The sequence below is a fragment of the Sinomicrobium pectinilyticum genome (assembly GCF_003725735.1).
GTDB classification, from domain to species: Bacteria; Bacteroidota; Bacteroidia; order Flavobacteriales; family Flavobacteriaceae; genus Sinomicrobium; species Sinomicrobium pectinilyticum.
This window is the reverse complement of record NZ_RJTM01000099.1, coordinates 1-57,671: the sequence shown is the minus strand read 5'-3', so window position 1 is coordinate 57,671 and position 57,671 is coordinate 1. Positions and strand designations below refer to the sequence as shown.

Sequence of the window (57,671 nt, the reverse complement as noted above, 5' to 3'; positions counted from 1 at the left end):
TGATAATTCGTCAGAATTTTACCGTGCGCAAAGCGGGTATCCCCTGGGATATTTCTGGGGACTCGAGACCGCAGGGATCTTTCAAACCGAACAGGACGTGCTGAACCACACCTCAAACGGAACCGTAATACAACCTTCGGCACAACCGGGAGATGTTATTTATGTAGACCAGAACGGGGATGGTGTTATTAACGACATGGACAAGATAAACATCGGCGACCCTAATCCCGATCTCAATTTCGGGTTTAACATTGCCTTAGACTATAAAGCCTTCGATTTCTCCCTGCAGGCCAATGGTGTAGCGGGCAATCAGATCGTACAATCGTACCGGAACCAGTCCAGCCAGTATGCTAACTACACTACGGCAATCCTGGACCGCTGGCATGGCCCTGGTTCGTCCAACAGTGTTCCGAGGGTTACCGAAGACAACAGGAACTGGGTGAACTTTTCCGACCTCTATGTACAGGACGGGGATTTTCTGAGGATCAGCAACGTGACCGTTGGTTTTGATATAGCCAAACTAAAGTTGAAGAAAAAGTTCTTTGCCAGTCAGTTCAGGGTTTACGCTTCTGTACTTAACCTCTACACATTTACCAATTATAACGGTATGGACCCCGAGATCGGATATGGAATTTCGAATGACGATTATAATTTTTCCTCGGGCGTAGACCTCGGGTATTATCCCAGGCCGAGGACATTTATGATGGGATTAAATGTTAAATTCTAAAAAACTTTGAAAGATGAAAAATTCCTTGAAATATATACTGATACTTGGCATTTTGGCATTAGGAGCCTGTTCAAAAGACTTTTTGGATGTAGAACCGCAGGAGGGTACCGATGAGAACTTTTACGATAATCCCACCAGTGCTTCTTATGCGCTTGTGGGGTGCTATGACGGTATGCAGATCGCTTCCGGGGGTATTGGCGGATTGAGTTTCCCTGTAGCAAGCGAAGTACTTTCGGATAACTGTTTTGGCGGTACGGGTAATTCCGATGGATATGGCTTCCAGGCTGTAGATGAATTTGATATTTCCCGGTCGCCTGCCGATGCCAACCTGTACGAAAATAACTGGATACAATATTACCGGGCACTATATCGATGTAATGTGTTGATACAGAAGATGGCCGGTATTGATTGGGGCGATGATGCCGATATAAAAATACAATACGAATCGGAAGCCCGGTTTATAAGGGCACACCTGTACTTTGAGATGGTACGCCTCTGGGGCCATATCCCGCTTATTATTGAACCTACTACCGAAAATGTCCCTCAGGCAGCTCCTGATGAGGTGTATAAGCTGATAGCCGAAGACCTGGTTTTTGCCGCGGAAAATCTTCCGGCTGAACCTTATACTGAGGTAGAAAGCGGCAGGGTTACCAAATGGGCTGCCGAGGCTATGATTGCCAGGGTATTTTTGTATTACACAGGCTACTACAGTGCTTCCGACCTGGTTGGAGTGGTGAATAAAACCCAGGCCCTTGCTTACCTGGAAGATGTGATAGCCAACAGCGGGCACAGTCTGGTTGATGATTTTGCCAAGCTGTGGCCGGCAGCCTCCGTCGAAGATTATGCCGGTGAAGACAATCCGGAAGTAGTGTTTTCCGTAAAACATACTTATACCAGTGATTATGACGGAAACACGGATGGCAATCACTGGATGGTGATGTTTGGTATGCGGGACTATGATCATTATCCCTACGGACGAGGTTGGGGGATAACGGTAAATCCGAAATTGTGGAATGCTTATAATGAGAATGATATTCGACGGGAAGCCAGTGTCATTGCTATTGATGAAGAGGAGATCCCCTATGACAAACAAGATGGCCACAGAGAATATACAGGTTATTATAACAAAAAATACAGCCCGATGATTGATGAAGATGGAAATAGTGTTACCGACGAGGTAGGAGGAGAGAATTTCCAGATCGGCCAGTTTCAGGACTATTTTGTCATGAGATATGCCGATGTGCTGTTGATGGCTGCAGAATTGGGCAGTTCAAATGCCCAGGCGTATTTTAACCAGGTACGGCAGAGGGCCTATCAAGAAAATTTCACGGCTATCCCGGCGAACCAACAGAACATTCTGAAGGAACGGCAATTGGAATTTGCATTCGAAGGAATCAGGTATTGGGACCTGCTTCGCCAGGGGATAAGTACTGCAGCGGCAGAACTGGCCGAGAATACCTCCCTGTTGAATGGAGGCGTAGCGACTAACAAGGTTATTTCCGCTCAGAATGTGGAAAGTACCGGCGGATTACAACAAATACCGAACAACCAGATTACGCTGTCCAATGGCGTGTTACAACAAAATACCGGTTGGTAACAGTTAATTTAAAACGATAAGACATGAAACTTTTCAGATATACTTTATCCGTGTTATTGCTGACGGGGCTTCTCTTTACCTCCTGTCAGAATAACGATTACGAACTGGGGGAAAAGCTCAGTAAATCCGATATTCATTTTGAAGTAATCCAGGATTTCGATGCTGATGCAGGAGGGAATACGGTGATCCTGATAAACAATACTCCGGAGACTGTTTCCATATGGGATTATGGCACCGGGCGTTCCAATCGCGCCATAGATACTGTCAGATATGCTTTTAAAGGTGAATACACCATCAAATTTTCTGCATCAACCGCAGGTGGAGTGGTAGAAATGGACCCTGTGAATATAACCGTTAAGGACGATAACCTCAACTATGTAAGTGATCCGCTCTGGAATGCACTTTCCGGAGGGGTTGGAAAGTCCAAAACCTGGTACCTGGACCTGGATGCGGACGGGGTTTCCAAATATTTTGACGGACCACAATATTTCTATGGAACCGACAACGGATGGCTGGCGGAAGGAGGCTCCTGGGATGGAGGAGATACCGGTTGCTACGCTGAAGACGGAGATTGCTGGAACTGGAATCCCGATTGGGCCGGAAACCAATGGCTCGCTCCCGCCGGAGATTACGGTTCCATAACCTTTAGCCTGGACGGAGGGCCGTTTGTTACTGCCGAGCATTTGATGATTCCCTCGAGAGGTACTGAATCCGGAACTTATTTCCTGGACCAGAATGCCAAGACACTCAATCTGATCGATGTGGCCATATTGCACCAGGAAAGCAACGAAAGCTGTGTAGATAACTGGGGGAGTATAAGAATATTTTCTTTAACCGAAGAGACCATGCAACTCGGGGTATTGAGAAAAGCCAGTTGTGACGGGGCTGCGTACCTGGTCTACAACTTCATCTCCAAAGAATACAGCGACAACTGGCAACCCGAAGAAACCATCCCTGAGCCCGACGAAGGTTTCGATCCTTCCTTTGCTCCCGGAGAATTACTGGGTATGCTCACCGGTGGCGCCGGGTCCGGAAGAACCTGGACAGTAGATGCCGACGGGAACCCTATCGACTGGATCGCCGGGGGGAACGGGTGGACCGAAAGCTGGGAAAGTTCGTACGATTGGGGCTGGAACGATAGCTGGAACGCTGCTGTACATGGAGCATGGATCAGGTTTGACCAGTTCGGTGGTACATTAAATTACACCCGTTATCAAAATAACGTACAAACCACAGGAACGTTCAGCATTAACGAAGAGACGAACGAAGTTACACTGGAAGGGGAAACCTTGCTACAAAACCCTGATAGTGAGCTGAATTCCACAGCCAGTGTCATCACAGTAGTGAAAGCATATGGCGACGAATTTACAGAAAAAGGTATCTGGTTCGGAACAAGTTACGACGAATCTAAAGACGAATGGTTCGCCTTCCATTATGTTATACCATAAACTATAGATTGTTGATTATGAGGCTGTTTTCGGTATTGGTGAATTTTCATCGCTTGGAGGCAGCCCATTTTTTTTAACCCTTAATCAATCCGATGAATAAAATATATTCTATATATAAATCCATATTCATTCTTGCCCTGTTGGTAACATCCTGTAATCCCGATAGAGTGTCCCAGGATGTAAAACGTAAACAACTGTTCACCGGAAACTGGGATTTTCAGCTTTCGGATCCGGTTGAAAAAGATACGCTGGTCAATAACTGGAGGTCACTGGATCTTCCGCATGACTGGAGTATTGAAGGTGATTTTGATGAAAAACATCCGGCTACTTTTGGTGGTGGCGCATTACCGGGAGGTATTGGTTATTACAAAAAGACCTTCGGTATCCCTTCCGAATATACCGGTAAACAGGTGTATATACAGTTTGACGGGGTTTACATGAACAGCGAAGTATACCTCAACGGAAAATTACTCGGAAAACGCCCCAATGGGTATATCAGCTTTGAATATGACCTGACGCCTTACCTCAACTGGGGATCGGAAAACACGCTGATGGTAAAGGTCGATAATTCACGGCAACCCAATTCCCGCTGGTATTCCGGTTCGGGAATTTACCGTAATGTATGGCTGATCATAACGGATAAAATACACGTAAAAAACCACGGCACTTATGTAACCACCCCAAGTGTAGACAAAACCCGGTCCGATGTTCATGTGGAGGTGGAAGTAGTGAACAACCATCCCGGGGACAGGAAAGGGGTTATCAAAACCTCGGTGCTTTTCCGGGGTAGAAAGATGTCAGAAAAAGAACAAACAGTAACACTGAAAACGAGAGAAACCAAACTCATTATCGATGACCACCACATAAAAAATCCTGAGCTCTGGTCGGTAGAAATACCAAATATATACACGCTGAAAACTGATATTTATATCAGCGGTAAACTGGCAGACAGCCATGAAACGCCCTTTGGTATCCGCAGTTTCACTTTTGATCCCGATAAAGGATTTATCCTGAACGGAAAACAGGTAAAGATAAAAGGTGTTTGCAATCACCATGATCTTGGAGCCCTGGGAGCTGCCATCAATACGCGGGCCCTGGAAAGACAGTTGGAAATACTGAAGGGAATGGGTGTAAACGGCATAAGGACGTCTCATAATCCGCCTGCCCCGGAACTGCTGGAACTCTGTGATAAGATGGGCTTTATCGTCATGGATGAAATTTTCGATATGTGGGAAAAAAGCAAATCCGAATACGATTACAGCCTGTACTGGGAGGAGTGGCATGAACGGGATCTTAAGGATTTTATTAAACGCGACCGTAACCACCCCAGTGTTTTTATGTGGAGTATCGGTAATGAAATCCCGGAACAGTGGGGACAACGAGGTGCCGAGATCGGCAGAAAACTATCAAAAATTGTCAAAAGTCTGGATAGTACCCGACCGGTAACCGCAGGAATGAACCCACCCATTCATACAAATAAAGATAATGTTACTTTACAGTTTGCCGGCCCTGCAAAACCGAATGCCCTGGCCGGATCAGGAGCTCTGGACCTCATCGGTTATAATTATGCCCACCAGACCTACACACAGCATCAGGTCAATTTCCCGGATATACCCTTTATCGCCACCGAAACTACTTCGGCGCTGGCCACAAGGGGATATTACGATCAGAGGTCTGATTCCGTTAAAAGATGGCCTTACCGCTGGGACCAGCTTTTCCTGGAGGGGAACCCGGACAATACCGTTTCGGCTTATGACCAGGTAAGTGCTCCCTGGGGTTCCACCCATGAAGAGACGTGGAAGGTGATCAAAAAACACGATTTTATGTCCGGGATGTTCATCTGGACCGGTTTTGATTACCTGGGCGAACCTACCCCTTATGTCTGGCCCTCCAGAAGCTCTTATTTTGGTGTGATAGACCTCGCCGGTTTCCCAAAAGATGCATACTATATGTACAAAAGTGAGTGGACCGACGAAACCATTCTTCATGTGTTCCCGCACTGGAACTGGGAACCCGGAAGGGAAGTTGATATATGGGCATATTATTCCAAAGCGGATGAAGTGGAACTATACCTAAACGGGGAATCACTCGGAAAACGTTCCAAGAAAGATGATGACCTGCACGTGATGTGGCGTGTCCCTTTTGCCCCCGGAACATTAAAAGCTGTTTCAAGAAAAGACGGTAGGGAAGTAGCGGTCAGAGAAATCAAGACCGCCGGGGAGCCTGCCCGAATAGAACTGGAGGCTGACAGAAATTCCATCTTGGCAGATGGCAGGGATCTTTCCTTTATTACTGTTTCCGTTGTGGATAAGGACGGCAATTTAGTCCCGACGGCAACTAACAGGATCGGATTTGAAATATCCGGCCCTGGAAAAATTATCGGTGTAGACAACGGTGATCCTACCAGTCACGAATCCTTTAAATCCATAAACAGAAAAGCCTTTTACGGAAAATGCCTGGTCATCGTACAATCTTCCGGAACAGAGGGAGAAATCCAAATCACGGCCCAAAGCAATAATTTAAGACCCGGAACATTGAGGGTCAGATCGGGCAGTCTCTCGGAAAGCCCGGAGCAGGCTAAAACCCAAACGTCATTAAATCACTAATTGATATCCAAAAAAATAGAAATGATAAGAAAGCTTACATCCGCAGTGCTCATAGTCCTTTTATGTAGCTGCGGGACACCCGAAAACAAGGACGCGAAAGTAATTGTCCATTCCCCAAACGGAAAGAATGTTATAACTTTTGAGTTAAAAGAAGGAAAACCGTCATACTCGGTAAAACACGGGGAAACCGGTGTCATTAATGCATCCGAAATGGGGTTTGTGTTTAAGGAAGGGGATTCCCTTTACAACAATTTCAAAGTATTAAGTACAGATATTTCCGATTATGACGAAACCTGGGAGCAGGTCTGGGGTGAAAAGCAGTTTATACAGGACCATTATCAACAACTGGAAGTCGTCCTTCAGGAAGAATCGGAGCAAAAAAGACAACTTAAAATACAGTTCAGGGCTTTTGACGACGGTATTGCTTTTCGGTACCGGTATCCCGGCAACAACACCGGGGACAGCCTGGTAATCATGGACGAGCTTACCCGTTTTAACCTCAGTAGTGATGGCGACGCCTGGTGGATTCCGACTTATCAGGCCGACCGTTATGAATATTTGTTTACCAAATCGCCGGTAAGTACACTGGACACTGTTCATACACCGCTCACCATTAAGAGCAATAACGGCTTGTTTTTAAGCTTCCACGAAGCAAAACTTATCGATTATGCCAGTATGACACTGGCCCGTAAAAACAAGACCGACCTGAAATGCGATCTGGTACCTTGGGCCGATGGCGACCGGGTAAAGACCAACGGGTCGTTCACCACACCGTGGCGTACCCTCCAGATCGCCGAAACACCGGGAGACCTGATTACCTCGTACATGATACTGAACCTGAACGACCCCAACAAACTGGAAGATACCAGCTGGATAGAACCGCACAAATACCTCGGTATCTGGTGGGGGATGCATATAGGCAAATATTCGTTCTGGGAAAGCCCGATACAGGGTGCCACCACTGAAAATGCCAGAATGTATGTCGATTACTGCGAGAAGTTTGGCATAGACCATCTCCTCATCGAAGGGTGGAACAAGGGGTGGACCCCGCAGTGGTACGAAAATGCCATGCACATGTTCAGTTTCACCGAGAATGCCGACAGGTTCAACCTTAAAGAAGTGACCGATTATGCCCGGTCGAAAGGAGTGCAAATTATCGGGTACCACGAAACCGGGTCCAATATTATCAACTATCTGAAACAGATAGATGCGGGCATGGGGCTATACCAAAAATATGGAATGCACGATATAAAAATCGGCCAGGTAGGTTCAAAATTGAACATGAAAGAATGGCATCACGGGCAATTCGGGGTGAATTACTACAGGTTTGTGTTAGATAAGGCTGTGGAATACCAGCTTGCCGTGAACTTTCATGAGCCTATAAAGGATACCGGCGAGCGCAGGACCTATCCCAACATGATGGCACGCGAAGGGGCAAGAGGGCAGGAATACAATGCCTGGAGCGAGGGTAATCCGCCTTCACATGAGGTTATTCTGCCGTTTACCAGGATGCTGGCCGGCCCCATGGATTTCACCCCGGGAATACTGGATGTGGAGATCAAGCAGGGACATCCGGGCCGGGACGTTCACACCACAGCCGCCAAACAACTGGCCTTGTATGTGGTATTGTACTCACCCGTTCAGATGCTGGCCGATCTCCCGGAAAATTACGACGGTAACCCGGCATTTCAATTTTTGAAAGATGTGCCCGTAGACTGGTTCGATACCAAAGTGCTGAATGCGGAGATCGGTGAATATATTACTACCGTAAGGAAAGACAGGAACAGCGACGACTGGTACCTGGGAAGTATCACTAATGAAGAAGCGAGAGACCTCGACATCGCATTGGACTTTCTTGATGATGGTATTGATTACGAGGCTCAGATCTATACTGATGCCGAACGGACCGGATATGAAACACATCCTTCCAGGGTTGAGATCAGTACCAGGGAAGTGACCTCGAATGATCACCTGGAGCTACATTTGGGAAAAGGTGGCGGGACCGCTATTCGGTTTGTGAAAAAGTAATATCCAACTCCCGGAAATCATTCAACAGAATGAGGAAGGAAAACAATATGGAAAACAAAGTCCGGAATTGTCCTGTAGAAGTACCTTACCGGGGTATTGCCGGGGGAATGGTAACCGCTTCCGAAGAAATAAATATAAAGGGACAGGTAACCGATGACAGAAGACCGGGAATGCATCCGCCATCGGTCTTCCGTTCAAAATAAAAACCAATTTTTTAATTAAAACCCAATATCTTATGAGAACAAAAACTAACATTACAACAGGAATTTTAGCCCTGGTGCTGGCAGTTTCATGCAATCAGGAAGAAGATCAGGTGGCGGATCTTTCCGAAGCCGAGTTTTCCACTGCCCGAACGGCAGGGGAAGGAACATCGGCAGCTGCCCAGGCTGTAGCCTGGTCCACAGATGAACGATACGGTTCATGGAACAACGGCGATTATACCCTATACAACAATATCTGGGGCATGGTAGACGGCAGTGTACAGGTAATGTGGGCCAACAGTTATAGCAACTGGGGCGTATGGGCTAATCATCCCGATACGGATGGCATAAAATCCTATCCCAACAGCAGCAGGAATGTGAATATCAACATCAATGCCCTGAACAGTTGTACTTCCGGTTTTGATATAAACGTGCCGTCCGGCGGGCATTATGTTGCAGCTTATGACATATGGTGTAATAATCACGACTATGAGATCATGCTATGGATGCACAAAGAAGGCGGGGTTAAACCTATCTCTTACGAGTGGTCCGGTACCGGAAATCCCATTCCCGTCGCTACCAATGTTTACATAGGCGGTCATACCTGGAATATATACAACGGTCATAACGGCAATGAAGAACAGGGTATAGGCAACCGGGTATTTTCCTTTGTAAGAACAGGAAATACCTCGGCAGCTACGGTAGATATAAAAGCGGTATTGAACTGGATAAAAGATCGGACAGCCCAGACCCCGAACGAGAAATGGTTTAAAAATGAAGCGATTACCCTGAGTACTGTACAACTCGGATACGAGATAAGCGCATCTCCCGGAGGTAAGGATTTCATTACCAATAGTTATTGGGTATCCTATAATTAGAATTGAATAATGTGCCAATTGGCAAATCAATGTGTTAACTGGTCAATAAGTGAGGAATAAGATAAAACTTATCAGTCCATTGTCAAATTTGCTGATTGGCACATTAAACTACGTTATAGAACTCGGTAAAAGCGGGGGACGGGCTCCGGTTCTTAAAAAATAACTCCCGCAACATAGCATCTGAACACACACAACCAAATACTTTAAAGATGAAGGAAGTATTGGTAATAATGGTTTCGGGATCTTTAACCGTGCTGATCATACGGTTTTTGACACCGATGTATTGAATGCCCTGCTGGAAGGATTAAAGTGAAGAAGTGTTCCAAAACACAAGAATTTTCATATAATGCTTATGGGTGATATACAAAGTAAAAAAAAACGCATACGAACTATAGGTGAATTAGCATTCTTTATACATACACCACTCCTGTTATTCTGGAGCAGGGCCAGGGCAATGCCGGCCATGCCTGCAGAGGAGGAGGGCCCTGTTTACATCCGGAGGTTTATCTTAAATTTCCACAAAACAAATTCCGGGGAAAATATTGATGGGACCGGAATAATTTAAATCTACAGGTATCTGAATAAAACCGGGTGGATTTTTCGTCGTTCTGTTTCGGGATATATTGGAAATTATTTGGACATATCATCACAGTACAGGATGGATATGGTACCGGGATATACTATTTTGACCGTGAAATAAGAAATAAGACCGGAAAGTAAATACACAACAACAATTTTCCATGTATAGAACGCAACTTTATCGGACGGCCCTGTGCCTGTTGTCTTGTATCCCTGTTCTGCAAGGCCAGTCCCGTGCGAATAATCCTGAGGAAGAACCGTTAATATTCACTTTCGGGCAAAATGCTATTTCGGAAGGAGAAGGAATAGCTTCTTCTTTTCCTTACGGGCAGGACGGTTACGGTTTTGATTTCAATACCGGAGAGAAAGTATCCATGAGACAGCGAAGCTTTGTCGCTGAAGCACCGGTATATTTTTCCGTAAGCCTTCCCGAAGGGAATTATAAAGTAACCGTTGAACTGGGAAGTGATGATTTTCCGTCAAACAACACGGTCAAAGCCGAATCCAAAAGGATTATGCTGGCTGAAGAAAAACTGGAAGCAGGAGAGGTCAGAACCGAAAGTTTTGTAATCAACCTCAGAAGCATTCAGATCGGGGAGGGAGAAGCGGTCCGCCTGAAGGACCGGGAAAAATCAGAACTGAACTGGGACGACAAACTGACCCTGGAATTTTCAAGGGGAACAGCAGTGAGAAAACTGGTCATAACTCCCGTGTCGGACATGACCACTCTTTTCCTGGCGGGGGATTCGACGGTAACCGATCAGGACCTGGCGCCCTGGGCCTCCTGGGGGCAGTTTATTACACAATACCTGAACGATAACATTGCAGTGGCCAATTATGCTTCCTCGGGGGCCTCGCTGAGTTCGTTCAAAGCCCGGAAGAGATGGGAGAAAATCCTGTCCCTGATCCAAAAAGGGGATTATGTCATCATTGAGTTTGGCCATAACGATGAAAAACAGAAAGGAGAAGGTCAAGGCCCATGGCTGAATTATACCGCCCTGCTGGTTGAGTTTATTACAGATGTCAGGGAAAAAGGAGCTATACCATTACTGGCCACACCTACCCAGCGTCGTTATTTTACCGGAGAAGGGAAGTTGAAAGATACCCATGGAGATTATCCGGAAGCTATGCGAAAAGTGGCAAAAGAACACCATGTGCCATTGATAGACCTTACCGCAATGACCACCGTGCTATATGAGACCTGGGGAGACGAAAAGTCCCGGAAGGCATTTGTACAATACCCGTCACACACTTTTCCGGGGCAGGATAAAGAACTTGCGGACAATACGCATTTCAATGATTTCGGAGCTCATGAAATAGCACTTTGTGTGTTGAGTGCGGTCCGGTCACAGCATACCGGGCTGGAAAAATATATTAAGGAACCTTTGGAATATACTCCGGCCCGGCCTAATGATTTCAAAAACTGGACCTTACCCATGAGTCCGCGTTTCGAACCCGTAAAACCAGATGGAAACTAAAAAAACTACAACATGCTTCTAACCTCTGCCAGGTCGAGCGCAGTCAAGACCACTCTTGTAAACGATACCATTTTTTTCTCCGTGAAAAAACTACCTGTTCTTATTCTCTTCTTGGGATTTATCGGCGAAATCGCAGCCCAGCACACACAAAAGATATACCTCTCCGGCCAGGATTTTAAACATCCCGTGAAATGGGAATTTATGTGTACAGGGGGAAATAAGAGTAATCAATGGACGACCATAGATGTCCCGTCCCAGTGGGAATTGCAGGGATTCGGGACCTATACCTACGGAAGGTGGTATAAGGAACTGGGCCAAAAAGAGCCGAGTAAAGAAGAAGGTTTTTACAAATACGAATTCGAGGTCCCTTCGGCCTATAAAGACCAGCAGGTAAAGATTTTTTTCGGCGGAGTGATGACGGACACCCATGTCAGGATTAACGGAAAATCTGCCGGAGAGGTGCACCAGGGAGGCTTTTACCGTTTCAGCTATGATATTTCGGACCTGGTTTCCTACGGACAAAAAAATGTGCTGGAAGTCCATGTTAAAAAACACTCAGTTAATGAACATGTGAACAATGTCGAGAGAAAGGCAGACTGGTGGCTTTTCGGGGGAATATACCGTCCGGTCTGGCTGGAGGTCAGACCAAAAGACCATATCGGTAATATCTTTCTCGATGCCGGGGCCGGTGGGCACATGCGTATAAAGATTTCCGACAGCAATATCCCTTCCGGGGCAACCGTTACGGCTTCCGTAAAAAAATTGGGAAGTGAGGGTGATTTTAGACAGGAACAAAGTGCGGATATCGGCAAAAACAACGAAACACTTTCTTTTCACTGGGATCATATAGATGTGTGGAGCCCCGAAAATCCGAACCTGTATGTTCTTCAGCTTCAACTGAAGAAAAAAGACCGGGTGTTGCATACACTGGAGCAGCGTTTCGGCTTCAGGACCGTAGATTTCAGAAAGAAAGACGGTATTTATGTCAATGGCAAAAAGATTGTCATGAAAGGCATAAACAGGCATACCATATGGCCGGAGTCGGGAAGAAGTACGGATAAGGATCTGAGTATTACGGATGTAAACCTGATAAAGGATATGAACATGAATGCAGTGAGAACACATTACCCGCCCGACGATCATTTTCTGGATGCCTGCGATTCTCTGGGGCTGTTTGTGCTTGATGAACTGGCCGGCTGGCAGAATTCATATGATAAGGAAACAGGAGCCAGGCTTATAAAAGAAATGGTCACCAGGGATGTGAACCACCCTTCGGTGATTATCTGGGACCAGGGGAATGAAGGAGGATGGATCGATGAACTGGATAGTGTTTTTCATCAGTACGACCCCCAGGAGAGAATTGTTATTCACCCCTGGGCAGATTACAATGGCTGGGATACCCACCATTATCCTACCTATCTCACCGGGGTCCACCGTTTTGTCGATGGTGAAAATGTATTTTTCCCCACGGAATTCATGCATGGCACGTACGATAACGGGCACGGGTCCGGGCTGGAAGATTTCTGGAACCGCTTCAGGGAAAGCCCCCTGTTTGCTGGAGGGTTTATGTGGGCGTTTTCGGATGAAGCCGTGTTGCGTACCGACTGGGAAGGCGAAAGGAAATATGATTCCGAAGGCTCGCTGGCACCCGACGGTATTTTAGGACCCCACCGGGAAAAGGAAGGAAGTTTTTATGCTGTTAAGGATGTCTGGAGCCCGGTGCAGTTTGCACCTTTGAGGATCACCCCGTCGTTCGACGGCACCTTCTTGATCACCAATGATTATATTTATACTGATCTGAAGGAATGTAAGCTGACCTATAATATAAAAAGCATCCCGGAAAAAGCGTTTTACACCACTGAGGAACCCGTGTCTGTTGCCAATGGGGAAATAAGACTCCCGCACATTGAGCCCGGCGAGACCCGGAAAGTGCAAATGGACATACCGCCCTCATTTTTTGACGGGGACTGGTTGGAGGTCACTGCGTACGATCCCCGCGGAAGGCTCCTGAATATATGGACATGGCCCATCCATCTGCCCGGATATTACTCCGACAAGTTTTTATGGAAAGGAGAAGCAGAGAAGGTCTCGGTAACCGGGAAAGGAGACATCGTTGAACTCCAGGGGGGAAATATAAAGGTCCGGATTGATAAAAACAGCGGGATCATCCGGAATGTATACGGAAATGGCCGGGAAATACCATTTAACCAGGGGCCGTACCCTATAGGGATGAAAGCCAGGGTAAAAGAGGTAGAGACCCGGGAAGAAAAGGGAAACGCAGTGTGTATAGTTTATTATCATGGAGGAATAGACCGGATAAAATGGACCATGCACCCTGACGGAAGACTGAAAATGGAAATGGTAGCCCTGAAAAATGCTGGTCGCAGCAGCGGATTTGACGAGGCTTTCTATGAAGGGGAAATAGATAAATTCGGAATTACCTTTAACTTTCCGGAAAAAGATGTCAGCGGGATAAAATGGTTTGGAAAAGGGCCCTATCGGGTATGGAAAAACAGGATCAGGGGAACAAACTATAACTTATGGCAGAAGGACTACAATAATACCGTTACCGGGGAGAGCTTTGAAAACCTGATCTATCCCGAGTTTAAAGGATACCATGCCAACCTGATCGGGGCAGAACTGGAAGCAGGTGAAAATACATTCCGGGTATTCAGCGGGTCCGAAAATATGTTTTTAAGGCTTTTTACCCCGCAAGAACCCGAATATGCCCTGAAAGGAGCTGATGCATATCCCGATTTTCCTCCCGGCGATATCTCCTTTATGTATGAAATTCCGGCCATGCGGTCGTTTAAACCCGTTTCCCAGCATGGCCCGCACAGCCAACCGTCGAACATCCGGATTAAAAGCGGGGATGACGGAATACAGATGAACCTGTGGTTTGATTTCAGAAATATGAATGACCAATAATAAAAGTGCGCCTGCGCTTAGGCTTCCTAAATAAATTGTCAAATGGGGAAAATGAATTGCGAAAGACTCCTTTCCGGGGGTTGAGAATGTCAGGAATGGTTTACCGGTACCACTGCCTCATCTCACCGGATTACGCCTTATCATTTATTCTTTATAAACGTTTTTGCTCATCTGTTTTGCTTGTTTTTTCCTTTACCAGGTTTCCGCCAAAATGGTAACGGAGCGTGAGCCCGACTCTTCTCGAATCGGGTTTGTCGTTATAATGATAATCCGTAATACGGCTTTGTGAAACACCTTGTTCCCTGTAGCTGTCGAATATATCGCTTAATGTAAATACGGCATCCAGTTTACCCTCAAAAAATGAACGTTTTATGCCCATGTCGGCAAAAAAGATGTCTTCCGTAAGGTATACTCCCCATAATTCGGCGGAAGTATATTTGAGTGACAGGTCCAAAGTATAATATTCAAGAAACCTGATCTGCTGTTGCACGGAAAAGGTTGATGCCCATTTGGAGAGTATCTGCTCTTCAACCACCTGCGAAACAGGATAGCTTGTATAGTTCAGGCCGCCAAAAAGCTGTACGTCCCAGGAATCTGATAATTGTACCGGCGCGATGATCTGGATATCCACCCGGTCGAAATGACTGAAATTAGCACTTTGGCTTCTGACTGCTACTCCATTGTCATCATAGGACAAACGGCGCGAAATATAATTGTTGCGTTTGCTGTATTCGGTAGTAAAGATATATTTCTCCAGGAAGGTATAGGAAGCCGAAAACAACCATCCCATTTCGGGAACAAGTTCCGGATTTCCGGAAAAATAAAAATATTCGTCGTTATACCAGCGTACGGGGTTCAGGTTTGAATAGGACGGACGGTTGATCCTCCGGCTGACAGCCAGGTCGAGCTTGTGATCGTCTCCCCAGGCGTACCTTGCAGACAGGTTGGGGAACAAACGGGTATATTTCCAGTTATTCGCAAACGAACCATCCAGCAAAAGTGCTTCTGCCCGGGTATGTTCCAGCCGCAGCCCGGCTTCGATACCTGCATTTCCCAATGTTTTGGACACCGATACATATGCTGCCCCAATCTGTTCCTTGTATTTGAAATGATTGGTGAGTCCGGGAATCTCCACAAAATCATCCCCTGTTCTCTCTTCCGAACGGAAATTGTTGTCATTGCCGGCTTCGGCAAATTTCAGTCCGGCTTTGATCCCAAATTCCGGGAACGGCAGGTCGGCATCGGCCTGTACCGACTTTATTTTGATAAAACCGGGTTGATGTATATGCATGGTATTGGTGTGAAGCAATTGCCCGTCAGCGTTATAGTGATTTCCTTCCATCAACCCATCCGAGAAATTGCGATAAGAAATGTACCGGGCATCTGCGGTTATTTTTTTTCCCGTGGAATCAATGTCAAACTGGTAGTCCACACTTATCGCGTCGTAATGGTAGGGTTCTTCCAGTTCATAAGTAGAATAAACGGAGGAAAACAGACTGCCGTCCTTCCTTTTTTTGCGGATTGCCGAGGTCTTGGTACTTGAAAAATCATCGAAATACCCGTGGTAATGAGCACCGACCCTGTGCCTGGGCGCAAATTGCCAGCTGCCCCCGGCTTTCCAGGTATAGAAATTAATATTAAACGGATTCTGATTTTCCCTGTTTAATATAACCTCTTCCCCGTTCTCGGTTATGGTATTTCCGCTTTTACCTCTGCGAAAGCGATGCGGGGTGTTATAATCAAAAGAGGCGTAAACATTCCATTGTTTTCCGTTAATGCTGCCCGAAATATTCTGATTGTTCATCCAGGACCTGCCTTTGGACAAGCTGCTTTTTAAGCTCAGGGCATACCCCCGGGCTTTACTCTTTTTGGTTATGATATTGATAATCCCCGAATTTCCCGCAGCATCATAAGCAGCGGAAGGATTGGTAATGAGCTCTATCTTTTCAATCTCTTCCGCACTCAGTCCTCTGAGCAGTATTCCCAGTTGATTGCCTGACAGGTAACTCATCTTTCCATCGATCATTACGTTGACACCGGTTGCCCCTCTCAGCATAATTTCATCGTCCTGGGAGACGCTCACTCCCGGGACCTTTTTCAGCATCTCCAAAGCGGAAACCCCGCTGGATATGGCAGAAGATGCTATGTTAAAAGTTACCTTTCCTTTATCGGCCTCAACAAGGGGCTTTTTAAAGGTAACGACAACTTCGTCCAGTTCCCGGGTATTTTCTTCCAGTTCAACATTTATAGTTGACGATGTCTTTACCTCGATTTCTATGGTAGACATACCGATATAGGAGAATACCAAAACAGCCCCGCCGGTAACATCGATAGTATAATGGCCGTCAAGATCCGTTTGTGTACCGTTTTTGCTCTCCTTTACCATAACCGTCGCCCCTGGCAATGGTTGGCCCTTCACATCCGTAACCATGCCGGTTATTGTCTTTTTCTGAGCAATTGCCGCCTGGGATAACAGCAGCAGGTTCAACAACAGGCAGAAGCTAAATTTCATAGGTGATTGACTTAATGATGAGGGTTAAAATGGATTTTAATTTATCAAAGACGGCGCAACCTCTTTTTGAAAATAAACCAGCCGAGGGCACCGAAAAGCACGATAAAAACAAGCAGCGGTGTATATAGCCCCGATTGGCTCAACACCTTTTCATCGGAAAAAACTTCCACCTTAAAATCATCCCAGTTTTCGGAGGCCACCGGAGCCCCGCTGAATATTTTCGGGTAAAAGTGCAGTCTTAATTTCTCGTGAAACCTTCCCGTTTCATCCAGAAAACGCAACTGATTGTCCAGTCCGGATCTGGCAATATCGTTAAGTGAAAGCTGCAAATGGAGTGTCGGGATAAATTGAGCGATCCGGGAAGCGGTCATGTTTCTTTGTCCGAGCTTTTCCCTTAATGCTGCCGATTGTTCCGAGACTTCATCATCTCCCATCTGCTGCATGGCATAATACCAGAGCCAGCTGAAATCTCCTTCGGGCAGGGCGTATTTTTTGAATTGAGGATAATGCGCATAGAATTTATCCATGGTCAGTTCCTTGTCCATATCCCATTTTTCATGATAGCCTTTTCGTTGCTTTACAGTGGTTTCAAGTGCTTCCGGAAGCGGGTACCTGTTCTGCAGATCATTGTTAATGGCAGCCGGCAGGACAAACACCAGCAATATCCATATGGAGAGCAGGATAATGGCATTAAAATTGGAACTTTTTTGCAGTGATACCACAAAAAAACAGATGGCGAACCATACGAGGATATATAGAACGGAAACCAGGAAAAATGCCTGCAGGGCCCTGTCCGGTGCAATACCTAATAACGGAACGGCAATAGCGTATAAAAACAACAGGACCGCGAGGGTTACGAACAGCCTTACGCCGAAAGATCTCAGGACAAAACCGAGCGGATTTTTACTCTGCACGGCAATGATTTTCCAGATACCACTTTCTTTCTCTTCGGATACGAGGTTATAGGTAAAGGAAATGATAAGCAGGGGAAACAGGAAGATAAGCACAAAACTGAAATCAATATTGCCGATCAGCAGGTTGTATGGATTATTAAGATCTGCGTCGTATTTCTGGGCTTCCAGGGTGCGTATGGTCACGCTTTTGACCGATGGATTAACATCGCGCTGCCCTATGGACAGTGCATTTAATGGCGGGGTATGGTTTACCAGTGAAAATTTGATGTAGTAGAGCATCAGGCCCAGGTCGTCCTTGTTGTATTTGGCATGGCGCTCTATATGTTCCTGCTGGTGCCGGGCCGTTTCCTCTATACTCCGGTTTGTTTTTTCAATATGCTGTTTCCCTACCAGAAGGCTTATGATACCGGCCAGAACAATAAAGGACAGCCCTATCTTTACACTGTTGGAGCGGGTAAAATTTGCAAATAACAGTTTCATATCTTTTAATTAGTGAATTAGTCAATTTGATCCATGCCGGTTATTCGGGGTTCTTTCCGATTCATTATCACAGGGGTACGTTACAGGATTCTTAAAGTTTTGAAAAGGCGGCCGAGTATCAGCACGAGCAGCAGTCCCCAGAAGAGGAGTGACAAAAATGAGATAAGTTCATTCCGGAAAGCCGAGCCTATCCCGGGTGGCCTGTATTTAAAATCCTCGATTTGCGCCCAGTGTTTTCTATCCAGCATGCTGGCGGGGTCTGCCGAACTCCTGGCCGTGTTACTGATATGTTTTATTTGCAGATCGTTCAGGCTTTGGGCCAGGTGGTACCTGTATTTTTCTGCCAGGTCCTGGAAATCCGTAAAGGAATTATAATCCGTACTGGAGAGGGCCATCGAGAGGTTTTTTATTCCCATATAAGGATCGAGGAATGCCAGGTATCTCGAAAAGCTGTTCTGTTTGGCATACACCTCCCGTAATTTTTTGAGGTGATTATTGTGAATTCCGGCTGTAATTTTCTCTCCCTCTTTCATGACGAGTCCGCTGTAATTGAAAGGCAACTGTGCAACGGAATCCACATTATAGGCTGCCAGAACGGAATCTTTGAGAGCCTGATAGTGCGGATCATCCGGATTGTGACTGTCCCCGGTTCTTAAAACATCGTGCTCTATCTGTGCCTGAAATCCGGCCTTGGACGGAGCCCGGTATAAATAGGACCCGAGGGACTGGCCCGCCCTCGGCAGTAAAATAGTGAGTAATAACCATACGCCTATGGAAGAAGTAAGCGCTGTTTTTGATGTTTTGCTCAATGCGGAGATGATGACTGCCATAACGCAAAAAATGCACAGGTAGATGAAATATATCACTACAATGACCAGGAGCCTGTATGTTTCGTCCATACTGATGCTCATTTCCTGAAGAAAACCCCAAAGAAATACCGTAATGATGATGACGGGAAAATAAAGGGTGGACATCACCAGGATCATCCCCAGTATTTTACCCAGTAATAATTGCTTCCGGTTTAACCCCTGGCTCATGAGTATCTTTAACGTACCGTTCTCTCTCTCGGCGGCCAGGCTTCTGAATCCCAGAAAGAAGATCAGCAGAGGCAACAGGGTTTGCAGGATCATGGCAATGCTTATCTCTCCGAACCGCAACATTCCCGTAGAAAATTCCGCTTCGGAAAAGTTGGTAGGGTTCTGAACATGGGCTTCGAGAAAAATGGAATTCCCCAGAAAACTTTCCATCCCCACATCAAAAACACTCAGCGGCGTTTTAGGGCGAAAGGCAAAATGTCCGTAATGTGCCATTCTGTGCGGATGTTTATCAGGATTATCCAGCCAGTCCTGCCTGGCCTGTTCCTGGTACATTACCCTGATCTTTTTCTGTGTTTTGAAATTTTCCCATCCGGAAAAAACAGCATAAGCCAATAAAATCCCGATGATAAAGGTCAGGATAAAAACAGCCCTGTTCTTAAAGGTTATTTTCCAGAACAGCTTTGCGATGTGTATTTCTGCGTTCTTTATCATGATTAAAGCTTTAGAAAGTGTCCTTAAAATCTATAGTTCAGTGTCAGTGAGCCGTTTCTGGGTGCTCCCGGAAACAAACGCAGGTAATTTTGTGCCCCCAACCAATAGGTGGTATTGAACAGGTTACCTATATTTAAGGCCACCCGGACATTGCTTTTGCTGGGCGCATAATACACAGCGGCGTCAAAGATGGTAAATGCCGGTACTTTGAAATCACGGGTAAACCAGGGAATTTTACTGCTTTGGTACTGCATACCGAACCCTATCCCGAGATCTTTCAGGGAAGAGACATTTCTGAAATCGTACTTGGTCCACAGGTTAGCACTGTTTTTCGGGGTATTCTCCTTTCTTTGCCCGATTAATTCTTTGTTGGTATCGTGTTCTATCTTCGCATCTATATAACTATAAGAGGCGGTGAGCTGCCAATCGGGATTGATATAGCCCGTAATGTCCATTTCAAAACCCCGGCTCCTGTCGGCTCCCCGCTGTACCAGCAAATCAGGTTGGGAAGGGTCATTGGCACTCATCAGTATGTTTTTCTGATTGATTTCGTAAACAGATACGTTCAGGCTCATGTGTTTGCGGAACAGGTCGGTTTTTACCCCGGCCTCCTTTAAATTGCTGATCAATGGGTCGAACAGCGCGGCAGAAACGTCTGACCATAAAAAATTGGCGGTGCCAGGTAAAAGCGTTGTCGTATTTGACTGGGGCTGAAAACCTTCCAGATAAGTTCCGTATATGTTAATATTGTCATTCAACGCATAGGTGAGCCCTATTCTTGGTATGAGCCTTTGGTTTTCAAAAGAGGTTTCGTCAGGGGTCTCATAATTGGTTATATCCTTAAACCACTCGTGCCTGAGGCTCAACAACAGGGTAAATTGCCTGTACCGCAATTGTTCCTGTATATATATGGCATTATTTGTGGTGAGCGCCGGGGGTATGGCTATCCATGAGTTCATCGTGTAATCGCGGATATCCCTGACTTCATGGCCGGGATTGTGGAGGTTGACATGGCCTACATTGGGCCTGGGCATAGTAATGCCATCTACTTCTATGGTTTGATATTCCCCTGCATTGGCCACATCAAAAGAAGATGCCACAGAACCATCATTTAATAAAAATCCCCGGGCAGCATTTTGTCCTCCGCCTTTTAGTTTTTGCCAGTAATGCAGGTCATAACCCACAAGTATTTTATGGTCGATCTTCCCGGTACTGAAATCAAAATTGAAATAACTGCTTATATTATCTATATTCCAGTATTGTTCGCGCTCCACAAACTGCATAGAAGCCAGGGAGGTTACGGGATTGTTATTAATATCCACGGCAAATGCACCGGTAGTGCGATGTTCCTGCAAGTCCTCCGTCCACGATTGTTTCATGTAGGAAGCATTAAAACTGATATGGGAGTTGAATTTATGGACGATATTCCCCATGACAATCAGTTCTTTGGACCTGAAAAAGTCGTTTGGAGCACTCAGGTTCATACTTATGGGAGTGCTTTTCAGATCGGTAATCCCTGCCCGGGCCCCGAAAATAGGCTGTCCTCTGTCCAGGACCCCGTTCATGTCGTTGTAGATAAGTTCGGCATTGATAGCCGTTTTATCGTTAGGGATATAACTGAACGAAGGAGAGATCAGAATGGTTTTATTGTTGACCAGGTCCCTGTAGGAACGTGCTTCCCGGTAGGCCCCGTTGACGCGGTACAGCAATGTCTTCGACTCGTTCAGGGGACCGGTAAAATCCAGTGTTCCTATGAAAGTACTGAAACTGCCTACCCCGATACTCACTTCTTTCCGGTCAACGGGCAGTGGTTTTTTGGTGACCATATTGATGCTACCTCCCGGGTCCACGCTTGCGAAAGTGGCGCTTGCCGGACCTTTTATAACCTCCACGCGTTCTATATTGGTGGTTAAGGGTTGTAAAAAATAAAACTGCCGTGTACGCATGCCATTGATGATCTGTCCTTCTTCATTCTGGCTTATTCCCCGGATGTTATACTGGTTATAATAGCTGGAAGGTGTAACACCGCTTACTGCTTTGACGGCATCGGCCAGTTGGAAAGCTTGACGGTCGGCAATCAATTCCTTGGTCACGGTACCGATGGCCTGCGGGATATCTTTATTTTCCATGGCTGTTTTTGTGGCTGAAAAGGAATATCTGCTGTCATAACTCCTCAATGTCCTGCCTGTAACTTCCACGGTCTGTAATTCCGTGATCTCAGGGGACAGCCGGATGTTCAGAAAATCACTTCCTGCCCTGATCCGGTAGTTTCTGTACCCGATGTACGAAACCAGGATAGTGCCTTCTCCTTCCAGTGAAAAATTGCCGTCTTCATCGGTAACGGTCCCGCGGTCGGTGTCCACAAGGGTGACGGAAGCCCCGAAAACGGGAATACCGGTCTCTGTATCTGTGACCCTTCCGCTAATGGTCTGTGCCTGGGAGAAATTGAAAATAAAGAGGAAAACTACGGTAAATAATCGTGTCATATATCGTTTTGGTTTTATACGGTCTTTAAATACAATTGCTCCAGCTCATTGGCAGAGATATCCATAGCTTCTAATTCACTGACGAGGTTACCTTCTTTCATGATACCTATACGATGAGCGACTTCCCTGGCGCGGAAAATATCGTGTGTGGCCATCAGTATGGTTGTTCCGCCTGCCGAAAGTTCTTTCAGGATTTCCGAAAATTCATTGGCAGCCTTCGGGTCCAGACCGGATATCGGTTCGTCCAGCAGCAGTACTTTGGCATTTTTGGCAAGGGCTATGGCAATTCCTACTTTCTGGCGCATTCCCTTGGAATAACTGCGCAGAGGCTTTTGATGGGCATTTTCCTGTAATCCCGACTTTATCAATAACTGTGACAGTTCGTCCCGATGGAGTTTATGGCCGGCAAGGGAAGAGAAAAATTTCAGGTTCTCTAACCCGGTGAGGTTGGGATACAGCGTTACCGTTTCCGGGATATAGGCTATGTGCTTCTTTGTTTCCGTAGCATTTCCCGTTACCGGCAGCCCGTTTATGCTCGCCTCTCCGGAAGAAGGAGCAATAAATCCCAGGAGAATATTAATGGTCGTGGTTTTTCCCGCACCATTGGCCCCGAGCAGGCAGAATATTTCCCCTTCATCTATATTCAGGGTCAATTTGTTCAAAGCCGTAAAGCCGTTATAATTTTTGGTAAGGTCTTTTGTGGTTATCATATATTAAAAATCAATAGTTTGCAGATATGGCTTATGCAAAGGCAGAACTCCGTACTAAAAAACTGGCCTGTCTTCTTTAGGGCCCTACCTACTATGGTTGTTCAGGGATTTATCGGCTTTCGGGAATGCATAATACGATAGCGGGTAATCCCCTGACATTACAACCAAGTATGAAATAATAGGAATAGGATAATCTTCCGAAAAAGGTTTCTTCGGAGATCTTAAATAACGTAAATGTCGTTATTGTGGTTTAGGAAAGGTCAGGCGGTGGTTTGTTAAAATACTCCCCCCGCGTCCGGATTTGCAGCACCGGAACGACATAAAGCACAGGCAGGTGTTCGGCTATGGGGAAAACAGGTGGGGTAAATCGGGGAATTTCAGGGGTAAACGTTACGGGGCTTTGATGCTGTCCGGTAATGTATGATACGCAAATATCACAGTTCCCGAAATCGTCATCCTGGCTGGAAATGTGCTCAAAAGCATGCAGGTTCACCACCTTCAACAAGAAGAAGGCAATGATGAAAAAAAAGGTGATACTATGTTTGTTGCTCTTAAGTCGCATTTGGATGTCAAAAGTAGAACATTCTAAATTGATCTACAAGAAATACTATTTGAAACCTGTTGCGCATTCCGAAGGCAATTTTTCACAAGGAGACAAAAGCATGGATAAATATGAGGGGGAGGGGCCTGTACTTATCAGTCCCGATTACTAAATGATCGCTTTTTTCGCCGGAATCCGGTTTTTCCGTAAGAGGTAAGGTTTTACAAAACGGCTGGTTTTCTCATTTTTTTTGGGAGAAATAAAAAAAATCATGGAACACTGGCATTGCTCTTTTTTGCCGGGCCGGACTGTCCGGAAATTCCTTTAAAACTGATTTTTGCTATTTGCCCGTCCTCCGTAAAGTTCAGACTATCCAGGCGAAGTTGTCTCAATACATAGTCTTTATCCTGAGGAAAGATTTGGTGGTACAATATGTAGTGCTGCCCGTTTTCCGTGAACACTGAATGATGACCGGGGCCATAGACACCTTTTTCCGGATCCGTCACTGCGATCGGGCTGTTCTCACCTTCTTCGAAAGGTCCGAACGGATGGTTGCCGATCGAATACCTTATCTTGTAGGTGGAGTCTATAGCTTTTCCATCGGAATACATCAGGTAATATTTGTCGTCTTTCTTAACCATATATGGTGCTTCGAAATAATTCGGCGGAGTTACATTTTCAATGGCACCGTCGAAGGTCACCATATTGTCCTTTAGCTTTACGGCGAAACAACGACCGTTGATCCAGTTCCATCCGGAACCCCAATAGAGGTAGGCCTGACCATCGTCGTCAATAAAACATTGTGCATCGATCATGTGATAATCGGGATACCCGGTACTTTTGATAAGGGGGCTTCCGTCCTGCCTGGCATTTTTCCATGGCCCCAGGGGCTTCTCACTTTCACCTACCCAAATTTCACTGCCTACGGAAACATACATATAATATTTGCCGTTTTTAGCCCTGGTCACTCCGGGGGCCCAGACCATGGCTTCTCTGGACGTAGGGCTGGTACAGGCTTCTTTGGTAGGCCAGTTGAGATTATGGATCTTGAAATCCTTAAAGTCCACGGTTTCGAGAACGGCAAGTTTTTCGCCTCCCCAGGGGTCTATAGTGGCGTAAATGTAATAGGTATTTCCTTCTTTAATAACGGATGGATCGGCATAATAACCTTTATGGATGGGGTTTGTAATTATTTCCGGTTGTTCCGGTTCCTCTGCCTGAACTTTGTCATTTTCTTTATTTCCATTGCTCTTACAGGAAATAAAGAAAATAGATATAAAAAAGGAGATGATAATATTTTTCATTTTTTCAAATTTTTATGATGGTCGCGAATCCGGTGTTTGAAACCGATCCGAACATTCTATTCCAAATTTATTCCGATATACTCATAATATTTTTTCATTACAGAAAATGCTTTCTTTTTGTTGCCTTCCCCGCCGGGCAGTCCTTTCCGGCAACAGGAGGAGTAGGGAATAAACAAATAAAAGCAAGGATCTCACGGTCAATATGGTTTTGGTTGGGCGAACGGTTGTGCCGGATTGCACGTACTAATATAGCGGTTTGTACAGAATGTATGCAAAAATATTTACAATATTGTTGTTTTTACACTTATTTTCATTCCGTTTTTAATACTGACACAATTTTTTGCGATACAATATGGACCATCCGTTTCCGGAAAACTTTACGGGGACGGGCCTTTTCCTTGTACGGTTGTTTGTTTATACGGGAGTATATGTACAAAAGATCAATCCGGAATTCGGGGATCTTTTATAGCGGAAGATTTTCCTCCAAGCTTTCGTTGCTATTGATATTTTGGTATTTTACCAGCCCATGTCTTTTTTGATTGTAAATATTCTTTCCTGCATCATATCCTTGGTCAGAAAATCGATTTCCTTCATCAGAAATGCTTTTTCGTAGGTCCTTAAGGCTTTCTTGGGATTGCCGCTCTTTTCATAAAATTCCGCTTCGAAGAAATAACCGAGCATGGAACCCGAAAATTCTTTTTTCCCAAGCCTGGCGAGGTGTTCCAGGGAAACCAGGTCTTCTTTGGCAATACTGGCGGCATAGATGGCCATAATGTCGTTCAGCCTGGTATCTTTTTGTACGTGATAAGTCGCTGCAATAGCATTATATTTCTTTTCAAGGTATTCGTATACGGGGCCTTTATCATATGCAAGGACTTCCTGCTTGTATTGCCCTGGGTCAATGGGGCGGTAAAGGTCAAAAATACGGTACAGCGATCGGGGAACGGCATAGGCGGCAACCGTATAACTGTCCGAATCTTCTATGGTATAGAAATGATACCGCAATTTTTCGTTTTCTACCGTTTCCAATAAATGATGAAGTTCTGTAATACGTGAGGCAGTTTCAGGGTCACGGTTTTTGTCTGCGGCAATAAGATGATAGAACTTTTGCGAGGTAAGCGTGGATAATCGGCTGGAAAGGTAATTTTCCATATTCGGGGCAAAAGCAGGTTCTATATTGATATATGCATCAAAAAGGGGACGGTCTTTGAACAGGTAGTAATTTGTAAAATTGGCCGTAAGTCCATGGCCTATAATGATATTGAAGCCGGCCAGACTGTATTTTTCCGCGAGGGAAGGAATGAGTTCCATACCTATAAATTCAAAGAAATTGTTGCCTTTGTCTTTAGGGAACCCCGTATCGTCATTATAATTACAGTCACTGTTACGGTGCCCTTCCTGGCGGATACCTACAATAATGCTTTCCGGCATTTCATCATTATGACGAAAAAAGCGGGCGGCGGCCATTACCATATCAAACAGGTAATCGGCATCGAGTACCACAATGAGGGGGTATTTTTTTTTGGCATCGTAGTTTTTGGGGACATGGAATACCACATCCCTCGTCTCCCCGAGTTTCTGTGACGGGTATGACGTTTCCTTGTATTGCGCGGACAAGTTATAAATAGTGAGTAGCAGGCATACAGAGGTTAATACCAGTTTATTCATTTTAAGTAAGAGTTAAATTAAGCGGTCTGTATTATTGTTTTATTTACGGGAGAATGTGCCGATATCCGATTCTGGAACGGATAATCAGGTATCCGGAGGTTATTATCTCTTTCTTCTTCCTCTTTTAATACATAAAACAAGCATTACAAAAGAAGTAAATGCTTGTTTTATATTATTCCGGAAATTCCGGTCAGGAATGGAAATGATCTCCGTATGTGATCAGTCTTCTATGATTCTATCGCGTTTCCCGTCTTTGTAGAGCGCAACAAAGACGTCGTCGAATCCCATTTCAACAAGTTCTTTTTTCAGTATGCCTGCCTCATCGGGAGTATCGAATATGCCGATACAGAAAGCATAGAAAAGGTTTGGGTTTTGCGTATAGATGAAATTGGTGTTCGATTGAAGCGGAATCCGGTCTGTCTCAAAAGCCTTGATCTGTACGGTATATACCGAATCTTTCGAAACAGGGAGAGGTGCGGCGTTCGCATTGTCCAGATCCTTCCGCAGATTGCTGTTTTCGCGTTCCAGCCCGGATAGTTTTTCCTTTAATATAGAAGTGCTGTCAATGCTCTGGAGCAGTAGCGAGTTCTTTTCATAGCAGGAAGTATAAGATCTTTCCATGGCCGTAAGTTCCGAATTGAAATAATACGCAAAACCGATTGTTGCGAGGCAGAGTACGGAGGTAATTGCCCAGGCGGTATTCCGCATTTTTATACTTTTGTCGAAACCCTGGTTTTTTTCGCTGATCTGGTCGAGCAGTTTTTCGTTACTTTTCTGTTCTCTTTCAATCTTTTTATGTAGTGCTACCAGGTCGTCTTCTTCTATGTAAGGCATATTCAGTATGGTTTGGTTATATGGAAATATTGTTTCTTTTGGCAATCTTTCGGAGGTTCGTAAGGGCGTAGCGCATCCTTCCCAGCGAAGTGTTGATATTCACACCCATCTCTTCTGATATTTCCTTAAAGGTCATATCCCTGTATATACGCATGATAATGACATCTTGCTGGTCCGGCGGAAGTTCTTCTATCAGCCTTTTTACCCGGGTTTCGGTTTGTTGTTTGATGAGGTATTTTTCCGCATCAAGTGATCCGTCCTCTATGCCGGACAGAAAACTGAAATCCTCGAAATGCCTGAAAATACGCTTTCTCTGGTTTTGCCTGAAATGATCGATAATGAGGTTATGCGCAATACGCATAACCCACGACAGGAATTTCCCTTCCTCGCTATAGTCTCCTTTTTTTAAAGTTTTAACCACTTTTATAAAGGTGTCCTGGAAAATGTCTTCGGTAATATTCTTATCAAGGACTTTAGAGAAAATAAAGTTGTATATTTTCTGAGAATGCCGGGTTATAAATGTTTCAATGATCTTATCGTTTTCAGATAGTACGCTTTTTACTTCCATGCTGGGGCAATTTTCTGTCATCAGGGGGTCACAATAATTATTAATGGTCTCTTTTTACGATATCAAGGGACAAGGTGCTGGTTACCCGCCATGCCTCGGTAATCTCTTCTACAGGCATAACAATATTGTTGGAAAAATTTTCATTGTCGTTCAGGAGGTTCAGTATATACGGGTTACCAGCGTCTTTCATCACCCGGTTAATGTGAATTCCGCGAAGTTTACTCACGAGTATGCACACGGTATTGTCCTCTATCTGGTTGCGGTCATTGATCTTTTCTCCGATGACAAAAGCACCTTCCTTCAAAGTGGGGGCCATGGATACCCCGGCCATTTGAAAAGCCCTCGTATCGGGATTTGTAAAAGAAAACGGGAGACAGCATTTGGGCATCTTGTCAAGAAATTCCTCTTTCTGGTAATTGGATACATACTGGTAATGTGCCTCGATAGGAACGGCCAGGATACTGTTCGACGATCTGTTCCTGGTGTATTCTGTAGAAAACAGGGCATTCAGGTCTATGTCCAGCATGTTACATATGGAAATGATGAGTTCGTAGTCCAGGCTGTTTCTCCTTTTCCATGTAGATATGGTATTGGGTTTTACATCCAGTACCCGGGATAGTTCGATATTGGTTTGTATCCCAAGATGATTTTTTAGTTTTTTCAGTAGAAGTGTTACATCTACGTTGTAATCCCTCTTCAGGGTAATTGCGGGATTACACTCATTGATTGTTTCGATAGTATTAAATTTCATAATTAAGAATTTTTCGGTGTTCCATGTGTGTTAATGGTTTTATTACAAGTCCTGAAAACCACTCCGTTGGCAAGGCGAACGTTACCCTGCTGGGACATCCCAGATCCGGGCAACTTGAAACGGGCAGTGCACAAACCGAATGGAGTGGTTTTTTATGGTTCAGAACTTTTTATTCGGGGAAACATTAAGCTGTGATCCCTTATGTTCAAAAATATGGAGTAGGGGTGTGTTTCCGGCCTGGAAACGTATAGTATTTGTTCGTTCCGGATGTAGAACTTGTTCTAATGAAGAATAGGAAATGCCGTGCGGAAAACTGGTTTTTGGATGGCAAAATGCCCCTATTTATAAAAATGTGGCGCATAAAGAGCAGCGAATGCTTCAAAATGCGCCACAGGTCGTTATGGCAATAACGAGATGCAGGAATTGAATCGGAATTTCACCCGGTGCTTTTGTCAGATAGCAAAAACAGGGGCGTCATAATGGTTGAAGATCTCGATAAGTTCCGTGACATTGCTGATGTCCAGCTTTTTGAATATCCGCATTTTGTGCGTGCTCACGGTAGATTTCTTCAGGTCCAGGATGTTTACGATCTCAAGGTTGCCGTTTCCCTTAGCAATAAGTCTGGCAATTTCGAGTTCCCGGTTTGACAGGCTGTTTAACGGATTCTTCAGTGGTTTCCCGTGTTGCAGGGAGGACTCCTGTAAAAAATGTTTGGTGACCGACCGGCTTACATAGGTGTCGCCATTAATTACCTCGGTTATCGCTTCTTCGATCTCTTCTTTGGAACTGTGCTTGTGCAGGTATCCGTTAGCGCCGGCATGAATAAACCTCATGGCGTACCTTTTTTCGCTGAGGGCGGAAAACATCAGGATTTTTACGTCTGGGGATATCGAACGAATGACACTGATCATTTCTGTTCCTATGCCATTGGGGATGTCAATGTCCAGGATAATCAATTCAAAATATTCCTTTTTCAGAATATCGATGGTCTGCGAAAAATCTTCAATAGAGGTAATTTTTGCGTCGGGAAGAAAATCCTCAATTATCCGGGCGATAGCAAACTGTATGACAATATGGTCGTCAACTAGTAAAATGGGGTATTTTTCACTCATGGATACATCGTTTTGGTTTAACATTATGGGGTTATCTGTCTATACGTTACGAAAGGCGATCCACTATTTTCAATGCCAATATAGTAATTTTTTAATTATAGCATGCTGCCAGGTAAAGAATTAGAAAAATCTGCCGAACATAGCTTTTAAATCTCTTTTTGAGATTATTTTTGCATGTCGTATATTTCGAAGTGAAAATATTTTCCGGATTAAAGAACATTATGCACAATAATATTTATTTTGCGGAGTTAATGTTCGTAAATAGTGTATAGTTCTACATTCTGTAAAGAGGGTGATTGAGAAATTTTTTTGATGTAAATACTTGTAAGTTAAGTTGTTGAGGTCAAAATGTTAAATTTTGAATACTCTGGTTACAGATATGGTAATAAACTAAAAAATAATAAACTTATGTTTTGGAGGGGTGTTTTATCTATAGTTGTGATGGTACTGACTGTCTGGAATACAAGTGGACAGGCTAATATTCTCAACGCTAAAAGGCCCGAGGATATAGGGAAAAAAACCGAAGCTCAAGCAAAGGCAGGACCGGATGTTCCGTTGGAATACGGTTATGTGGAAGACCGGGATATTCTGTGGTCCAAGATGGTTTGGGAGGTGATTGACCTTAATGAGCGGGTTAATTTTCCGCTGTATTATCCTATTGACGGTACCGGAGGGCATACCGGCAGGCAATCGCTTTATGATGTGCTGGTGACCAATATTAAGAACGGAAAGATAAAAGATATATATTCCGATTCCTATTTTTCCGAAAACAGAAATTTCGGTGAGCTTGAAGCTACGTTGTCCAAGGTGGATACCACCGACCTCGGTTACGAGCAGGTCAACGCCGGAGAGCAGGTTTCGGAAATGTATATTGACAGACGCGACCTGAGCTCTGCCGATATTGTAGAGTACCATATTAAAGGTATGTGGTATTTTGACAAACGCCAGGGAGAATTGAAATATCGTTTGCTGGGAATAGCACCGGTAGCCCCCGATGTCAATTTCATGGATGAAGGGATAGACGATGGCTCGAATCTTGTTGAGCTGTTTTGGGTATGGTATCCGGGAGCAAGGCAGGTGCTTCACGAAGCTAAGGCTTTTAATGCGACCAGCTCCGGTGTTCCCATTTCCTTCGACCATTTGCTTAATGCCAGGAGGTTCAATGCTGTAATATATAAAGAAGAAAACGTATATGGAGACCGCGAGATCCGTGACTATATTCCGGATAACGCCATGTTCCAGCTCATGGAAGCCCAGCGGATCCAGGAGGAGATAAGGAATTTTGAACAGGATGTCTGGAAAAATGAGTAAACTTAACCCTTATTCATAATTCGGATGTGAAAAAAATCCGAAAATCCCTGTAAAACGCCTGCACAGTCCGGGCGTTTTATATTTTTGTGCTATGACAACAGATTATATTATTGTAGGGCTCGGGCTGGCCGGGATATCCTTTTGTGAACAACTCCGGGATCACAATAAGGATTTTGTGGTATTTGACGGAGGCTCTCAACAATCTTCTGCAGTTGCCGGAGGTGTTTACAACCCTGTGGTACTGAAGCGTTTTACCGCGGCGTGGAGATCGGAAGAGCAACTGGGTGTAGCTATGCCTCTCTACCGGAAACTGGAAAAAAGGCTTTCCCGTAAATTGGTCTACCCGATGCCGGTGTACCGTAAGTTTGCTTCTGTAGAAGAGCAGAACCTGTGGTTTGAAGCTGCCGATAAACCGGCATTATCTCCTTTTCTCTCCCCACGGATAATATATAATGACAACCCCCGTATACACGCACCTCATGGTTTTGGTGAAGTGTGGCATACGGGAAGAATAGGAGTAAAGGAACTTCAGGAAGAATATGCCGCCGACCTGCTGATGCGGCATAGGCTACAAAAAGAAACCCTGGATTACAATGCCTTGGAATTCACCAAAAATGGCGTGCGGTATAAGGAGATTATGGCAAAACACATAGTGTTTGCAGAAGGTTTCGGAATGATGTCTAATCCGTTTTTTAACTATCTGCCGTTACGCGGGGCAAAAGGAGAATTGCTTACCATAAAAGCACCTGGCCTGCATACGGATGTCATACTGAAATCATCCGTTTTCCTGATTCCTCTGGGCGGAGATCTTTACAAAGTAGGGGCAACCTATAACTGGCAGGATAAGACCAATGTAACAACTTCCAGGGCAAAGGAAGAATTGTCCGCTAAACTTAAAGCTGTTCTGGACTGTGAATACGAAATTACCGGACAGGAAGCCGGAATACGGCCTACTGTTACCGACCGGAGGCCTATGACAGGGCGGCACCCCCGTTATGAAAATGTGTATATACTGAATGGTCTCGGTACTCGTGGCACATTAACCGGTCCGTATGTTGCCGGGCAGTTATATCGTTTCATAGAAGAAGGGATGTCATTGGACAGGGAGATCGATATAGAACGATTCCGGGCAAAATATCCCGCGTAATGGTATAACAATAACCGTTTTAGGGATTGTTTCCCACACCCCCGGAAGCCTTTGGTTGTTTCCCAGCTGAAGGATCGTATTTAATGAAGAAATTGATCCAGATATTTCTGGACAATCGCATGATCACAGGCATAAATACAATGAGTGTCCCCATGATGGCAAAGAAGGCTGTCTTCAGCCCGGTGCCGATCAATAAAAAGGAAATGACAAACGCTGCTACCGCAAAGGCGGTTCCCACGGCATAACTGACATACATGGCGCCGTAAAAAAAGGAGGGCTCTATCTTGTACCGGGTGCCGCAATGCGAGCACTTTTCATTCATTTTTAGCGTTTTGTAAGGATTGTATAGGTTTTTGTCGGCATACATGCTCTCCTGTTGGCATTTCGGACAGCTTCCGGTTAAAATACTGTACAGGCGGGTTCCTCTTTTAAACATTCGGAAATTGATTTACAGAAATTGCATCAAAATTACTAAATATTAGGTTAATAATGGAAGCTGTCATATCCTTAAACTTCGCAGGCCCGAAAAAAATACGTTTATTTGCACCGGTTTTTGGATGATGAGGTAGAAACAACGGGTTTTTACATCTCCCATACCGGGTTTCGGCAATGAACGGGACTTGCATTTCAGAACGGCAAAACAAAAAAAAACAGGAACCGGAAATAACAGATCATGCTCAATATTCATAATTTATCGATTTCCTTCGGGGGAGAGTTTCTTTTTGAAGAAGTATCTTTTCGTCTGAACCCCGGCGACAGGGTGGGGCTTATAGGAAAGAACGGCGCGGGAAAATCTACAATGTTAAAATTGCTGTCCGGTGAAATGCAGCCGGATACGGGCGTTATAGCTTTCGATAAGGATGTGTGTGTCGGTTTTCTGAAGCAGGATATAGATTTTGTACAGGGGCGTACAGTCCTGGAAGAGGCCTACCAGGCTTTTGAAGAGATCAAGGCCCTGGAAATGCAGCTGGATGATGTAAACCGGAAACTGGCTGAAAGAACGGATTATGAGAGCGAAGCCTATCATCAGTTAATGGTAGACCTCAGCGATATTACACACCGCTACGAAATCCTGGGTGGATACAATTATCAGGGAGAAACAGAAAAAGTGTTACAGGGGCTTGGCTTTAAAAGAGAAGATTTCGAAAAGCTTACCGATACTTTTTCCGGTGGATGGCGAATGCGTATAGAACTGGCCAAGTTGTTGCTCCAGAACAACGATGTGCTCCTGCTCGATGAGCCGACAAACCACCTCGATATAGAGTCCATAATCTGGCTTGAACAATTTTTGCAGCGCTATCCGGGTGCCGTGGTTATCGTGTCGCACGATAAAATGTTCCTGGATAATGTAACCAACAGGACCATAGAAATATCTCTGGGTAAAATATATGATTATAGTAAACCTTATTCCGAGTACCTCGTACTTCGCGATGAAATAAGGGAACAGCAACTCAATGCCAGGAAGAACCAGGATAAGCAGATACAACAGGCAGAACGACTGATAGAAAAGTTTCGTGCCAAGGCCACAAAGGCATCTATGGCACAATCCCTCATGAAGAAGCTCGACAAGATTGAGCGTGTAGAGGTAGATGAAGAGGATAATAGTGTGATGCACATTAAATTTCCCATTTCCATACAGCCCGGGAAAGTTGTTGTAGAAGCGGAGGAAGTCGGTAAGAATTACGGAGAAAAGGAAGTGCTCAAAGGCATTGATCTCCTTGTGGAACGCGGAAGTAAAATAGCTTTTGTGGGCCAGAACGGACAGGGAAAAACCACCTTGGCAAAGATCATCGTGGGAGAATTGGCACATAAAGGGAACGTGAAACTGGGACATAACGTACAATTGGGATATTTTGCACAGAATCAGGCGGAGTACCTCGACGGGGAAAAAACAGTGCTCGGGCTTATGGAAGATTCTGCAAACGACACCAACCGCAGCAAAGTAAGGGATATGCTCGGAGCCTTTTTGTTCCGGGGAGATGATGTGGATAAAAAGATAAAAGTGCTTTCCGGAGGAGAACGAAACCGTCTGGCGCTTTGCAAAATGTTGCTGGACCCTTTTAACGTGCTGGTTATGGATGAACCAACGAACCACCTCGACATAAAGTCCAAAAACGTACTTAAGCAGGCTTTACAGAATTTCGAGGGGACCCTTTTGCTGGTATCGCACGACAGGGATTTTCTCCAGGGACTTACCGATAAAGTATTTGAGTTTAAGGAAGGAAAGATAAAAGAATATCTCGGAGATATTAACTTTTTCCTGGAGCAGCGTAATGTAGCCGATTTCCGGGCTGTGGAAAAGGCTGCGGTCAAAAAACAGGAAAAGAAAGAAGAAAAACAAAAAGATACAGGGCTTTCCTATGAAGAGCAGAAGAAGCAGAAATCCCTGAAGAACCGGCTGGGAAAAGTAGAATCGCGGATCACCCGGCTGGAGAAAGAAATAAAGGAAACCGATGCAAGACTTGCGGCAGATTATGATGCATTGGTTAATAACAAAGTATTTTTCAGGGAATACGAAGATAAGAAGCGCGAGCTGGCCGATCTTACGGCGGAGTGGGAAGAGCTAATGGTAACCCTGGATGAATAGTGCCGGTGCGGAAATGGTGTTTTTGTACCGGAAACGGTTTTGAAGGAGGAACAAAACTTTAACTTTTACAGGGTACAGGCATTCTAAAATACTACTGTTCAAAGTTCCTAATTTATAATTTAAACGGTATCTTTGCACCCGATTATCCGAAAAGATGAAGACGGCTTTACGAACTACTACAAAGACAGGAACGTTTGCACAGGCTTTGGAAGACTTTAAGCAGATTACCAAAGTAGGCCTGGCCGTTAGTGTGGTATTCTCTTCTGTTGCCGGTTATTTCCTCGGCGCCGAAACCATAGATTACAAGGTATTGTTATTGCTCATGATAGGAGGGTATTTTATGGTAGGCGCGTCCAATGCCTATAACCAGATCATAGAGCGCGACCTGGATGCCTTGATGAAGCGCACCATGAACAGGCCTGTCCCATCGGGAAGGATGTCCGTGAATACGGCATTTATAATAGCCACGGTCTGTGCCGTTCTCGGCATAGTGATCCTGTATATGGTGAACCCTAAAACAGCCATGTTCGGGGCTATATCCATTTTTTTATATACCAGTGTATATACCCCTTTAAAGACCAAAACACCTTTGTCCGTATTTGTGGGGGCATTTCCGGGTGCTATTCCGTTTATGCTGGGATGGGTGGCGGCTACAAATACTTTCGGTATAGAACCGGGAACCCTGTTTATGATACAGTTTTTCTGGCAGTTTCCCCACTTCTGGGCTATAGGCTGGCTTTTATATGACGATTACAAGAAAGCGGGGTATTACATGCTGCCTACAGGTAAAAAAGACAGTGCTACCGCATTACAGGTGATTATGTACACGATATGGATGATTATCGTTTCGGTTTTCCCGGTGACAGGGCTGACCGGCAGGCTGCACCTGTCTGTGACAGGGGCGGTAATTGTGGCCCTGCTGGGTGTGGGCATGTTATATTTCGCCATCCGGTTGTATCATGAAAAAGACAATGCGGCCGCCAGAAAGCTTATGCTGGCCAGTGTTGCATATATCACTTTTGTACAGATAGTATATGTCGCCGATAAATTTATTGGAGGATATTAGAATAAAATAGAAGGAAAGACCGGGCATGTCCCGATGAGATAATTGCGAAGCGTTACGTATGGATTTGACACAGGGAACTTTTGAGGAAAAGAATGTCAGGGCGAAGAAAATGATGCTCTGGTTTGGTATGGTTAGCATACTGATGACCTTTGCAGGTCTTACCAGTGCCTATGTAGTGAGCAAGACCCGTCCGGACTGGTTACAGGATTTTGAATTGCCGTCCGCATTTTATATCAGCACGTTATTTATTATTGCCAGCAGTGTTACCTTTCACCTGGCAAAAAAGGCTATTACAGGATCGCGCCGGGGTATGGGGACGCTTATGTTGCTCATCACCCTGGTTCTGGGAATAGCGTTTATTGTGTCCCAGTTTTCGGGATTTTCACAGATAATAGAAGAAGGGTATTACTTTACAGGAAGCGAGAGTAGTATAACCACCTCATTTCTTTATGCGATTACCATAGCGCATATAGCTCATGTTGTGGCTGGTATCATAGTGCTTTTGGTTGTAATTTATAATCATTTTAAAGAAAAGTATGGCCCGGGTCAAACCCTTGGTTTAGAATTGGGTGTGACTTTCTGGCATTTCCTGGATTTTCTGTGGGTATACCTCATTTTATTTTTCTATTTCTTTAGATAAGAAAAAAGCGTAAATTTGGGCAGTTTTTAAAAAGATATATGTATTAGTGTATGGAAGCTACTGTTACAACAGCTACGGAAGAGAAGGTTTGGGGAGGAGGCAATGAGCCACTCAACGCCAGTTATGGCAAGATGATGATGTGGTTCTTTATCGTATCCGATGCCTTGACATTCTCCGGATTTCTGGCCGCATATGGTTTTTCGAGGTTTAAGTTTATAGAATCCTGGCCTATTGCGGATGAAGTGTTTACACACTTTCCGTTCCTGCACGGTGTAGACGCCCCTATGTACTATGTGGCGTTGATGACCTTTATCCTTATCTTTTCATCCGTGACCATGGTGCTTGCTGTGGATGCCGGGCACCAGCTGAAAAAGACCAAGGTGGCGTGGTATATGTTGCTGACTATTGTAGGTGGTATCATATTCCTCGGTTCGCAGGCATGGGAGTGGAAAAACTTTATTGCCGGTGAATATGGCGCTTTGGAAACCAGAGGAGGCAGGATACTGCAGTTTGTGGATGCCAATACCGGTAAACGCGTAGCTCTTCACGATTTTGCTATACCTACGGGAGCGTCTGATCAGGAAATGAATGTCAGCGGACTTTCTGCCAAGGAAGAAGGTGGCGAGGCGATATATACCATACAGGATGTAGTGGATGGGTTTAGTGCTCATTCCAATATTGTCATAAGAACAGAAACACTTAACGAAGAAGGGCATAAAACCGTACTTAGCAGAGCGGAATCCGAAGATAAAATTAAGAGTGCCGTTCTGGTTGTAGAGGGTGCTAACCTGGAGAGGAATGAATACGGGAACAGGTTGTTTGCAGACTTTTTCTTCTTTATTACCGGCTTCCACGGATTTCACGTATTTTCCGGGGTAGCTATTAACGTTATTATCTTCTTTAATGTTATACTCGGTACATATGAGAAGAGAAAGAGTTATGAGATGGTAGAAAAAGTAGGGTTGTACTGGCACTTTGTAGACCTTGTCTGGGTGTTCGTGTTCACCTTCTTCTATCTGGTATAAATAAAAGGATAATAAACAGAAGTCTCAAAAAAGGGATTCAGATAACATATAATTCGAAAATGGCACACGCACACGTATCTAATGTAAAGAGAATATGGACGGTATTTGTCATCTTGTCCGTAGTAACCATAGTAGAGGTAGCTCTCGGTATTGTAAGGCCGGAGTGGTCTATGGCTCATATTATCGGGATGAAAATCCTCAACTGGATATTTATTATCCTTACCATAGTCAAAGCGTATTATATTGCCTGGGCCTTCATGCACCTCGAAGGAGAAAAAGGAGCCTTCAGGTGGTCTATCGTTTTGCCGCTTCTGGTTCTGGTTCCCTATCTGGCATTTATATTGCTTACGGAGGGGAGTTACGTACACGATGTGCTTAGTGATGGCTTTGTAAGCTGGGATTTCTAAACCATATTTAACAATATTAAGAAGGCGGTTTTAAACCGTCTTTTTTATTTTTGTAGCACCTTTTAGGTAGTCTCTGGAAAGAGGGAGATGTTATGCTTGACAGGTTCTTTAATTGATGTTACTGATGAAAAAATATATAGTTCTCGGCGTATTGTTTATCCTTCCTATTATAGCATATCTGTTTTTTGCTTCCGGGGTAAATAATTTCGTGAAATTACCGGTGCTGACGGAGGGTGTCGAAGAAGTATCGGATTTTCATTCTTTGAATGGCGATACAGTACGGCTGAAAGGAAAAATAACAGTACTTGGTTTTCTGGGAAAACATCCGGAAAAGATGAAAGGCAATGCTTTTAATATCAATCAGAAGATATACAAGAGATTCTATAAGTTTTCCGATTTCCAGTTCGTGATGATTCTTCCCGAAGGTATGCAAAAAGAAGCGGAAGAGTTAAAAAGAGAATTATCCCCTCTTACCGACATGGTGAACTGGAAGTTCCTCTTTGGAAAAGACAGAGATATAGAAGAGCTTTTTCACAGTCTGCAGAGCAATGCCGCCCTGGATGAGGATATGAGTACCCCGCTCGTGTTCATTGTGGATCGTGAACGTAATCTTAGGGGCAGAAAAAAAGATGAAGATTCCGGACGTGTCCTTTATGGCTTTGATGCTACTTCGGTGGCTGAGCTCAATGATAAGATGATAGACGACATAAAAATATTGCTTGCGGAATACCGTCTGGAGTTGAAGAAAAACAACACCACCAATAAACGGAATTCCTATCTCAAGAAATTAAAATAACCATTAATAAAGCCTGTTATGTTTAATAGAAAAAGCGAGGTTCAATGAAAGGTAATTATACATACGTTTGGGTTTCTCTTGTCATTCTTGTATTCGGTATTATTTTTATCCCCAGGATAATAGACCGCGTGAAAGATGGCAATGTGGTAGATGGCGACCGGCATAAGATAGGTAAGGAGCACAAAGGTGCCGGGGCGGAAGAACTGGTTATCGTAGGAGAGGTTCCGCCTTTTGCCTTTACAGATCAGAACAATAAAAAAATAACCAATAACGACTATAAGGGAAAGGTATATCTCATCGAGTTTTTCTTCACTACCTGCCCTACGATCTGTCCTGTAATGAATAAGAATATGGTAAAGATACAGGATGCGTTCAGGGATAATCCGAAATTCGGAATAGCCTCTATAACCATTAACCCGGAGAATGATACGCCGGAAGTCCTGAAAGCATATGCTGAAAAATATGGAGCCGAACACCCGAACTGGCATTTCCTGACGGGCGACCAGGACGAAATATATCAGCTTGCCAATAATGGCTTTAACTTATACGCAGGAGTGAACCCTGAAGTGGACGGAGGTTTTGAACACTCCGGGATGTTTGCCCTGGTGGATGAAAAGGGAAATATACGTTCCAGGACAGATAAGTTCGGAAACCCGCTGGTTTATTATAACGGACTGGAGCAGGAGGGTATCGACATGCTGAAAGAAGACATAGCCACCCTGCTTGGGCATTTAAATGAGAGTCTATGACAACAACAACCGTAGAAGAAAAGAAGTATAACAAACTTATTCTTGCCTTGTCTATTGCCATACCCGTTGTGGTAGCCGTTCTCTTTGGGGTGAAGATCCCCAATGCGGAGCCGTTGACTTTTTTACCGCCGGTATACGCTACGATAAACGGGCTTACGGCGGTTTTGCTGGTTACGGCAGTTTGGGCTGTTAAAAACGGTAAAACAGTGCTTCACGAGCGTTTGATGAAAACATGTATAGCTTTGTCAGCGGCTTTTCTCGTCATGTATGTTGCTTATCACATGACATCAGATTCCACACCCTATGGAGGGGAAGGGGTAATCAGGTATGTGTACTACTTTATCCTGCTCACTCATATTCTACTTTCCATAATCATTATCCCCTTGGTGTTGATATCCTTCGTAAGGGCACTGGCAAAAAGATTTGACAGACACAGAAAGATTGCACGTGTAACATATCCCATATGGCTGTATGTTGCAGTTACCGGAGTTGTGGTGTACCTGATGATTTCCCCGTATTACGCCTGAGCCGGAGATTGTTTTCTGATAAAGATTATGCTAAAAAACTATAGCTATAAATACTAAATATTACATACTCGTTTTTGTTCTTCTGTGGACAGCATTGCCTGCCGGGGCGCAATGTGCCATGTGCAGGGCCGTACTGGAAAGCGGGGAGGGGCAGGAAGCGGCCAGGGGTATTAATAATGGTATTATATACCTGATGGCCATTCCGTATATCCTCATGGGCGTACTGGGGTATTTCGTGTATCGCAGGTTTCGCAGTAAATAACCGCCTTTTCAAAATCGCCTGATACCGGACCGGAAGTGCCGAAAAAAAGAATGCCCGAAAAGCATGGCTATTCAGGCATTTTCATAACCTTATTTTATACTGATAACTAGCAGTGCTCGTTATATGCCTCGATCAGGTTGTCCGCTATCATTTCCGCGGGACGGCCTTCGATGTGGTGGCGCTCCAGCATGTGTACCAGTTCTCCGTCTTTGAAAAGTGCCATGCTGGGAGAAGAAGGAGGGAAAGGGACCATATGGCCTCTGGCCCTGTCCGTAGCTTCCCGGTCAACACCGGCAAAAACAGTAACGATATGGTCCGGCTTTTTGGTGTTGTTCAAGGACATTTTGGCGCCGGGCCTTGCATTTGCGGCAGCACATCCGCATACCGAGTTCACCACTACCAATGTGGTTCCCGGTTTGGCCAGGGCTGCGTCTACTTCTTCAGGGGTATGTAATTCTTGAAACCCGACATTGGTCAGGTCTTCTTTCATCGGTTTTACTAATTCTTCCGGATACATATTTCTGCTTTTTTTGACTTGTCTACAAAATTACAAATAATTTTGCGGAGAAGCGACGCTTTAACAGTTTGTTTAGCTTTCCTGATCAACACCTTATCCGGAGGCGGGTCAAAAGCCCTTGCGGTTGTGCATTGTTCCGAATTGTTGTTTATTTGCCATGCAGATATATGATTTTTATAAATAAATCGTAAGTTTGGACAACCTCAAAAAATATCTATATGTCACAGTTTTGGCTGTATTTTAAACTGGGGCTCACACATGTCCTGGATATCAATGCGTATGACCATATTCTTTTTCTTGTAGCGTTAACGGTGCCTTATACCTTTAATCACTGGAAGAAGATATTGTGGTTGGTTACGGTGTTTACCATAGGACATACCCTGTCCCTCATTATGTCTACATACGGGCTTATACGGGTAAGTGCTGCATTGGTGGAATTCCTTATCCCGGTAACCATTTTTATTACGGCATTATTCAACATATTTACGGTAAAGCGCTCCGGGATAGAAAAATTCGGCCCCGCATTTTTTGTGACTCTGTTTTTCGGTATTATCCATGGCCTTGGATTTTCATCATATTTTAAAGGTATTATTGCAGGAGAGGAAAATAAACTGTTACCCCTGCTCGAGTTTGCACTGGGGATCGAAGCGGCACAGGTTATTGTGGTGCTTGTAGTGCTTATTGCAGGGTTTATTTTATCTACTGTTTTCAGGTTTAACCGGAGAGACTGGATCCTCGTTATATCGGCCATGGTAATAGGTGTCGTATTGCCGATGCTGATAGAAAATTATCCGTATTGATATGTTAGGGAAAAAACAGGAAAAATACGACAGGGCCTATCTGCGGATGGCGATGGAGTGGAGCAAGTTGTCCTACTGTAAGCGCAGGCAGGTAGGGGCTATAATCGTAAAGGACAGGATGATCATATCTGACGGGTATAACGGAACCCCGACAGGTTTCGAAAATATCTGTGAAGATGATGAAGGGTACACCAAATGGTATGTGCTCCATGCGGAGGCCAATGCCATACTTAAAGTAGCTTCCTCTACCCAGTCGTGTAACGGCGCTACTTTATATATAACCTTGTCTCCTTGCAAAGAATGTAGTAAATTAGTACATCAGGCGGGAATCACCCGGGTGGTCTATCACCAGGCCTATAAAGATGATTCCGGATTACAATTTCTTGCCAAAGCAGGCGTTGAATTAAAACATATACCCAATCTGGAGGAATAATATGAAGGATGAAAAGAAAATATGGCTTCCGTTGCTTATAGCTGTAGCCCTGGCTGCCGGGGTGCTTATTGGCGGGAAGATTAATTTCGAGGATGCTCCCCAGAAACTCTTTTCATCCAATTCCAAAAAGGAAAAGCTCAATCGTCTTATCGATTATATCGATTACGAGTATGTAGATGAGGTCAATACCGACAGTATTGTGGATATTACCGTAAATGAAATACTGGAAAAACTGGACCCGCATTCTGTGTATATTCCCAGGGAAGACCACCAGCGGGTAGCAGAAAACATGCAAGGTGATTTTGTGGGGATCGGGGTAAGTTTTTATATGTATAAAGACACGCTTTCGGTTATACGACCCATAGAGGGAGGTCCCAGTATCAGGGCAGGCATTAAACCGGGAGACCGTATCCTGTACGCGGATAATGATACACTGTTCGGAAAGGATATTCGCAGCAGGGACCTGGTAAACAAGCTCAAAGGGGCTTCCGGTACGCCCGTGCAGGTAAAAGTTTACCGCAGGGACGAAGATTCGTTGCTTACTTTTAATATAAAAAGGGCCAAAGTCCCTATCCGGAGTGTAGATGCCTTTTACATGCTTACCGATACCCTGGGGTATATAAAAATAAACCGTTTTGCCGAAACCACGTATAAAGAATTTAAGGAAGCGCTTAATGTGCTGATGCGGCGCGGCGCCAGAGAACTGGTTCTTGACCTTCGGGACAACCCGGGAGGATATATGGGGGTGGCCGAAGAAATCGCCGATGAATTCCTCGAGGAAGATAAGCTGATATTATTTACCAAGAATAAAAAGGGAGAAGTGCGAAAAACCTTTGCCACTTCCAAGGGAGATTTTGAGGAAGGAAAAGTGTATGTGATCATCAATGAGAAATCCGCTTCCGCCAGTGAAATCATTGCCGGGGCACTCCAGGATAATGATAAAGGGGTGATCGTAGGCAGACGGTCATTCGGAAAAGGACTGGTACAGCGTGAAATGGCCCTGGGAGACGGTTCATCCGTAAGACTGACGGTTTCCCGGTATTATACCCCGACAGGGAGGTCCATACAGCGTTCATACGACAATGGCATAGACGATTATTACAGCAAGTTCTATGAGCGGTACCACAATGGCGAGCTCGCCTCGGCAGATAGTATCCATGTTGATGATTCCCTGAAATTCACAACACCAAAAGGAAAAGTAGTTTACGGTGGCGGCGGAATAATTCCGGATGTGTTTATCCCGCTCGATACCAACCTCGAAGAAGAAGCATTGAACTATATACTTCAGAACGGATTTCTATCCTATTTTGTATTTGAATATCTGGATAAGGACAGGAGCCTGTTCAGTACATACGATGAAGAGAGCTTTTTGAAAAATGTCGTCATAGACGATAAGCTTATCGAGGAATTTGTCAGGTACGGACAGCGCAACAGGGGACTGATAGGAGTTGATTTTTCCCGGATAGATTTCTCCAAATACAAGGATAATCTCAAAAAGCATATCAAAGCGACCATCGCAGAGCAGCTTTACGGAAGCGTGGCGCATATCCGTATTATCAATACGGGAGATAATTCCATATCCAAAGTTCTGGAAATAAGCCGGACAGCGGAAGAAGTGGAAGTGGCCGATTATGCCCGGCCCAAAGATTAAAGTTGTTATATCTTATCGTGTACTTTGGTGTGTTTGCCATTGTTCCAGACAGTGAGGATGTCCGTGGCTACCTGTGCACCACTACCCGCAGCTATCGCAAACTGACTGCGCCACCCGGCCAGGGTTCCGGCCACGTAGATACCTTCTTTTACCAGGTGGTCCGTGTTCTGCAGTTGTTTTCTGTTTTTTTCGGGAGGAGATAACCTGTGCGGGATAAGGTATTCGTTTAATCCTTCTATATCAAAAAGATCAGTATACCCGATAGCAATTACTACAATCCCGGCCCTGTATTCCCCTTTGTTGGTTTTAACGGTGAAGTTTCCGGCCTCTCCTGTTACGGCCATTACTTTTTCGCCTTCTATTTGTGTGACATTGGGATATTTGTCCGTCAGGTGTCGTTTTCCTTCTTTCAGGATTTCCACCCCGGTTGTCCCCGGTGTAATGCCCAGAACATTGTTCAATAAGGCACTTTGCAGGTGCGAGGCCTTTTGGTGTATGATGATTCCGGTTTTTTTGTCCCTGCCGTAGGCTGTGCTCCCGGAAGATCCCAGTACAAGCGCACATTGCATCCCGGCGGCTCCTCCGCCTATGATCATTACATCAAACACTATTTCTTATTGTTGATTTTGTCCTGTATCCTTTTGGAAAGAGTAAAAATAACAAGCAGTAATATGGCGCAGAGTGCCGAAACAATACCGATCATAGCTACAATACTGTCCCCTTCCATAGGGGCGCTGAAGTCTATCAGCGTAATATTATAAGCGATAAGGCCTATGGCAGCAAGGATCAGTATAAGGATAAAATATTTCATAGGTGCTTGTGTTTATCGAGGAAACAAAGGTACAAAGAATTCGGCAACCCCGTTATCGATAAAGATTAAGATATAAGGGGACGGCTATATAATATCGTTCCGGCGGCTACAGGTTAAAACAGGTTGGTCGCATTACTGGCAAATAACTTTACCGCAATGGCAAGCAGTACCACGCCGAATATTTTGCGGATCACCCCGAGTCCGGATTTGCCCAGCATCCGTTCGATTTTCTTCGATGATTTCAGAACGATATAAACAAAAAGAATGTTAACGATAATAGCTACAATTATATTCTGCACATGGTATTCGGCCCGAAGCGATAAAATAGAGGTCATGGTCCCTGCCCCTGCTATAAGAGGAAAGGCCAGGGGGACTACAGAAGCCGTTTCCGGGGCGTCGTCATTATAGAGTGTGATGCCAAGGATCATTTCTATGGCCAGGAAAAAAATGATAAAAGAACCTGCCACGGCAAAAGAATAAACATCAATCCCGATGAGGCTGAGTATCTTTTCACCGACAAAAAGAAAGGCGATCATGATAATTCCGGCTATAACAGAGGCTTTTTCCGATTGAATATGCCCCACTTTTTCCCGTAGTCCGATAATGATCGGAATGCTGCCGATAATGTCGATCACGGCAAATAAAACCATCGTGGCAGTTACGATTTCTTTAAAGTTAAAGGTCATAATAGCAGTAAGTTAAAAAAAATGATGGCAAAAGTAAGCATATCCGTCGGATAAACAGAGACTTGCAATTAAAAAATAATCGGGAATCTTTTGCTCTCAGGGAACAGAGCAAATAAAGACTGCCGGCAATTGACAAAAACGGAATTCTTACTTTATTTTTTCAGGATATCGAACAATAATTCGGGCTCATTGGTAGTAATGAAATCCACATCCTGTTCCAGCAACCATTTCATGTCCTCCTGTTTGTTTACCGTCCAGACATTTACCGTGAGCCCTTCTTCTTTTGCCTGTTGTATCCACTCGGGGTGCTTCTTCATCACTTTTAATGAGTAGTCCAGGCCAAAGAAACTGTCTTTTTTCAGTTCGGCAGGAGACAGGTTGCCGTTGAGGTAGGCGACATTGGCCTGCGGGTCCAGGGCCATTACTTTTTTGCAGATGTCATAGTCAAAGCTGATGTAATCTATCCATTTTTGTGCCTTCAGTTTATGTACGAGTGCAACGGATTTTGCTGCCAGTTCCTGGCCACGGGCCTTGTCTTTGGATGGTTTTATTTCAAATATGAGTTTGGTGTGCTGCTGCTTCATGCCTTCCTTGATGTAGGCCTCGGCTGTCGGTATCTTTTCGCCGTTAGCATGTTGTTTTTGCAGTAATTCCTGATAAGTGGACTCTTCTATCTGCATCCCCATGAAGTCCGCATCATGGTTCACCACAAGTACACCGTCCTTTGTCATCCAAACATCAAATTCGGAACCTTCGCATCCCAGCGCTATGGCCTGGTTCAGGGAAGCAAGTGAATTTTCCGGGTGCCCGGCCTTTTTGAATGCGCCGCGGTGGGCAATTACTTTATTCCTGTTAAAGCCTTGTCCGTTCTGGGCAACAGCTTTCTCTGAAATGCCGGTTGCTATCATGCATGTGATAAAAAAGAAGAGTGTTTTTTTCATGTCTTTCGGGTCTTTTGTGAAAAAAGCTGTGCTAAAATAGGAAAATAATCCGGGTTGTCCCTGTAATATCATCACTAACTTAATGTTAGCTAAACGTAAAGGACCAAAAAATAAAATATTCGTACTTCTCATTCTTTTGTCCGTATCTTTGCCGCATGTTTCAATTAGGAAAGACCATAGTGTCCGAAGAGATTCTGGATGAAGACTTCGTGTGTAACCTGTCTGCCTGCAAAGGAGCTTGCTGTGTTGACGGGGATGCCGGTGCACCTCTCGATCAGGAAGAGACCGCTATACTTGAAGCTGTTTATCCGGAAGTAAAACCCTTTTTGCGTAAAGAGGGTATTGCTGCTATTGAAAAGCAGGGAACTTTCGTTAAAGGTGAAGACGGTGACTGGGAAACTCCCCTGGTTCACGGCAGTGAGTGTGCCTATGTTATCTTTGATAATAAGGGAACGGCACTCTGTGGTATAGAAGAAGCCTACAACCGGAAGAAAATCTCCTGGAAAAAACCTGTTTCCTGTCACCTTTATCCGGTTCGGGTCAAAGAATACTCCCAGTTTGCGGCCGTTAACTACCACAAATGGCATATTTGTGATGATGCCTGTACCCTCGGAAAAGAGTTGCAGGTGCCTGTGTATAAATTCGTCAAAGATGCCCTGATCCGTAAATTCGGGGAAGACTGGTACAGGGAATTGGAGGAAGTCGCCGAAGGACTGGAAAAATAAAAAGCGGGACATTGTGTTTCGGATTCCCATTCTTACGATGTAATCTCGTATTACTTCACCGTCAGAAAAACAGAATTTCTGTGTTGTCCTTACAGCGTTATTTTTTGATGGCGGGTCCTTGGTATTGCCTTTAAAATAAGAATTTTTCCGGAATATCCTCATTTTTTTACCGGAAAAGCATTTGAAGTCAAAATATTGTTTTTCAGTGGTATACGTCATTTTTGTCCGGAGATGTTCTGAAAACATTTCAACAGGTACTGTTAAAAACTTTTATTCGAAACTACTGCTTTAGCCTTTCATTTCTAACGACATTTTGCAATCTTTGTTAGTCCCAACCTGCCCCATTCAAATTAATACTAACTTCCTAAAAACGAGAAGAAATGTCAATGACTACAGAGCCCATTTTACAGGATAACAAAGACAGGTTTGTTATTTTTCCGATCCAGCACCATGATATTTGGGAATGGTATAAGAAACAGGAGGCTTGTTTCTGGACCGCTGAAGAAATTGATCTGCACCAGGACCTGAATGACTGGAATAACAAACTGAATGACGATGAGAGGTATTTTATAAAACATATCCTGGCATTCTTTGCGGCTTCTGACGGAATTGTCAATGAAAATCTTGCGGAAAACTTTGTGAATGAAGTGCAGTATTCCGAGGCAAAATTCTTCTATGGTTTCCAGATTATGATGGAAAACATCCATTCGGAAACCTATTCTTTGCTGATAGATACTTACGTTAAGGAAGAAAATGAAAAAAATCAGCTGTTTAAGGCTATCGAGGTTTTTCCGGCGATCAAGAAAAAAGCGGAATGGGCGCTACGCTGGATAGAATCCGATTCTTTTGCGGAAAGGCTAATTGCTTTTGCCGCAGTAGAAGGCATCTTCTTCTCGGGAGCCTTCTGTTCTATATTCTGGTTGAAAAAACGCGGACTGATGCCCGGCCTTACCTTCTCCAATGAATTGATATCCAGGGATGAAGGGATGCACTGTGATTTTGCCGTGCACCTCCATAACAACCACCTGGTAAATAAAGTCCCGAAAGAACGTATCAGGGAAATCATCGTTGATGCGTTGAATATAGAAAGGGAATTTATAACAGAATCACTCCCGGTCAGCCTCATTGGGATGAATGCGAAACTGATGACACAATACCTGGAATTTGTAACGGACAGGTTGCTGATAGAGCTGGAATGCGAAAAAGTGTACAACGCCACCAATCCGTTTGATTTTATGGATATGATATCCCTGCAGGGTAAGACCAATTTCTTTGAAAAACGCGTGTCCGAATACCAGAAAGCAGGTGTGTTGAATAAAGATAAAGATGACGATTCCCAGAAAATCAGCTTCGATGCCGATTTTTAACGAACGGTAACACAAACAGATTATGAAAAATATTTAACTAAAAAACAGTAGCGGTATGGATGTAATTAAAAGAGACGGTAGAAAAGAGCCCGTGATGTTCGACAAGATCACAGCACGGGTTCGAAAATTGTGTTACGGGTTAAATACCCTGGTAGATCCCGTAAAAGTAGCAATGCGTGTCATAGAAGGATTATACGACGGAGTGACCACTTCGGAACTGGATAACCTGGCGGCTGAAATTGCGGCCACAATGACCACCACACATCCTGATTATGCCAAACTGGCTGCAAGGATATCTGTTTCCAACCTGCATAAGAATACCAGGAAGTCTTTTTCCGAGACCATGGCCGATCTCTACAATTATGTAAACCCTCGCACCGGGAAGAAGGCACCGCTGTTGTCTGACGAAGTTTACAAAGTAATCCAGGAAAATGCCGAAACATTAGATTCGACCATAATATACAACAGGGATTTCGGGTACGACTATTTCGGGTTTAAGACCCTCGAACGTTCGTACCTGCTGAAACTCAACGGTAAGATAGCCGAGCGGCCGCAACACATGCTCATGCGTGTTGCCGTAGGAATCCACCTCGATGACATGGAGAGCGTTGTGGAAACATATGAACTCATGTCCAAGAAATACTTTACGCACGCTACGCCCACCCTCTTTAATTCCGGGACACCAAAACCGCAGATGTCCTCCTGTTTCCTGCTGGCCATGAAGGACGACAGTATAGACGGCATCTACGATACCTTGAAACATACCGCAAAAATATCCCAGTCTGCCGGAGGAATAGGCCTTTCCATTCATAACATCCGCGCTACCGGGAGTTATATCGCCGGCACTAACGGTACTTCCAACGGTATAGTACCCATGCTCCGCGTATTTAATGATACTGCCCGCTATGTAGACCAGGGAGGAGGAAAACGAAAAGGAAGCTTTGCCATTTATGTAGAGCCGTGGCATGCTGATATTATGGATTTCCTCGACCTTAAAAAGAACCACGGAAAAGAGGAAATGCGTGCACGGGACCTGTTCTACGCCATGTGGATACCGGACCTGTTTATGAAAAGAGTGGAACAAAACGGGACCTGGACCCTGATGTGCCCTAACGAATGCCCCGGGCTATTCGACAGCTATGCAGAAGAGTTTGAGAAAAAATACGAAGAATACGAAGCCGCAGGCAAAGGGAGGAAAACCATAAAGGCAAGGGACTTATGGGAAAAAATACTCGAATCGCAGATAGAGACGGGGACACCCTATATGCTCTATAAAGATGCGGCCAACCGTAAATCCAACCAGAAAAACCTCGGAACCATCCGTTCTTCCAATCTCTGTACCGAGATACTGGAATATACCTCTCCCGATGAAGTGGCCGTATGTAACCTTGCATCTATTGCATTGCCTATGTTTATCAAGGGCAATGAATTTGATCATAAAGAACTCTTCAGGGTCACCAAAAGGGTTACGCGGAACCTTAACAGGGTGATCGACAGAAACTATTACCCGGTAAAAGAAGCACAGAATTCCAATTTTCGTCACCGTCCCATAGGGCTGGGTGTTCAGGGACTTGCAGATACTTTTATCCGCCTGAGAATGCCTTTTACCTCCGATGAGGCCAAAACCCTGAACCAGGAGATTTTCGAAACCATCTATTTTGCCGCGGTAACAGCGTCTATGGAAATGGCCAAAGAAGAAGGAGCATACGAAACGTTTAAAGGCTCACCGATTTCTCAGGGAGAATTCCAGTTTAATCTGTGGGGCATAAAAGACGAAGAACTGAGCGGAAGATGGAACTGGACAAAATTACGTAAAGATGTCATGAAACACGGCGTACGGAATTCCCTGCTCGTTGCGCCTATGCCTACCGCATCCACTTCGCAGATACTTGGCAACAACGAGTGTTTCGAGCCGTACACATCCAATATCTATACGAGAAGAGTGTTATCAGGAGAATTTATTGTCGTAAACAAACACCTCCTGGAAGACCTTGTAAACCTCGGTTTGTGGACGGAAGAACTGAAACAGGAACTGATGCGTGCCAATGGCTCCATACAGCATATAGAAGGTATTCCCCAGGAGATAAAAGATCTTTATAAGACCGTATGGGAGCTCAGTATGAAAGATATTATAGATATGTCCCGTCAACGGGGGTACTTCATCGATCAGTCGCAGTCACTGAACCTGTTTATGGAAAATGCCAACTTTGCCAAGCTCACTTCTATGCATTTCTATGCCTGGAAAAGCGGGCTCAAGACAGGAATGTATTATCTGAGGACCAAATCGGCGGTCGATGCCATTAAATTTACTTTAGACAACAGTAAAAAGGCTGCTCCGGAACCAAAACATGCAGAAGTACCGGCAGAAGCAGGTGCCATGATACCAAATGCAGCCGGAAAACAACCTGTGGCCGTAGAACCCCTGACACCGGCAGAGCTGAAGGAAATGCTGGCCAAGTCCCGCGAAAGCGAAGACGATGATTGCCTGATGTGCGGGTCTTAGAACTTGTTTAAATTTTGTTTCGGGAATATAGTTTATAGCGTATTTTTCGTCTGGCGAAAAAGAAGCATAAAAGAACCGAAGGCGATGCCTGAGTTTGCCGAAGGGATAAAACTTGAACAGTTTCTTAAAAAGGGAAAATTTACAAGAAGATAATCACACAACCCCGGAGAAGCTTTACGGAAAGCTTCTCCGGGGTTTTGAAATGCAGACAGAGAAGCAAATATAATCGCCCCGGAAAATTTAAGGAATATATACAAACAACAGAACAGACAAGCCATGTACAGGGGAGAGGGAGAAGGTGAGAGGGCAGGAATTTTGATCGGGACCTGAACCATTTATAATTTTGCTATATGTTTGCCCTGACATAAACAATCTGAATTACGACCTGTGCAGAAAAAATACTACTATCTTCCCGAAAAAGTATACGCCAGTAAAGGCAAACGCTTAGCCAACTTTGTTATAGACCGGATCGTGATCTATGTATTGACATTTTTGATGGGCATGCTGGCCTTTGTATTGTCCGAAGCATTGGGAATGGGGGGCTTTCTTCGTTTTATAGAGAATATGACCGCCATGGAAGAACTTTTGTTCGGGGTGGTCGTCAGCCTGCTCTATTACATGGCTCTGGAAAGCACGACGGGCAGGACCATAGGGAAGTTCATTACCAATACACGGGTAATCAGCGAAAACGAGAAGAAAGCGGCCCCCGATGAAGTCTTTATCCGGAGCCTTTGCCGTTTTATTCCCTTCGATGCTTTTTCTTTCTTGGGCAGCGAAGGCAGGGGATGGCACGATTCCATACCCAAGACCTATGTGGTGGACATTAAAAAATACGATGAAGAAAAACAAATACGGGAAGGCCTGGACCAATTAGGAGCAAATACACAAGAAATATGATGCAATGGGAAGAACTTTTGTCCCTTAGACGACAGGGAGACAGAAATAAAAGATTACGTAAAGAACAGGAAGAGACCCGTCTGGGGTTTGAGGTCGATTATGACCGTATCATATTTTCTTCTTCCTTCAGGAGTTTACAGGACAAAACGCAGGTGATCCCGTTGTCCAAGACCGACTTCGTACATACCCGTCTCACCCACAGTATGGAAGTATCCGTAGTAGGCCGTAGCCTCGGGAGGATCGTAGGTATAAAAATACTGGAAAAGCACCCTTACCTGCAGGAAGTACACGGATACAGGTTTAATGATTTCGGGGCTATCGTGGCCGCCGCCGCCCTTGCCCACGACATCGGGAACCCGCCTTTCGGGCATAGTGGTGAAAAAGCCATAGGAGCATTTTTCAAGACCGGGGAAGGAAAGAAATACAAAACAATGCTCACGGCCAAAGAATACCAGGACCTGACTGATTTTGAAGGAAATGCCAACGGTTTTAAGATACTTACGGAAAGCCGGGAAGGTGTTCAGGGCGGGCTGAGGCTAAGTTATGCCACTCTTGGGGCCTTTACCAAATACCCGAAGGAATCGCTCCCTAAAAAGCCTACGAAACATATTGCCGATAAAAAATTCGGCTTTTTTCAGTCTGAAAAGGAATTTTTTGAAGAAGTAGCTTCCGAACTCAACCTGCGGCGTACACGGAATGGTGGAGATGTGTCTTATGCCCGGCATCCGCTCGCTTTTCTCGTAGAAGCAGCAGATGATATCTGTTATACGATCATCGATTTTGAGGATGGCATTAACCTGGGGCTGATAGATGAGGAATACGCCCTGGAATACCTGATAAAGCTGGTTAAAGACCGTATCAATACCGGTAAGTACGGAGAACTGAAAACCAAAGAAGACCGGATAAGCTACCTCCGGGCCCTGGCGATCAACACCCTTATCGAAGAAGCCGCACGGGTGTTTATAGAAAACGAGGAAGCCATACTAAAAGGGGAGTTCTCCACATCGTTGCTGGACAAATGCAGGTATATGGCGCAGGTGAATGATATTATAAAACTGAGTATCGAAAAGATATACAAATCCGAAGAAGTAACGGAAAAAGAAATAGCAGGCTATGCCATTGTAGAAAAACTTCTCGGAGTTTTTTGTAAAGCTGCTTTGCACAGGTTTTTCGGAGAGGAAACCCATTACGACAATCTCGTACTGCAACTTATACCGGAGAAATACCTGCACGGGTTTAGGTCCGAATACCAGTGCCTCCTCGGGGTGAGTTGTTTTGTGGCAAGCCTCACCGACGGAAGGGTCGTAGGTATTTATAATAAAGTCAACGGGGGGCAGATCGGTTAAGGGGATCAGTTATATTTGTCCAGAAAGGATTTTACAATGTCGAAATAAGCTTCCCCGGCTTCCAGGTTAAGGTTATGGGCAGCGCCCGGTATAATGTGCAGTTCCTTTTTATCCTCCGGAACCTTTTTAAGGGCAGCGTAAATCTTGTGGGCCTGTTTTAAGCCTATGGCATAATCATATTCGCCTTGAACAACGAGGACAGGTTTGGTTATTACTCCGATTTCACCAATAATGTTCAGGTGATTGTATTCGGGAGTATTCCGGAATACCCGGTTCACATATTCGAATTTTTGCATGACCGTATCAAATTCCGCTTTGGTATAATGGGCCCGTTCATAATATCCTGACGTTTTTCCGAGTGCCGCCGCTTCTTTTCTGGCTTTCTCATTGGCCCAGTAGGCATTGAAGCCCAGTGCTTCCGGAAAGGTGTGTTTCAGGAGGTTTACTTCCTCAAAAAGCTGGTCAAAATCACTTTGTTCTATTTCCTGCAATCTGGAGAGAATTTTCCTGTAATGATCTTGTGCTTCCGGATCGTCCGATTCCTTCAGCAGTTTCTCGGCCAGGCTTCTTTCATATTCAATGAGGGCAAGAATAGGATATACGCCATCTGCCTTTCCGCTTACACAAGTATAGGTATTTATTTTTTCCTGGTACTTTATCATATACAATAACCCGAGAGTACCTCCCCAGGAAGCACCGATGAGATTTACCGGCCTGTTATTGTATTTATCTTTTAAATGGTCTACTACCGCATCCAGGTCTTCTACGAACTGATCCATGTTCAGCATGGAAGAATCCTTTTCTACATCTGATTTACCACTTCCCCGTTGATCCAGGTAGGCAACCAGGTAGTCGTCTTCCAGGTACAAACGGTTAAATTCATGGTCAAATCCCGAAAAAGCGCCCGGACCACCATGCAGATTGATCAATAACGGTGCGTCCGCATTTCCTACCATGCGGACATATAAATTTGATTTTTTAACAGGAATCCGAAATTCAGTATCTGTTTTGGGCGTTTTATCCGTACAGGCCGATAAGACGGACATAAATAAAAGTAAGAAAAGAACAGGAAGGGGCAGTTGTGTTTTAAGTATCATAGAGGGCATTTTTTTAATAGGATAAAGACAACTCCCTTTTCAGGACTGAGGTAAAAATGATTTTTCGGCAATGTGCTCAAAAATCACTTTTGTGATATACCGATGTCAGTCATCTCCGGACATTACCAACGTATCGGAGCAGAGTATTTTCGAACCCCGGATACCAGGTAAAGTATAGATAATCAGTTGCTAATGTAATGAATTTTACTTAAAAGCCGTTGTCCCGGGTTTAAACCAGTGCCGTACGGCTAAACTGCATGCTGGTCTGTAATATAATTTTTTTCCTATAATTGCTGATTGTCTTACAGGCGGGGGCATACATATCTGCGGGGATATTGCCCCGGGCACAGATGCAAATTTCCATTCCGGTTGAACGGGCGAATAAAGGCATGTTTCATATCCTGCGGATTAGGTAATCTGTAAAATGCGGCAAATATTATTTTTTGAGTTCAAAAGGACTTGCCAGTAAGCCGTTTTCCGAGTACAGGTTAGCCGTAGCCGGATTATTAGCCCAGGCATACCGCACCACTACCGGATCAGAAACCATATCATTCCAAACCCTTATGGTGTTTTTACCCGTTATCTCGGCCTTTGCCCATACAAAGTTTTTTCCGTCTGCCGAAATTGCAAAATACTCGAGTGCTTTATCATTCCGGGTTGTTAAACCTCTCCCGGCATGATCGAACGTAATCATTACATAGTCCTTTTTAAAGTCTGCTTTCGCGGGAACAGGTCCCGAGGCCGTTAATGCCTTTTCACCGTAAGCTATTTTCCTGGCCAGCAGTGCCAGGCGTTTACCGACATCTTTTTTGTTTAGAGGATGAATGTCATTCCATTCGCCCAGGTCGGTTATAACGGCCATTCCCGTATTCGGTACGGATAACGTATTTAATTGCGCCTGTCTTAATACCGCCCAGTTACTTTCTATCGGGGTATCGGTTTCCTCCATAAAATTAGCCAGTTGTACGTAGAGGAAAGGAAAATCGCCCTGCTTCCATTCTTTTCTCCAGTTTCTTATCATGGCAGGGAAGGTCTGGTTGTATCCTTCCGGATTTCCGGTGTTTGATTCTCCCTGGTACCAGATTACCCCTTTTATGGAATAATTGAACAGGGGGGCTATCATTTTATTGTATAATCCACCCGGTTTCCAGCGTATGAATGTTTGTCCCGGTGCGCGGGGCATCGTTGCACCAATCCGGTATTTCCACGTTCCCTTCAGGTCTATGGTATCACCGGGAACAGCGAGATAATACGGTTTATCCGGGACAAAGCCACCGTTTCCCGCATTACTTACAACCCGGATGGTTATAGTATTTCTGCCCGCTTTCAGCACACCGGCCGCTATGTCGTATTTCCGCGGCGGGTACTGGTAGCCCGTAGTCCCCACCTGTTTTCCGTTTACATAAGCATAATCCTGGTCCACAATACGCCCCAGGGATAATCTTGCAGGTTTGCCCGCCATGTTTTCCGGAATATCCACCGTTTTACGGAACCATACAGTACCGGTATGGTGCCCTATAGGACCTTCTTTCCAGTAACCGGGGATCTCCACGGTATCCCAATCCAGGTCTTTTGTTTCCGGACTGCTCCAGGCATTGTTTTCGGTGAGTCCCGGATCTTTAGCGTCCAGAGTCCGGTACCAGTCGGCAGCACGTGCACTGTCTTTGGCCTCTGTTTTTTTAATAAGGGCATCATCTTTATATTTTTGAAGTTCCTTATAAGCATAGGGAAACTCTTTCAGGGTCTCTTCACTCATCCAGGCCTCCACGGGCGAACCTCCCAGGGAAGCGTTGATAAGCCCTATGGGAACCTGATACTGTTCATATAATTCCAGTGCGAAAAAATAGGCCACGGCGGAGAAGTCGAGAATATTTTCCGGGGTGGCACTTAGCCATTCCCCGCCTTCCAGGTCTTTATTCTCCTTTTTAAAATCATATTGATCCGGCACCAGGAATTGCCGTATATCCGTAGTTTCAGCCAGCCGGACAATTTCCGCATATTTTTCGCGGACCCTTGCCATAGGAAGTTCCATATTGGATTGCCCCGAACAGACCCATACATCCCCGAACGCAATGTTTTCTACCGTTACCCGATTACTTGCTTCAAATAACATATCATAGGGACCACCGGCTTTTTGTGGGGGGAGCATAATGTGCCAGTCTCCGTTACTATCCGCTTCCGTTTTATAGGTGTTATCCCCGAAAGTAAGTTTTACCGGTTCGCCCGGCGAAGCCCATCCCCATACCTTGATTTCATGATCCCGTTGCAGGATCATATTGTTGCCGATAAGACGGGGAAGCCGGATTTGTGCAGATGTGAAAGCCGGGAACTGCAGGAGTATAAAAAGAATGCCGAATATGCTCAACTTATTCATGGTAAGGTCGGTTTTATATGTTATGTGAGGTTATGGTTTGGTCTTTCTTATAGTCTTTATGACTACTAAAATACATTTTTTTGATGAATAATAACAGGTTTAAACAGGGGTATTTCTGTTTTCTTCATTAAAAAGGAAGAAAATTTTCAGGATTTGCTTATTTCTCATAAGCCCGGGATTAAGAACTCATACGCCAATACCTTTCGGATATGAAAGCGCCCGTGTTTAGCAGTCAGATAATAAAACCTGCATTCGCAATACCTTCGGGTGGCTATGACATCCGCAGATATTAAAAAAGGATTGCACCCCGGAAAATCGGTTCATAGGTGCCGGAATGAATATTTTTCCGTAGAGGGAAGATCCCCGGTTTTCTTAAAGACTATTTCGTTGAGATGTTATAAAAAAGGCCCGGTCCGTCACATACCTGCATATTGTTGACCAAAACATTTTCCTCCGCATCCATCCTCAGGTATTCCTTGTTATCGTTGGAGCAGGTCCCTATAATCGGGTTGTTACTGTCCGTGTAGGTAAGGGATACCCCTGTTTGATCACCATCCTGTACAATAACAAATGTTCCCCCACCGGTCAGGGTCTCATTGTCCGTCATCCTGGTTTTTATAAAAGTGTCATCGTCGTTCAGTACATAAGTTTCCTGCCATTCCATATCTTCCCCGCTAATAACAGAATCCTGCCGGCTGGGGGTCATTTCGAATAATTTCCATTCCTGGGGATAAGAATTGTTCAGGAGCGGGTTGTCTACGGAAGAATCATTATCGTCATCCGAGCAGGAGAAAAACAAAAAGGCTAAAAACACGAAATATAGGATACGAAAGTTCATGGCGTATATTATTTTAGTTATTAAAAATATTGCGGGTGAGTTGGGAAGATGGCTATGTTCTAACAAATATGGGGCTTTTTTACCTTTTAAGTAAGAAAAAGCATCGAAAATTAGAAGTACATCCGGAATTATATTTTATTTGTATTACTAATTCCTGGAAAGGGGCCGGGATATAATAATCAGTTATCCTTTATATCTTATGAAATGAGCCATAACAATTTGAGTTGATACCTCCCGATCCCGATAATCCCGATAACTATCGGGATCGGGACTATCGGGACGAAATGTTC

Annotated in this window: 49 protein-coding genes (1 of these 49 running past the window's edge); 29 read left to right on the top strand and 20 right to left on the bottom strand. The window is 44.6% G+C overall.

The annotated features are described in order from the left end of the window. The 9 genes from ED312_RS14285 to ED312_RS14245 all read left to right on the top strand — a co-directional run. Positions 1-727, top strand: partial view of a SusC/RagA family TonB-linked outer membrane protein gene (locus ED312_RS14285; protein ID WP_123216697.1) — the end only. The gene continues 2,396 nt to the left of window position 1, outside the view; 727 of the gene's 3,123 nt are visible here — the last part of the coding sequence; its start codon lies beyond the left edge, outside the window; the stop codon is at positions 725-727. A 13-nt stretch (positions 728-740) separates the two neighbouring features. Beyond that, the gene (locus ED312_RS14280; RefSeq protein ID WP_123216696.1) at positions 741-2,324 is read left to right on the top strand and encodes a RagB/SusD family nutrient uptake outer membrane protein; all 1,584 of its coding nucleotides are present in this window, start codon (positions 741-743) and stop codon (positions 2,322-2,324) included. Positions 2,325-2,347: 23 nt separating this feature from the next. After that, positions 2,348-3,772, top strand: coding sequence for a hypothetical protein (locus tag ED312_RS14275; protein ID WP_123216695.1), 1,425 nt, complete (start codon positions 2,348-2,350; stop codon positions 3,770-3,772). Between the two features lie 92 nt (positions 3,773-3,864). After that, positions 3,865-6,378 (top strand): beta-galactosidase GalB, encoded by a 2,514-nt coding sequence (galB, locus tag ED312_RS14270; RefSeq protein WP_123216694.1) that lies wholly within the window; start codon positions 3,865-3,867, stop codon positions 6,376-6,378. A gap of 21 nt (positions 6,379-6,399) precedes the next feature. Continuing rightward, positions 6,400-8,406 carry a glycoside hydrolase family 97 protein gene (locus tag ED312_RS14265; protein WP_123216727.1) on the top strand — a complete coding sequence of 669 codons (2,007 nt, stop codon included), beginning with the start codon at positions 6,400-6,402 and terminating at the stop codon, positions 8,404-8,406. Between the two features lie 29 nt (positions 8,407-8,435). Continuing rightward, positions 8,436-8,609 carry a hypothetical protein gene (locus ED312_RS23805; protein ID WP_170164522.1) on the top strand — a complete coding sequence of 58 codons (174 nt, stop codon included), beginning with the start codon at positions 8,436-8,438 and terminating at the stop codon, positions 8,607-8,609. A gap of 32 nt (positions 8,610-8,641) precedes the next feature. Further along, a complete protein-coding gene (locus tag ED312_RS14260) occupies positions 8,642-9,484 on the top strand; it encodes a GH12 family glycosyl hydrolase domain-containing protein (RefSeq protein ID WP_123216693.1) in 843 nt (280 codons plus the stop codon). Between the two features lie 740 nt (positions 9,485-10,224). After that, complete coding sequence (locus tag ED312_RS14250) at positions 10,225-11,541, top strand: rhamnogalacturonan acetylesterase (protein WP_123216691.1); 1,317 nt, start codon at positions 10,225-10,227, stop codon at positions 11,539-11,541. A 12-nt stretch (positions 11,542-11,553) separates the two neighbouring features. Then, complete coding sequence (locus ED312_RS14245; RefSeq protein WP_123216690.1) at positions 11,554-14,469, top strand: glycoside hydrolase family 2 TIM barrel-domain containing protein; 2,916 nt, start codon at positions 11,554-11,556, stop codon at positions 14,467-14,469. Between the two features lie 151 nt (positions 14,470-14,620). Here the strand turns inward: ED312_RS14245 and ED312_RS14240 are convergent, their stop codons facing one another. The 5 genes from ED312_RS14240 to ED312_RS14220 all read right to left on the bottom strand — a co-directional run bounded on the left by ED312_RS14240 (position 14,621) and on the right by ED312_RS14220 (position 23,100). Then, positions 14,621-16,981, bottom strand: coding sequence for an outer membrane beta-barrel family protein (locus tag ED312_RS14240; RefSeq protein WP_123216689.1), 2,361 nt, complete (start codon positions 16,979-16,981; stop codon positions 14,621-14,623). A gap of 44 nt (positions 16,982-17,025) precedes the next feature. Further along, entirely contained in the window at positions 17,026-18,375 is a 1,350-nt protein-coding gene (locus ED312_RS14235) for an ABC transporter permease (RefSeq protein ID WP_123216688.1), read from the bottom strand. Between the two features lie 80 nt (positions 18,376-18,455). Further along, entirely contained in the window at positions 18,456-19,904 is a 1,449-nt protein-coding gene (locus tag ED312_RS14230) for an ABC transporter permease (protein ID WP_123216687.1), read from the bottom strand. 23 nt (positions 19,905-19,927) lie between these two features. Continuing rightward, entirely contained in the window at positions 19,928-22,390 is a 2,463-nt protein-coding gene (locus ED312_RS14225) for a TonB-dependent receptor (protein WP_123216686.1), read from the bottom strand. Between the two features lie 14 nt (positions 22,391-22,404). Then, the gene (locus ED312_RS14220; RefSeq protein ID WP_123216685.1) at positions 22,405-23,100 is read right to left on the bottom strand and encodes an ABC transporter ATP-binding protein; all 696 of its coding nucleotides are present in this window, start codon (positions 23,098-23,100) and stop codon (positions 22,405-22,407) included. Positions 23,101-23,666: 566 nt separating this feature from the next. On the opposite strand from ED312_RS14220, the gene ED312_RS23800 reads away from it, so the two are divergent. Next, positions 23,667-23,813 (top strand): hypothetical protein, encoded by a 147-nt coding sequence (locus tag ED312_RS23800; RefSeq protein ID WP_170164521.1) that lies wholly within the window; start codon positions 23,667-23,669, stop codon positions 23,811-23,813. A 97-nt stretch (positions 23,814-23,910) separates the two neighbouring features. On the opposite strand, the gene ED312_RS14210 is transcribed toward ED312_RS23800, so the two are convergent. The 6 genes from ED312_RS14210 to ED312_RS14185 form a co-directional block, all read right to left on the bottom strand. After that, on the bottom strand, positions 23,911-24,945 hold the full coding sequence (locus ED312_RS14210; RefSeq protein WP_123216683.1) for a family 43 glycosylhydrolase: 1,035 nt from the start codon (positions 24,943-24,945) through the stop codon (positions 23,911-23,913). A gap of 516 nt (positions 24,946-25,461) precedes the next feature. After that, positions 25,462-26,613 (bottom strand): alpha/beta hydrolase, encoded by a 1,152-nt coding sequence (locus ED312_RS14205; protein ID WP_123216682.1) that lies wholly within the window; start codon positions 26,611-26,613, stop codon positions 25,462-25,464. A 219-nt stretch (positions 26,614-26,832) separates the two neighbouring features. Next, positions 26,833-27,447, bottom strand: a complete 615-nt coding sequence (locus tag ED312_RS14200) for a hypothetical protein (RefSeq protein WP_123216681.1) — start codon at positions 27,445-27,447, stop codon at positions 26,833-26,835. Between the two features lie 16 nt (positions 27,448-27,463). Continuing rightward, a complete protein-coding gene (locus tag ED312_RS14195; protein WP_240643112.1) occupies positions 27,464-28,015 on the bottom strand; it encodes an RNA polymerase sigma factor in 552 nt (183 codons plus the stop codon). Between the two features lie 40 nt (positions 28,016-28,055). Further along, positions 28,056-28,766: a helix-turn-helix domain-containing protein gene (locus tag ED312_RS14190; protein WP_123216679.1), complete on the bottom strand. Its 711-nt coding sequence runs from the start codon at positions 28,764-28,766 to the stop codon at positions 28,056-28,058. A gap of 452 nt (positions 28,767-29,218) precedes the next feature. Then, the gene (locus ED312_RS14185) at positions 29,219-29,878 is read right to left on the bottom strand and encodes a response regulator (protein ID WP_170164520.1); all 660 of its coding nucleotides are present in this window, start codon (positions 29,876-29,878) and stop codon (positions 29,219-29,221) included. Between the two features lie 408 nt (positions 29,879-30,286). Between ED312_RS14185 and porN the strand changes: the two genes are divergently transcribed. Both porN and ED312_RS14175 read left to right on the top strand, forming a co-directional pair. Next, a complete protein-coding gene (porN, locus tag ED312_RS14180; RefSeq protein ID WP_123216677.1) occupies positions 30,287-31,189 on the top strand; it encodes a type IX secretion system ring subunit PorN/GldN in 903 nt (300 codons plus the stop codon). 91 nt (positions 31,190-31,280) lie between these two features. Beyond that, the gene (locus tag ED312_RS14175; protein ID WP_123216676.1) at positions 31,281-32,336 is read left to right on the top strand and encodes an NAD(P)/FAD-dependent oxidoreductase; all 1,056 of its coding nucleotides are present in this window, start codon (positions 31,281-31,283) and stop codon (positions 32,334-32,336) included. Positions 32,337-32,355: 19 nt separating this feature from the next. On the opposite strand, the gene ED312_RS14170 is transcribed toward ED312_RS14175, so the two are convergent. Continuing rightward, positions 32,356-32,772, bottom strand: coding sequence for a DUF983 domain-containing protein (locus ED312_RS14170; RefSeq protein ID WP_123216675.1), 417 nt, complete (start codon positions 32,770-32,772; stop codon positions 32,356-32,358). A gap of 237 nt (positions 32,773-33,009) precedes the next feature. Here ED312_RS14170 and abc-f point away from each other — a divergent pair, with 237 nt between their 5' ends. The 9 genes from abc-f (at position 33,010) to ED312_RS14120 (ending at position 40,395) form a co-directional block, all read left to right on the top strand. After that, complete coding sequence (gene abc-f, locus ED312_RS14160; RefSeq protein WP_123216673.1) at positions 33,010-34,923, top strand: ribosomal protection-like ABC-F family protein; 1,914 nt, start codon at positions 33,010-33,012, stop codon at positions 34,921-34,923. A 154-nt stretch (positions 34,924-35,077) separates the two neighbouring features. Continuing rightward, a complete protein-coding gene (gene cyoE, locus ED312_RS14155) occupies positions 35,078-35,989 on the top strand; it encodes a heme o synthase (protein WP_123216672.1) in 912 nt (303 codons plus the stop codon). A 58-nt stretch (positions 35,990-36,047) separates the two neighbouring features. Beyond that, complete coding sequence (locus tag ED312_RS14150; protein WP_123216671.1) at positions 36,048-36,629, top strand: cytochrome c oxidase subunit 3; 582 nt, start codon at positions 36,048-36,050, stop codon at positions 36,627-36,629. Positions 36,630-36,679: 50 nt separating this feature from the next. Further along, a complete protein-coding gene (locus ED312_RS14145) occupies positions 36,680-37,654 on the top strand; it encodes a cytochrome c oxidase subunit 3 (protein WP_123216670.1) in 975 nt (324 codons plus the stop codon). A 59-nt stretch (positions 37,655-37,713) separates the two neighbouring features. Further along, on the top strand, positions 37,714-38,061 hold the full coding sequence (locus ED312_RS14140) for a cytochrome C oxidase subunit IV family protein (RefSeq protein WP_123216669.1): 348 nt from the start codon (positions 37,714-37,716) through the stop codon (positions 38,059-38,061). 124 nt (positions 38,062-38,185) lie between these two features. After that, positions 38,186-38,857 (top strand): hypothetical protein, encoded by a 672-nt coding sequence (locus ED312_RS14135; RefSeq protein ID WP_123216726.1) that lies wholly within the window; start codon positions 38,186-38,188, stop codon positions 38,855-38,857. Between the two features lie 44 nt (positions 38,858-38,901). Continuing rightward, the gene (locus tag ED312_RS14130; RefSeq protein ID WP_123216668.1) at positions 38,902-39,606 is read left to right on the top strand and encodes an SCO family protein; all 705 of its coding nucleotides are present in this window, start codon (positions 38,902-38,904) and stop codon (positions 39,604-39,606) included. Next, positions 39,603-40,133 carry a DUF420 domain-containing protein gene (locus tag ED312_RS14125; protein ID WP_123216667.1) on the top strand — a complete coding sequence of 177 codons (531 nt, stop codon included), beginning with the start codon at positions 39,603-39,605 and terminating at the stop codon, positions 40,131-40,133. The genes ED312_RS14130 and ED312_RS14125 overlap by 4 nt, the downstream gene beginning before the upstream one ends. A 94-nt stretch (positions 40,134-40,227) precedes the next feature. Further along, a complete protein-coding gene (locus tag ED312_RS14120) occupies positions 40,228-40,395 on the top strand; it encodes a hypothetical protein (protein ID WP_317125684.1) in 168 nt (55 codons plus the stop codon). Positions 40,396-40,501: 106 nt separating this feature from the next. Here the strand turns inward: ED312_RS14120 and ED312_RS14115 are convergent, their stop codons facing one another. Then, positions 40,502-40,912 (bottom strand): BrxA/BrxB family bacilliredoxin, encoded by a 411-nt coding sequence (locus tag ED312_RS14115; protein ID WP_123216665.1) that lies wholly within the window; start codon positions 40,910-40,912, stop codon positions 40,502-40,504. 218 nt (positions 40,913-41,130) lie between these two features. On the opposite strand from ED312_RS14115, the gene ED312_RS14110 reads away from it, so the two are divergent. Genes ED312_RS14110 through ED312_RS14100 form a run of 3 tightly spaced genes read left to right on the top strand, consistent with a single transcriptional unit; the run spans position 41,131 to position 43,796 of the window. Next, a complete protein-coding gene (locus tag ED312_RS14110) occupies positions 41,131-41,712 on the top strand; it encodes a HupE/UreJ family protein (protein ID WP_123216664.1) in 582 nt (193 codons plus the stop codon). Position 41,713: 1 nt separating this feature from the next. Next, the gene (locus ED312_RS14105) at positions 41,714-42,145 is read left to right on the top strand and encodes a deoxycytidylate deaminase (RefSeq protein ID WP_123216663.1); all 432 of its coding nucleotides are present in this window, start codon (positions 41,714-41,716) and stop codon (positions 42,143-42,145) included. Between the two features lies 1 nt (position 42,146). Continuing rightward, positions 42,147-43,796, top strand: coding sequence for a S41 family peptidase (locus tag ED312_RS14100; RefSeq protein WP_123216662.1), 1,650 nt, complete (start codon positions 42,147-42,149; stop codon positions 43,794-43,796). A gap of 5 nt (positions 43,797-43,801) precedes the next feature. On the opposite strand, the gene ED312_RS14095 is transcribed toward ED312_RS14100, so the two are convergent. The 4 genes from ED312_RS14095 to ED312_RS14080 form a co-directional block, all read right to left on the bottom strand. Beyond that, positions 43,802-44,404 (bottom strand): FAD-dependent oxidoreductase, encoded by a 603-nt coding sequence (locus tag ED312_RS14095; protein ID WP_123216661.1) that lies wholly within the window; start codon positions 44,402-44,404, stop codon positions 43,802-43,804. Continuing rightward, positions 44,404-44,607 (bottom strand): hypothetical protein, encoded by a 204-nt coding sequence (locus ED312_RS14090; protein WP_123216660.1) that lies wholly within the window; start codon positions 44,605-44,607, stop codon positions 44,404-44,406. Before ED312_RS14090 ends, ED312_RS14095 begins: the two co-directional genes overlap by 1 nt. A 113-nt stretch (positions 44,608-44,720) precedes the next feature. Further along, on the bottom strand, positions 44,721-45,293 hold the full coding sequence (locus tag ED312_RS14085; RefSeq protein ID WP_123216659.1) for a MarC family protein: 573 nt from the start codon (positions 45,291-45,293) through the stop codon (positions 44,721-44,723). Between the two features lie 152 nt (positions 45,294-45,445). Next, positions 45,446-46,234, bottom strand: coding sequence for a glycerophosphodiester phosphodiesterase (locus tag ED312_RS14080; RefSeq protein WP_240643111.1), 789 nt, complete (start codon positions 46,232-46,234; stop codon positions 45,446-45,448). 155 nt (positions 46,235-46,389) lie between these two features. Here ED312_RS14080 and ED312_RS14075 point away from each other — a divergent pair, with 155 nt between their 5' ends. From ED312_RS14075 to ED312_RS14050, 5 genes are all read left to right on the top strand, one after another. Further along, complete coding sequence (locus ED312_RS14075; RefSeq protein ID WP_123216658.1) at positions 46,390-46,959, top strand: DUF3109 family protein; 570 nt, start codon at positions 46,390-46,392, stop codon at positions 46,957-46,959. A gap of 380 nt (positions 46,960-47,339) precedes the next feature. After that, positions 47,340-48,326 (top strand): ribonucleotide-diphosphate reductase subunit beta, encoded by a 987-nt coding sequence (locus tag ED312_RS14070; RefSeq protein ID WP_123216657.1) that lies wholly within the window; start codon positions 47,340-47,342, stop codon positions 48,324-48,326. A 55-nt stretch (positions 48,327-48,381) separates the two neighbouring features. Further along, positions 48,382-50,829, top strand: coding sequence for a ribonucleoside-diphosphate reductase subunit alpha (locus tag ED312_RS14065; RefSeq protein WP_123216656.1), 2,448 nt, complete (start codon positions 48,382-48,384; stop codon positions 50,827-50,829). A 387-nt stretch (positions 50,830-51,216) separates the two neighbouring features. Next, positions 51,217-51,726, top strand: coding sequence for an RDD family protein (locus ED312_RS14055; RefSeq protein WP_123216654.1), 510 nt, complete (start codon positions 51,217-51,219; stop codon positions 51,724-51,726). After that, positions 51,726-53,072: a deoxyguanosinetriphosphate triphosphohydrolase gene (locus ED312_RS14050; RefSeq protein ID WP_123216724.1), complete on the top strand. Its 1,347-nt coding sequence runs from the start codon at positions 51,726-51,728 to the stop codon at positions 53,070-53,072. Before ED312_RS14055 ends, ED312_RS14050 begins: the two co-directional genes overlap by 1 nt. A gap of 5 nt (positions 53,073-53,077) precedes the next feature. Here the strand turns inward: ED312_RS14050 and ED312_RS14045 are convergent, their stop codons facing one another. The 3 genes from ED312_RS14045 to ED312_RS14035 all read right to left on the bottom strand — a co-directional run bounded on the left by ED312_RS14045 (position 53,078) and on the right by ED312_RS14035 (position 57,381). Continuing rightward, complete coding sequence (locus ED312_RS14045; protein WP_394342868.1) at positions 53,078-54,118, bottom strand: alpha/beta fold hydrolase; 1,041 nt, start codon at positions 54,116-54,118, stop codon at positions 53,078-53,080. Positions 54,119-54,605: 487 nt separating this feature from the next. Then, a complete protein-coding gene (locus tag ED312_RS14040) occupies positions 54,606-56,543 on the bottom strand; it encodes a sialate O-acetylesterase (protein ID WP_123216652.1) in 1,938 nt (645 codons plus the stop codon). Positions 56,544-56,922: 379 nt separating this feature from the next. Further along, entirely contained in the window at positions 56,923-57,381 is a 459-nt protein-coding gene (locus tag ED312_RS14035; RefSeq protein WP_123216651.1) for a hypothetical protein, read from the bottom strand. Positions 57,382-57,671: the final 290 nt, after the last annotated feature.

Coding starts and splice junctions, on each gene's coding strand:
- ED312_RS14280 (WP_123216696.1), top strand. CDS start 741: ATGAAAAATTCCTTGAAATATATACTGATACTTGGCATTTTGGCATTA.
- ED312_RS14275 (WP_123216695.1), top strand. CDS start 2,348: ATGAAACTTTTCAGATATACTTTATCCGTGTTATTGCTGACGGGGCTT.
- galB (WP_123216694.1), top strand. CDS start 3,865: ATGAATAAAATATATTCTATATATAAATCCATATTCATTCTTGCCCTG.
- ED312_RS14265 (WP_123216727.1), top strand. CDS start 6,400: ATGATAAGAAAGCTTACATCCGCAGTGCTCATAGTCCTTTTATGTAGC.
- ED312_RS23805 (WP_170164522.1), top strand. CDS start 8,436: ATGAGGAAGGAAAACAATATGGAAAACAAAGTCCGGAATTGTCCTGTA.
- ED312_RS14260 (WP_123216693.1), top strand. CDS start 8,642: ATGAGAACAAAAACTAACATTACAACAGGAATTTTAGCCCTGGTGCTG.
- ED312_RS14250 (WP_123216691.1), top strand. CDS start 10,225: ATGTATAGAACGCAACTTTATCGGACGGCCCTGTGCCTGTTGTCTTGT.
- ED312_RS14245 (WP_123216690.1), top strand. CDS start 11,554: ATGCTTCTAACCTCTGCCAGGTCGAGCGCAGTCAAGACCACTCTTGTA.
- ED312_RS14240 (WP_123216689.1), bottom strand. CDS start 16,981: ATGAAATTTAGCTTCTGCCTGTTGTTGAACCTGCTGCTGTTATCCCAG.
- ED312_RS14235 (WP_123216688.1), bottom strand. CDS start 18,375: ATGAAACTGTTATTTGCAAATTTTACCCGCTCCAACAGTGTAAAGATA.
- ED312_RS14230 (WP_123216687.1), bottom strand. CDS start 19,904: ATGATAAAGAACGCAGAAATACACATCGCAAAGCTGTTCTGGAAAATA.
- ED312_RS14225 (WP_123216686.1), bottom strand. CDS start 22,390: ATGACACGATTATTTACCGTAGTTTTCCTCTTTATTTTCAATTTCTCC.
- ED312_RS14220 (WP_123216685.1), bottom strand. CDS start 23,100: ATGATAACCACAAAAGACCTTACCAAAAATTATAACGGCTTTACGGCT.
- ED312_RS23800 (WP_170164521.1), top strand. CDS start 23,667: ATGTCAAAAGTAGAACATTCTAAATTGATCTACAAGAAATACTATTTG.
- ED312_RS14210 (WP_123216683.1), bottom strand. CDS start 24,945: ATGAAAAATATTATCATCTCCTTTTTTATATCTATTTTCTTTATTTCC.
- ED312_RS14205 (WP_123216682.1), bottom strand. CDS start 26,613: ATGAATAAACTGGTATTAACCTCTGTATGCCTGCTACTCACTATTTAT.
- ED312_RS14200 (WP_123216681.1), bottom strand. CDS start 27,447: ATGCCTTACATAGAAGAAGACGACCTGGTAGCACTACATAAAAAGATT.
- ED312_RS14195 (WP_240643112.1), bottom strand. CDS start 28,015: ATGGAAGTAAAAAGCGTACTATCTGAAAACGATAAGATCATTGAAACA.
- ED312_RS14190 (WP_123216679.1), bottom strand. CDS start 28,766: ATGAAATTTAATACTATCGAAACAATCAATGAGTGTAATCCCGCAATT.
- ED312_RS14185 (WP_170164520.1), bottom strand. CDS start 29,878: ATGAGTGAAAAATACCCCATTTTACTAGTTGACGACCATATTGTCATA.
- porN (WP_123216677.1), top strand. CDS start 30,287: ATGTTTTGGAGGGGTGTTTTATCTATAGTTGTGATGGTACTGACTGTC.
- ED312_RS14175 (WP_123216676.1), top strand. CDS start 31,281: ATGACAACAGATTATATTATTGTAGGGCTCGGGCTGGCCGGGATATCC.
- ED312_RS14170 (WP_123216675.1), bottom strand. CDS start 32,772: ATGTTTAAAAGAGGAACCCGCCTGTACAGTATTTTAACCGGAAGCTGT.
- abc-f (WP_123216673.1), top strand. CDS start 33,010: ATGCTCAATATTCATAATTTATCGATTTCCTTCGGGGGAGAGTTTCTT.
- cyoE (WP_123216672.1), top strand. CDS start 35,078: ATGAAGACGGCTTTACGAACTACTACAAAGACAGGAACGTTTGCACAG.
- ED312_RS14150 (WP_123216671.1), top strand. CDS start 36,048: ATGGATTTGACACAGGGAACTTTTGAGGAAAAGAATGTCAGGGCGAAG.
- ED312_RS14145 (WP_123216670.1), top strand. CDS start 36,680: ATGGAAGCTACTGTTACAACAGCTACGGAAGAGAAGGTTTGGGGAGGA.
- ED312_RS14140 (WP_123216669.1), top strand. CDS start 37,714: ATGGCACACGCACACGTATCTAATGTAAAGAGAATATGGACGGTATTT.
- ED312_RS14135 (WP_123216726.1), top strand. CDS start 38,186: ATGAAAAAATATATAGTTCTCGGCGTATTGTTTATCCTTCCTATTATA.
- ED312_RS14130 (WP_123216668.1), top strand. CDS start 38,902: ATGAAAGGTAATTATACATACGTTTGGGTTTCTCTTGTCATTCTTGTA.
- ED312_RS14125 (WP_123216667.1), top strand. CDS start 39,603: ATGACAACAACAACCGTAGAAGAAAAGAAGTATAACAAACTTATTCTT.
- ED312_RS14115 (WP_123216665.1), bottom strand. CDS start 40,912: ATGTATCCGGAAGAATTAGTAAAACCGATGAAAGAAGACCTGACCAAT.
- ED312_RS14110 (WP_123216664.1), top strand. CDS start 41,131: ATGTCACAGTTTTGGCTGTATTTTAAACTGGGGCTCACACATGTCCTG.
- ED312_RS14105 (WP_123216663.1), top strand. CDS start 41,714: ATGTTAGGGAAAAAACAGGAAAAATACGACAGGGCCTATCTGCGGATG.
- ED312_RS14100 (WP_123216662.1), top strand. CDS start 42,147: ATGAAGGATGAAAAGAAAATATGGCTTCCGTTGCTTATAGCTGTAGCC.
- ED312_RS14090 (WP_123216660.1), bottom strand. CDS start 44,607: ATGAAATATTTTATCCTTATACTGATCCTTGCTGCCATAGGCCTTATC.
- ED312_RS14085 (WP_123216659.1), bottom strand. CDS start 45,293: ATGACCTTTAACTTTAAAGAAATCGTAACTGCCACGATGGTTTTATTT.
- ED312_RS14080 (WP_240643111.1), bottom strand. CDS start 46,234: ATGAAAAAAACACTCTTCTTTTTTATCACATGCATGATAGCAACCGGC.
- ED312_RS14075 (WP_123216658.1), top strand. CDS start 46,390: ATGTTTCAATTAGGAAAGACCATAGTGTCCGAAGAGATTCTGGATGAA.
- ED312_RS14070 (WP_123216657.1), top strand. CDS start 47,340: ATGTCAATGACTACAGAGCCCATTTTACAGGATAACAAAGACAGGTTT.
- ED312_RS14065 (WP_123216656.1), top strand. CDS start 48,382: ATGGATGTAATTAAAAGAGACGGTAGAAAAGAGCCCGTGATGTTCGAC.
- ED312_RS14050 (WP_123216724.1), top strand. CDS start 51,726: ATGCAATGGGAAGAACTTTTGTCCCTTAGACGACAGGGAGACAGAAAT.
- ED312_RS14045 (WP_394342868.1), bottom strand. CDS start 54,118: ATGTCCGTCTTATCGGCCTGTACGGATAAAACGCCCAAAACAGATACT.
- ED312_RS14040 (WP_123216652.1), bottom strand. CDS start 56,543: ATGAATAAGTTGAGCATATTCGGCATTCTTTTTATACTCCTGCAGTTC.
- ED312_RS14035 (WP_123216651.1), bottom strand. CDS start 57,381: ATGAACTTTCGTATCCTATATTTCGTGTTTTTAGCCTTTTTGTTTTTC.